The following is a 57,671-nucleotide window of genomic DNA, read 5'->3' as shown; positions in this document are numbered from 1 at the left end:
TTCGTCACCGGCACTGCGATCCCCGTCGACGGCGGATTCTCGGTGATGGCCTGAGGCCGCTCGCACGCAAAAAAGAAGCCCCGGCAAAGCCGGGGCTTTTGAATTTTGGCAGTGATCGTCTTTTGTCGCTGTTTGGTCGTCCGTTGACTCAGTAGCGCGCGATGACCGGCGCGTCGAACTTGTAGCTCGCACGCACGACGGCCCACTGGATGTCGCGCGGCTTGGCATCGAAGGTGTAGTTGCCGGAGGTGCCGCCGAGCTGATAGGTCTGGCTGCCGAAGGCTGCGTAATTGTATTCGAGGCCAACGATCCAGTTGCGGGTGATGCCGTACTCCCAGCCGGCGCCAACGGTCCAGCCGTTGGCCCAGTGGGTCTGACCGCCCGAGCCCGTAGACGGGTTCGGAACGGTGTCGCTGACGCTGAGACGGTTGTTCACGCCGGCATAGCCGCCCTTGATGTAGAACAGGTTGTTCTGCACCGCGAAGCCGGCGCGACCGACGACGGTCGCGAGCACATTGGCACGCCAGGAGAACACGTCGTCACCAGCGCCGAACGCGGTGTTCGTGAACGAGCCCTTGTTGTCGAGGCCGGAGATCGTGCCTTCCATGCCGAACACGTAGTTGTTGGCCTGCCAGTTGTAACCGATCTGGGCGCCGCCCATGATGCCCGCGCCGCGCTGGCGATAGCCCTGACCGGGGACGAGGTCGCCGAACGGCGCGCCGATCCCGTTGTTGATGAACTGCTCGTTGGTCCACGCGCCGCCGATGTGGCCGCCGACATAGAAACCGGTCCAGTTGAACAGGGGCTCGACGTAAGCGGGCGCCTTCGTGTAGCGCGCACCGAGATCGGCGGCGGAGGCAGCGCCGGTCGAAACCAGAGCGGTCGTGCAGGCGAAGGCGGCAATCAACTTGTTACGCATGGTACACCCCGTGTCCTTTGATGGGCGCACGGTCACACGCAACTCTTACTCAAATTTGAATCAAGAAAGTTAAGACGCCGGATTGGCAGGTTGCGACCCCTGAATCCGTCTGCGCTGTTGCAGGTCCGCAACGCGCGAAGCGCGATTTAACGTGACATTATCCCTACCGAATTGCCGCGCTACGATGCCGGAGCAGCCTTCGAATGCACGTGCTCGGGCCGCACGCCGAGCCCGATCATGCGCGCCGGAATGCCCTGGAGCCATGGCAGCGCGGTGATCAGGCGCACGATCAGCGGCACCTTCAGCGGCTGGCCGCCGCCCTGCAGCGCGCCGCTGATGATGTTGTTCTGCACGATCACCTGCATCGCTTGCGTCATCTTCACCGGGAACTGGCGGCGGCGCCGTACGGCGTCGAGCTCGTCCTCGGACGGGCAGCCGTGCGCGAGCTTGTCCGCGAGCAGATTGGCGGTCGCGACCGCGTCCTGCACGGCGAGATTGACGCCGACGCCGCCGACCGGCGACATCGCGTGCGCGGCGTCGCCGATGCAAAGCAGGCCGGGGCGCGTCCAGCGCGTCAGGCGGTTGATCGCGACGGTGAGCAGCTTGATGTCGTCGAAGCTCTTCACCTCGTTGATGCCACTCTTGAGGATCGGCGCCATGCGCACCACGTCGTCGAGCAGCGCCAGCAATCCCCTCGCCTTCACCGCATCATGCTGTCCCTTGGCGATGACATAGGCGCATTGCCAATAGTCCCCCCGGTCGAAGGTGATCATCATCTTGCCGGGCTCGACGCGCGCGAACACGTTCTCCGTCTCGTCAGGTTTGCGACCGGCGCGAAACCACAGCACGTCCATCGGCGCGCCGATCTCCTCGACGTCGAGGCCCGCGCGCTCGCGCACCGTCGAATGCCGGCCGTCGCAGGCAATGGTGAGATCGGCTTCGATGTCGATGATGCCGTCCGGCGTTCTCGCCCGCACGCCGGCGATCGTGTCGCCGCGGCGGATCAGATCGACCGCCTCCGTGCTCATCATCACCTTGAGCGAGGCAAAGCGCCGGCCGGCCTCGCGGAGGAAATTGAGGAAGTCCCATTGCGGCATGAAGGCGATGAAGGGGTACTTGGTGCGGAGCCGGCCGAGATCGGCGATACGCACCGGGGTACCGCCGAACAGTCCATCCATCGTCTGCAAGCGCTGATGCGGCAGCTTCAGGAAACCGTCGATCAGGCCGAGCTCGTCCATCACCTGGAGCGTCGAGGGATGCACGGTATCGCCGCGGAAGTCGCGGAAGAAATCCGCATGCTTCTCAAGCACCACGACGTCGATGCCGGCGCGTCCCAGGAGATAGCCGAGCATCATGCCGGCCGGCCCTCCGCCGACGATACAACACCGGACTTGTACGGAGGAACTCGGGTTCAAAGCCACCCTCATTTACGACTTAAGTTTTCTGTGCGGTGCAGCAAGCAGGTTTAATTTGCCGCAGCTGTGAATGCCCGTTAGCGTTGCAACAAATTTCGATTTCTTTCAGGAAATTGCAGTGCGGACGATCCTTATATTGCTGGGCATCTGGATCCTGATCAACGTGCTTTTCGTTGTGATCATGATCCCGCCGCGCAAGCCGCGGAAGTCGAATCCGCAGGGCGCTGGCGCGCTTGCCCCGGTGCGGATCGACCAGAATAGCTATCCGTTCGAGGAACAGGAGGAGAAGCTCCTGCTCCGTCACGTCATCATCTCGATCGCGATGGGCGCATTCTTTTCGCTGGCTCCGCCCCTGATCGAAGCCGTCGAATCCATCAAGCACTTCTTCAGGAAGCCCCGCCTTTAGCGGGGCTCGCGTCGCCCGACGATATCAACCGCTCAGTTGTTGCTGCGGTTCGCGCTGCGGAAACTCTTGATCTCGGACACGCTGCCGTCGCGATAGGTCAGCTCCACCGAGATGAACTGCGTGGCCGGATTGAGCTTCATGTAGAGCGGCATGCCGGCGCTGATCGCGCTGGGGTCGCGCATGTCGCACCCCGGCATCTTCAACACCTGGTTGGGAACGGCGGTATCGATGCCAATGCGGACTTCGCGGATCGCGCAGCGGTAGGACACCAGGTGCGTGTAGTAGACGAGCAGCCCGTTGAACTCGCGGAATGACAGCCAGCTCGTCGCGGTCATGTCGAGGATCTTGCGCTGGTCGCGGATCAACGCGGCCTCGGGATCGAACCTGATCGGAAACGGCCCCTGCAGGTCGCCGGATTGATCGACATAGCGGACCTCGATCGTGCCGGCCTGCGCATCCGGCGGCAGCTCGATCGACGGGTTCGGCATCCGCTTGCGGGTGCGCGGATCGAGCGTGTCGATGAAGCCGGTCTCGCGGAAATCGCCGTTGCCCGCCATGCGCCAGGAAATGCCGAGCGTCGGATCGGCGAAGGAGAACACCACGCTCCAGCCGCCATTGTGCCGCGAGAAGCTCGCGATCGGCGCGTTGGTGGTCTCTTCCTTCGGCAGGCGCGGCACTGACACCGGCGGCAGCGCCGCCAGCTGCTGCGGCGGATCGGCCGGACGCGCAACTGCGTCCTTGGCGTTGCCGCTCAGGAAGACGTCGTCGACCATCTGATCGAAATAGACCGGCACCTGCCTGTGCTTGACGGTGTCGGCCATCTCACTGACGAGACGGCGGGTGCGCTGCGCCACCTGCACGAGGTTCTCGCCGGGCTGGAGCAGCTCCCTGGCGAAGGTGCGCGTGAACACCGAATTGGGATTGGCGTCGTCGTTGGACAGACGATCGAGCGCGGTCTGGCGGGGGCCCGCCGAAAATACCGAGAACACCCCTTCCGGCAATTGCACCATCGGCGCAAGCCCGCCGCCGCCGGCGACCGCGCGGGTCCCTTTGCGCTCGAAGGGGTTGTTGCGGCAGGCGTCGAACACCAGGATCGAGGTCCGCGCCTTCTTGTTCTGAAGACGCTCGACGATGCGGTCGGCCAGGATGGAGGCGTCACGCACCAGCTCCTCCTGCCCTTCGGTCGCCGCCGGCACGTCGGTCGGCAGCAGGTAGTTCTGGCCTGCGATCTCGAAGCCGTGGCCGGCGTAGAAGAAGAAGGCGGTGTCACCGGGCTCGATCGCCCGGTCGAACGCGAGCAGCGTCTCGGAGAATTGCTGCCGGCTCTGGTTCTCGGCGACCATCACGGAGAAGCCGAGCTGCTTCAGCGTATCGCCCATGGTGCGGGCGTCGTTGACGGCCTTGAGCAGCTTCGGGACGTTCCTGTAGTCGTTGTTGCCGACGACGAGCGCGACGCGCTTCTCGGCATAGGCGGGAAGCGCGAAGCCGCCCAGGCTCACCGCGAGGCCAAGGGTTGCCAGAATTCTGAAAAGGCGACGCGTCATCGAAAAAATCCCGTTGCAGAGCGGCCCCGTGCCGGTTCCCTCGAACGCTCGTTCATTGGAGCCCCACCTGTTGATGTGATAGTCGGCCCAGACATATCGACGGTTCAACGGGCGCAGGCTTGGGTTCCATCATCTGCCTATGGCAGATTCCGCCGGAATCTGCTCTTTCTAGAGCAACTGCGCTGCAAGCGGGGGCTGCCGTGTTTCGCTGGTGTACCGACGAAGTCGAGCCGCATGATCGCTTCGATTATTGGCGCGAGGTGCGCGCCAAAGGCCTGTTCGGCGTCACGGCAGAACTCGAACGGGAGCGACGCGCGGACTTCTACGGTGAATTCTCGCTGCGCCAGCTCGGCGGCGGCGGCGGTCTCGTCGAGCTGAAGGCCTCGCAATATGCGGTCGAGCGCAGCACGTCCGATATCGCCTACGCGCCCGGTGACAGCATCTGCGTCTACCAGCAGCTCGGCAGCGGCGGCTGGTTCGGCGGCATGCGCGGAAGCGACTTTTCGATCGCCAATGGCCGTTTCGCCACCAGCCATACCGACCTGCCCTATCGCACACAGCCGCTGGGCGCGGGAGGCTTTCACCTGCGGATCCTGAAGATCCCTGTGAGCTGCATCCCGGCGCAGGACAAACGCGTGCGCGAGCTTGCGCCCCGGACATTCGACGATCCGACCCTGGCGCCCCTGCTCGACGCCTGCTTCGCCGATCTCGGCGAGGCCGCCGCGGGTGATGACGCCGACGCCGATGCAGCCGCGCTGGTCCAGGCCTCCCTCGTCCAGGCTTTGGCCCATCTGGCGCTGATCGAGCGCGGCATCGTGCGCCCCGGCGGCCGGCTCGGTCAGGCTGCGCTGCGGACCGCCCGCCTCTCGCAGGCGCGGCGCCTGATCGCTCGCCACCTGGAAAACCCCAGTCTCGCGCCAACGATGGTGGCCGACCAGCTCGGCGTGTCCGTGCGCCACCTCCACATGCTGTTCGAGACCGCGGCCAGGAGTTTCTCGCAGACGGTGACTGACGAGCGCCTGAAACAGAGCCGCCGCCTGATGCGCGAAGCACCGGAGCGGCTGATCGCTGACATCGCGAGCTCCTGCGGCTTCGAGAGCCTGGCGACCTACTACCGGGTCTTCAACGCCGCCTACGGCATGGCCCCCGGCGACTTCCGCGCCCAGAGCCCGGAAGGGTGCTAGCCGTCGTTTTGGCGGATCCGGCCAGGTCCTGGCTTGGTCGGAAAACCCAAGCCACGCCCGGTATTTGGGTAAAAACCTCAGGTTTTTTAGGGTCTTCCCGCGCCCGCTCCATTGACTTTGGCCGATTCCCGCCTATGTTCCGGGGCGACGCGGCTCAGATCGAAGACCGATTCCTGAGCCTGGCGCTTTGTTCGCGTGAGTCAGCACCCCCAGCTTCTTTGAGAGCGCGCCGTTTCGGGGTGGAACGCGACAGCCTTATTACCCTCGATTCCGAACGGCGGTTTCGACCAGAGGCTCAATGTCCTTTTCAGATCTCGGACTGTCCGAAAAAGTCCTCGCCGCAGTGGCGGCCACCGGTTACACCACCCCCACCCCCATTCAGGAACAGGCGATCCCCCACGTCCTCGCACGCAAGGACGTACTCGGCATCGCCCAGACCGGCACCGGCAAGACCGCGGCCTTCGTGCTGCCGATGCTCACCATCCTCGAAAAGGGTCGAGCCCGCGCGCGCATGCCGCGCACGCTGATCCTCGAGCCGACCCGCGAGCTCGCGGCCCAGGTGAAGGAAAACTTCGACCGCTACGGCGCAGGCCAGAAACTCAACGTCGCTCTCCTGATCGGCGGCGTGTCGTTCGGCGACCAGGATGCCAAGCTGACGCGCGGCGTCGACGTGCTGATCGCCACCCCGGGCCGCCTGCTCGACCATACCGAGCGCGGCGGTTTGCTCCTCACCGGCGTCGAGCTGCTCGTCATCGACGAAGCCGACCGCATGCTGGACATGGGCTTCATTCCCGACATCGAGCGCGTCTGCAAGCTCGTCCCGTTCACGCGGCAGACCCTGTTCTTCACCGCGACCATGCCGCCGGAAATCCGGCGCATCACCGAAGCCTTCCTGCACAATCCGCAGAAGGTCGAGGTCTCCAAGCCCGCCACCACCGCCGTGACCGTCACGCAGTCGCAGGTGCCCGCAGGCCGCGAGGCGCATGAGAAGCGCGAGCTGCTTCGCCGCCTGCTGCGCGAGGCCAAGGATCTCAAGAACGCGATCATCTTCTGCAACCGCAAGCGCGAGGTCGCGATCGTTCACAAATCGCTCCAGAAGCACGGCTTCAGCGTCGGTGCCCTGCACGGCGACATGGACCAGCCGGCCCGCATGGCGGCGCTCGAGCAGTTCCGCAAGGGCGAGCTGCCGCTCCTCGTCGCTTCCGACGTCGCCGCCCGCGGCCTCGACATTCCCGAGGTCAGCCACGTCTTCAATTTCGATGTCCCCCACCATCCCGACGACTACGTCCATCGCGTCGGCCGCACCGGTCGCGCGGGCCGCACCGGCACCGCGATCTCGATCGTGACGCCGCTCGACCAGAAGTCGATGGTGGCGATCGAGAAGCTGATCGGCCAGAGCATTCCCCGCGCCGAAGGCGACTACGAAGTCCACGCCGAATCCGGAGATGCGACCGAGCGTCCGCGCGAGCAGCGTGGCCGCGAGCGTTCGCGTGGCGGACGTGGCAAGCCGCAACGCGGCGGCCGCGACCGTGAGCGCAGCCACGAGCCGCGCGAGCCGCGTGGCGAGACAAGGCATGCTTCCGAAGCGAGGCATTCGGAGGCGAGACAGCCCTCGGAGGCGAGACAGCCCTCGGAGGCAAGACAGCCCTCGGAAGCCAGGCATCGTTCCGAGGAGAAGCACGCGCCCGAGCCGCGGCGCAGCTCGCGCCAGCAGGTCAATAATAATTCGCATGTGCCGTCGATCGGCCGTCCGGAGCCGCGCCGTCAACGCGAGGCCGACAGCGAGCCGGGCGATCACTCGCATCTGCCGGCATTCCTGCTGCGGCCGGTTCGCTCCCCCGCCGGGGCCTGAAGCGCGATGCGCTCCAGGTTGCGGTTGAGGAAATTCGCCGCACACGTTTTTAGACGCTTTTCGTGAACGTATATTTACGGGGCGTTCACGAACGTCCGTTAGCCTACGAACATAATTTAAGCATTGCTGCGGTCGATGGTGCGCCGACCGCTGTGGGGTATGTTCCGTGGTCAAGGTGCTTGACGAACACGAACGCACGATGGCGTTCGCCGAGGTAGCACTCGGTCAGATCCGATCGCTTCGGCAGACTGCAATTCCCCGCAATTACGAGATCTGGTACGTCTACGCGACCGGCTACAACGCGCCGCTCAACAAGATCATCAACGAGACGCTGGCACGAAGCGGCAAGCTGACCGAAGCCGATCTCGAGCAGATCTACGAGACCTATCTCTCCCACATCAAGACCACCGACCGCATCGACAAGGTCGGCGCGCGCGTCATCGGCGAGATCGACGACGTGATGAAGGTTCTCGGCGATGCGCTCGGCATGGCCGGCTCCTACGACGCCAGCCTGTCGGGCGCGACCGAGAAGCTGTCGTCGGCCAAGAGCCGCGAGCAGATCAAGTCGATCGTCGAGACCTTGCTGCGTTCGACCAGCGAGATGCGCGAGACCAACAAGGCGCTCGAAGACCGGCTGACGCTGTCGAAGAGCGAGATCAACAATCTCCAGCAGAGCCTGGAGGCGATCCGCGCCGAGAGCCTGACCGATCCGCTCACGGGCCTCGGCAACCGCAAATATTTCGACCGCATGATCGACATGGCCGTGCAGAGCGCGCTGGCGAGCGGCGAGCCGCTGTCGCTGCTCTTGTTCGACATCGATCACTTCAAGTCGTTCAACGATTCCTACGGCCATCTCACCGGCGACCAGGTGCTGCGGCTCGTCGGCCTCTCGCTGAAGCAGACCATCAAGGGCCAGGACATCACCGCGCGCTATGGCGGCGAGGAGTTCGCGGTCGTGCTGCCGAACACCGCGCTGCGCCAGGCCCTCACCGTGGCCGACCACATTCGCCGCGCGGTGATGGCGAAGGAATTGAAGAAGAAATCGACCGGCGAGATCCTCGGCCGCGTCACCATCTCCGTCGGCGTCTCCATGCTCAAGCAGGGTGACGACACCGACGCGCTGATCGAGCGTGCGGATGCCTGCCTCTACGCGGCCAAGCGCAACGGCCGCAACCGCGTGATCTGCGAAGCAGATCCGGAATTCGCAGTCGAATCGCACAGTCGGGTGGCGTAGGTTTTCACCAGATGCCGTAGGGTGGGCAAAGGCGCATAGCGCCGTGCCCACCATCTCGGCGTGACTATTTCGAACGGTGGGCACGCTCCGCTTTGCCCACCCTACGCACCGCCTTCTTGGCAACCTTCTTCGCCACACGCTTCTTCGGCACGGCCTTCTTCGCGACCTTCTTCCCCTTCGGCCGCTTCTTCACCTTGGCGCGCTGGGCGGCGGCGAGCGCGCCCCTCGCCCATTGCGCAAGTTCCGCGGAATCGTCGAACAGGCGCGCGGGCAGCTCCCAATAGGAGTTGACCAGCACGGTCTTGGCGCGGGTCGAATACTGGAACGGCTTCGAGCCTTCGGCTTCAAAGTCCGGAATCGTCACCTCGTCGGCGCGGAAGAACAGGCCGGCGCGCAGAGACAGCGCGAAGTTGATGCCGTCGGCGGAGATGCCGTAGCCGGAAAACATCTTTCGGATGGTGACGGGGCCGAAATCGGCGAACAGGTCGATCAGGAATTCGCGGTCCATGGGCACCCTCGTGCCCCGGACGCAGCGCAGCGTGCAACGATGCGCTGCTGAGCCGGGGCCCAGTCTTCTGTACCGATGACTATAGCGTGGGTCCCGGCTCTGCGCAGCAGCGCAAGGGCGCTGCGGCGCGTCCGGGACACGAGAGTGTTGGGAAGGCGCTACCCGTCGATCTTGGCCGGGCGCAGCTCGACCGACTCGCCGCAGCCGCAGGCGGAGATCTGGTTAGGATTGTTGAAGACGAACTGGGCCTGCATCTTGTCGGCCTTGTAGTCCATCTCGGTGCCGAGCAGGAACAGCACGGCCTTGGGATCGACCAGGATCTTGACGCCCTTGTCCTCGACGACCTCGTCGGTCGGGCGGATCTCGTGAGCGTATTCGACCGTGTAGGACTGGCCGGCGCAGCCGCCGTTCTTCACGCCGACGCGCAGGCCCACGATCTCGGAATCGGCGCGCTGGGTCAGCTCGGTGATGCGCTGGGCAGCAGCGTCCGTCAGCCGCATCACCTGCGGGCGCGGGCGCCGCGGCTTCGGAGTGGATGCTGGTGTTGCCTGTGTCATGTCAGTGATGTGGTCAGTTGCGGAGCGAATTCAATGCCAGAGTTACGCGTCACCACATGTTGAGGACGAGGCGAGCCTCGTCGCTCATGCGCTCGGGCGACCACGGCGGCTCCCAGACGACCTTGACGTCGACCACGCCGACGCCGGGCACGCTGGCGACCGCGTTCTCGACCATGGTCGGCAGCTCGCCGGCGGCCGGGCAGTTCGGCGTCGTCAGCGTCATCAGGACGTCGACCGAGCGGTCGTCCTTGATCTCGACCTTGTAGATCAGGCCGAGCTCGTAGATGTCGGCCGGGATTTCCGGATCGAACACAGTCTTGAGCCCGGCGATGATCTCGGTGGTCAGGCGCTCGGTCTCCTCAGGCGGCAGCGCCGACTGGGTCTCCATCGGATTGGCTTTGATTTCGGCCGTGTCACTCATGCGAACAAATCCCGCGCCTTCAAGAGCGCCTGTGCCAGATGATCGACTTCTTCCCGCGTATTATACATGCCGAACGAGGCCCGGCATGTCGCCGTCACGTTGAACCGCTCTAAAAGCGGCATCACGCAATGGGTGCCGGCGCGCACCGCGATGCCCTGGCGGTCGATCACGGTGGCGACGTCGTGGGCGTGTGCGCCCTTGAGCTCGAAGGAGATCACCGGGCCCTTGCCGCGCGCGGTTCCGATCAGCCGGAGCGAATTGATCTCGCGCAGCTTCTCCTGGGCATAGGTGACCAGATCGTGCTCGTGGGCGGCGATGCGCTCCTTGCCGATCGAATTGACGTAGTCGATGGCTGCGCCAAGCCCGACCGCCTCGACGATCGCGGGCGTGCCCGCCTCGAATTTGTGCGGGGGATCGCCATAGGTCACGACCTCGCGCGAAACCTCGCGGATCATCTCGCCGCCGCCGTTGAAGGGGCGCATCGCGACGAGGTGATCGTATTTGGCCCAGAGCACGCCGATGCCGGTCGGACCGTAGACCTTGTGGCCGGTGAAGACGTAGAAATCGCAACCGATGTCCTGGACGTCGACCGGAATGTGCACCGCACCCTGGCTGCCGTCGACCAAGACGGGAATGCCGCGCGCGTGGGCGATCTTCACGACGTCCTTGACCGGGACGATGGTGCCGAGCGCGTTCGACATCTGGGTGATCGCGACCAGCTTGGTCTTGGCCGTCAGCAGCTTCTCGAACTCGTCGATGAGGAAGTTGCCCTCGTCGTCGACCGGCGCCCACTTGATCACCGCGCCCTGGCGTTCCCTGAGGAAGTGCCATGGCACGATGTTGGAGTGGTGCTCCATGATCGAGATGACGATCTCGTCGCCTTCCCCGATGTTCGGCCCGCCCCAGGACGAGGCGACCAAATTGATCGCTTCCGTCGCGTTGCGGGTGAAGATCACTTCCTCAGGTCGCGGCGCGTTGATGAACTGCGCGACCTTGGTGCGGCCGCCCTCATAGGCTTCGGTCGCGGCGTTGGCGAGGTAATGCAGGCCGCGATGCACGTTGGCGTATTCGGACTGATAGGCCTGCGTCATGCGGTCGAGCACGGCGCTCGGCTTCTGCGCCGAGGCGGCGTTGTCGAGATAGACCAGCGGCTTGCCGTAGACCTGCATGGCGAGCGCCGGAAAGTCCTGGCGCACGCGCGCGACGTCGTAGGCGCCGTTCTTGACTGCGGGATTCGTGCTCATGACCGCCGCTCCAGCCAGCGCTCGGCAATGCCGATCACGTGCTCGCGCAGATTGTCATCGGCGATCTGCTCGATCGCCTCGCCAACGAAGGCCTGGATCAGCAGCGCCTGGGCCTGCTTCTCCGGCAGGCCGCGCGCCTTCAGATAGAACAACAGGCTGTCGTCCAGCGCGCCGGCAGTAGCGCCGTGGCCGCAGGAGACGTCGTCGGCGAAGATCTCGAGCTCGGGCTTGTTATCGGCCTCGGCTTCGTCCGAGAGCAGCAGCGCGCGGGTCATCATCTTGCCGTCGGTCTTCTGCGCATCGGGACGGACGATGATGCGGCCCTGGAACACCGAATGGGCGCGATCGTCGATCACCGCGCGGAAAACTTCGCGGCTGACGCAGTTCGGCACGGCGTGGTCGACGACCAGCGTGGTGTCGCCATGCTCGGTCTTCTGCAGCAAGTTGACGCCGTTGGCCGAGAGCTCGCTGCCCTCGCCCGCCAGCGTGATGAATCCCTGGAGGCGGCTGACGGCGGCGCCGGTCGTCATGTTGAAGAAGTTGAGCTTCACATTGGCGCCGACGGTGACGAATTGCGAGGTGACGTTCACGGCATCAGGCGCATCGTCCATCAGGCGGATATGCGCGATGTCGGAATCGTCGCCGACGGTCAGGAGCACGGCATCGTTGACCTGATAGGCCTTGCTGCCTGCCGCGACGAAGCTCTCGACGATCGTGGCGCGTGCGCCCTTCCCGATCGCGACCTGCGAACGGGTGAAGGCCGACGCAGAAGATGCGGTCGCGATGTGGATGATCTGGATCGGCGCAGACAGCTGTGCGCCGTCGGCGATCGACAGAACGACGCCGTCGGTCGCCATCGCAGCGTTGAGCGCGATCACGGCATCGGTGGCTGCGGTCTTCAGCAGACCGACATCCTTCTCCAGCGTCTCCCGCAGAGTCCTGAAGCCTGCCTCGGCGGCAAGCGCCTTCACGTCGGAAAGTTCGGCCGCGAATACGCCGTCGACCAGCACCAGCTTGCGGGCTCCAGCGATCGCATGTGCCTTCACCGCGTCCGCGGCGCGCTTCAGCGCGGCTGCATCGGGACTAGCTGCCAGCGGCAGCACCTCGCCGACCAGTGCGCGCAGGTCGGTGTATTTCCATTCCTCGATCCGGCGATGCGGCAGGCCGAGACGCTCATAGGTCTCGAACGCCTCGCGGCGCACTGCTGCCACTTCCGGCGAACCCGGCAAGCGGCCTTCGGCGCTGGCGAACAGATCGCTCACCGCGCGGCCACCTCCGGTCTTTGCCACAGCAACGTTCATCGCAAAAATCCTTACGCGTCCTCGAACTGGGCGTAGCCGGACGACTCCAGCTCCAGCGCCAGATCCTTGGCCCCGCTCTTAACGACCCGACCGCGCGACATCACGTGCACGAAATCGGGCACGATGTAGTTCAGCAGCCGCTGATAATGGGTGATGACGACCATCGCGCGCTTGGGTGAGCGCAGCGCGTTGACGCCGTCGGCCGCAATGCGCAGCGCGTCGATGTCGAGGCCGGAATCCATCTCGTCGAGGATGCACAGGCTCGGCTCGAACAGCGCCATCTGCAGCACCTCGTTGCGCTTCTTCTCACCGCCGGAGAAGCCGACATTGACGCCGCGCTTGAGCATGTCCTGCGGGATGTTCAGCGACTTCGAGACTTCGCGGACCTTCTTCAGGAAGTCCGGCGTCGAATATTCGCTCTCGCCGCGGGCCTTGCGCTGCGCGTTCAGCGCGGTGCGCAGGAAGGTCATGGTGGCGACGCCGGGGATCTCGACCGGATACTGGAACGCCAGGAACACGCCCTTGGCGGCGCGCTCGTCCGGCGACATCTCCAGGAGGTCCTCGCCCTTGAACAGGATCTGGCCGTCGGTGACCTCGTAGCCGGGCTTGCCGGCGATGACATGGGAGAGCGTCGATTTGCCGGAGCCGTTCGGCCCCATGATCGCGTGCACCTCGCCCTCGTTCACGGTCAGCGTCAGCCCGTGGAGGATCTCACGCTCCTCGACACGAACCTTCAGGTCTTTCACTTCAAGCAAAGCCATCTTGGTATCCAGTCTATTCAATTGATGTTGGAGCGCCGGAGCGCGCCGCGAGGGCCAGCGATCAGCCGACCGACCCTTCAAGCGAGATCGAGATCAGCTTCTGCGCTTCAACCGCGAATTCCATCGGCAGCTGCTGCAGCACGTCCTTGACGAAGCCGTTGACGACGAGGCCGACAGCCTCTTCCTGCGAAAGGCCGCGCTGGATGCAGTAGAACAGCACGTCCTCGGAGATCTTCGAGGTCGTTGCCTCGTGCTCGAACGTCGCCGAGGAGTTCTTGGCCTCGATGTACGGCACGGTGTGCGCGCCGCATTTGTCGCCGATCAGCAACGAGTCGCAGGCGGTGAAGTTGCGCGCGCCGGTCGCTTTCCGATGCGCGGTGACGAGACCGCGATAGGTGTTCTGCGACTTGCCGGCCGCGATGCCCTTGGAGATGATGCGGCTCGACGTGTTCTTGCCGAGATGGATCATCTTGGTGCCCGAGTCGACCTGCTGGAAGCCGTTCGAGATCGCGATCGAGTAGAACTCGCCGCTCGAATTGTCACCGCGCAGGATGCAGCTCGGATACTTCCAGGTGATCGCCGAACCCGTTTCGACCTGGGTCCAGGAGATCTTGGAATTGTTGCCGCGGCAGTCGCCACGCTTGGTGACGAAATTGTAGATGCCGCCCTTGCCTTCCGAATTGCCCGGGTACCAGTTCTGCACCGTCGAATATTTGATCTCGGCGTCGTCATGCGCGACGAGCTCGACCACGGCGGCATGCAGCTGATTCTCGTCGCGCTGCGGCGCGGTGCAGCCTTCGAGATAGGAGACGTAGGAGCCCTTGTCGGCGATGATCAGCGTGCGCTCGAACTGGCCGGTGTTGCGCTCGTTGATGCGGAAATAGGTCGACAGCTCCATCGGGCAGCGCACGCCCGGCGGCACGTAGACGAACGAGCCGTCGGAGAACACCGCCGAGTTCAGCGTCGCGTAGAAATTGTCCGAGGTCGGAACCACCGAGCCCAGATACTTCTGCACCAATTCAGGATGCTCGCGGATCGCCTCCGAGATCGGCATGAAGATCACGCCGGCCTTCTTCAACTCCGCCTTGAACGTGGTCGCAACCGAGACCGAATCGAAGACCGCGTCGACCGCGATCTTGCGGCGGGCCGGATCTTCCTCGCCGGGCTTGGGCTCGACGCCTTCGAGCATGGCGACTTCCCGCAAGGGGATGCCGAGCTTCTCGTAGGTCTTCAGGATCTCCGGATCGATCTCATCCAGTGACGAGACCGACTTCTTCGGCTTCGGCGCCGCGTAGTAATAGAGGTCCTGGAAGTCGATCTTGGGATAGTCGACGCGCGCCCAGGTCGGCTCGGTCATGGTCAGCCAGCGCCGATAGGCCTCGAGCCGCCACTGGAGCATCCAGTCGGGTTCGTTCTTCTTCTGCGAGATGAATTTTACGATCTCTTCGGAGAGCCCCTTGGGCGCCTTCTCGGAGTCGATCAGGGTCTCAAACCCATAACGATACTGGTCGACGTCGATGCGCTTCACGCGCTCGACCGTCTCTTGTACGGCTGGCATTCCATCCTCCGCTCGCGGTTTCAAGGACCGCGGTGGATCAAACTCGAACGACTATTACGATGTTTCTGTGCGGAAAGCACGCGCTTAGAACCGTTCAAGCCGTGTTTCATCGCTTAGACTCTAAGTAGGGTATTACCGAGCTTTCGCCAAGCCTCTAACGCCCTATTGATGTCATCCGGTTCCGTGGACCAGCCCAGACTGAGACGCACCGCTCCCTGAGCCACGGCGGCGTCGTACCCCATCGCCGAAAGCACGTGAGACGGCTGGACCTTGCCCGAGGAACAGGCCGAGCCGGAGGATACGGCAACGCCTTCGAGGTCAAAGCCGATCACGGCGGTCTCGGCCTTCAGGCCGGGAGCCGTGAAAAGAATGGTATTGGGCAACCGCTCGATACTGTCCGAGAAGATGGTTGCGCCGGCGATTGCGCGTAAGCCATTTTCCAAGCGATCTCTGAGGGTTGCCATGCGTTCCGCATCCTCCGGCAGAGCCTGAAGCGCGGCCTTCACGGCGGCGCCGAAGCCGGCAATGCCGGCAACATTCTCGGTTCCGGCCCGGCGGTTGAGTTCCTGCCCGCCGCCCCGCAGGACCGGTTCCAGTCCAGCGATCCCCTCCGCCACCACCAAGGCACCGACACCCTTGGGCCCACCGATCTTGTGTGCAGAAAAGGTCGCAAGGTCGGCGCCTACCGCGCTCATATTGAACGCAATTTTGCCGAGCGCCTGGATCGCATCGACATGCAGGAGGCCTCCGGCGTCATGAACGATCCGAGCGGCCTCGGCGACCGGTTGCAGCGCGCCCGTCTCATTGTTGGCGGCCATGATGGAGACCAGCGCTGGTGGGCCGTCGCCGAGCAGCGCCTTGAGATGGTCGAGGTCGATCACACCGGAGCGCGTGACCTTGATCTGGCCGATCCTGTCCGCCGGGAACCGGCCGCCTGCCAGCACCGAGGCATGCTCGACGGCCGAGACCAGGAGCCGCTCGACAGGGCCGCCAGAAGGGCCTCGCAGCCCGGGAGACAGCGCCAGCGCATTGGCCTCGGTTCCTGCGGACGTGAAGACCACGTTCCGCGGCAGCGCACCCACGGCCGCCGCCAGCGTGGCCCGGGCCTCCTCGACCAGTCGCCGCGCCTGCCGCCCCTCGGCATGGACCGAGGACGGGTTGCCGATCAGCTCCCAGGCAGCCAGCATCGCAGCCCGCGCTTCAGCGCGGAGCGGCGTGGTCGCATTCCAGTCGAGATAAACGCGGCTCGGCATCGAGTATTATATTACCTTACATTGACAGGGCCTGTTCGGCCCGCCTCACCGCCCGACATGCGCCGCAGCTGCGCGCTTGGCAACCATGATTCCAGATCCGAGCCTCGCGATGACGCCGCCATGACGCGCTAACATCTTGAGCCCATTGGCTGATGTTCAAGATGCTTGCTTTTTGACCCTCAGCCTATGTTAGAACCCCGCCGTCAAGTCACAGCGCGCCTTCAGCGCATCACCGCAAGGCGCGCCTTCTCACCCTTCATTCGTGCTTCCGTCGGCATCTGCCGACGAGGCCACAATCGGTTGATTGCCAAGGAACGTCTCCAAGGTTCGTCTCTCCAGCAAATCAATCAAGAGATCATCGATGCCTGAAGTTATTTTCACTGGCCCCGCCGGCCGCCTCGAAGGCCGCTATCACCCGGCCAAGCAGAAGAACGCGCCGATCGCGATGATCCTGCATCCGCATCCGCAGTTTCACGGCACGATGAACCATCAGATCGTGTACCAGTGCTACTACGCGTTCGCGCATCGCGGCTTCTCGGTGCTGCGCTTCAATTTCCGCGGCGTCGGCCGCAGCCAGGGCTCGTTCGACCACGGCACCGGCGAATTGTCGGACGCGGCGGCCGCGCTCGATTGGGCGCAGACCATCAATCCCGAAGCGCGCGCCTGCTGGGTCGCCGGCTTCTCCTTCGGCGCCTGGATCGGCATGCAACTGCTGATGCGCCGCCCCGAGGTGGAAGGCTTCATCTCGATCGCGCCGCCGGCCAATCTCTACGACTTCTCGTTCCTCGCGCCCTGCCCGTCGTCGGGCCTGATCGTGCACGGCGAAAAGGACGCGGTGGTGCCGCCCAAGGACGTCAACACGCTGGTCGAGAAGCTGAAGACCCAGAAGGGCATCGTGATCGACCAGCAGATCATCCCCGGCGCCAACCACTTCTTCGACGCCAAGCTCGAGCCGTTGATGGAGACCATCACGGCGTATCTGGACATGCGCCTGGCGAACGTGCGCTGAGGCGTTATGTTTTGAGCATGATCTTGTCGGAAAACCGCTTCGCACTTTTCCGGATCATGCTCTAAGCCAGCTTGAGCGCGGCGATCCCCATCAAGACGAGCGCGATGCCCGCAAGCTTCATCGCGCTCAAGCTCTCGCCGAACAGCACAACGCCCATGACGAAGGTGCCGGCCGCGCCGATGCCGGTCCACACCGAATAGGCGACGCCGACCTCCAGCACCTTCAGGGCGCGCCCGAGCAGGAAGACGAAGGCTGCAAGCAGCACGAGCGAAGCGATGCTCCAGCCAACCCGCGTGTAGCCTTCCGCATATTTCATCGAGATCGCCCAGCCGACATCAAGTGCGCCGGCGATCACCAGCATCGACCAGGCCAAGGATTGCGACATCGGCGTGCGCTCAGGCGGCAAGCTTGAGCAGATGTGCGTCGTGCCTGACGAGGAAGGCGCGCAGCAATTGCGCATAGTCGGCGCCGACCGCAGTGCGCACGCTCGGGCGTTTTGCAAGCTCGGTTCGCCAGGCGCGAACCTTCGGCACGTCGCGGAAGATGCCGTGCTCGGTCAGTTCGTCGAACAGGTCGAAATAGCGAAAGATCGGCGCGAACACGGCATCGACCAGGCTGAATGCATCGCCCGCAAAGAACGGACCTGCGCTTAGCGCCGCTTCCACACGCGCGAATTTCGCCGCAAGCGCCTCGCGCTTGCTCTCGAACGTCGCCGGATCAGTCGTCGTCTCCAGGCCCCAGAGATCGCCGAGGATCGCCGAGCCGAACTCCATCCACGCGCGGTGCTCGGCACGCTCAAGCGCATCGGCCGGATGCAGTTTCGCGCCGCCTTGAGTCTCCTCGATGTACTCGCAGATCACGTTGCTCTCGAACAGCGCGACCTCGCCCTTCTCCGTCGTCACCACCAGCACCGGCACCTTGCCGAGCGGCGACAATTTTAGAAACCAGTCGGGCTTGTTGGCGAGATCGATGTCGATCCGCTCGAACGGCAGGCCCTTCTCATTCAGCGCGATCACGGCACGCTGCACATAGGGGCAGAGCTTATGGCTGACGAGTTTCAGTGAAGCAGTCATGGCAATGATCCCGGCGGTTCGATGCAACTGCATCGACAATAAATGCAGTTGCATGTACCTGTCAAGAGCAATGCAATTGCATCGATCAGCCGTGACCTCAGGGCCGCGCGACCACCCCGCCGGTCATCGGCATCGGGACGCCCGTGGTGGCCGGATAGGACAGCGGCAGGCCTTTCAGCCCACGCGCCGCGAGGAAGCCGAAGGCCTGCGCCTCAATGGCGTCGGAGGCCCAGCCAAGCGTCTCGGCAGCCTCGACTGTGGCCGATCCCACCCGATCCCGCAGCATGCGCAGCATGGTGAGGTTGCGGGCGCCGCCGCCGCAGACGATCCAGCTGCGCGGCCGCCGCGGCAGCAGCGGAATGACACGGGCAATCGCCGCGGCCGTAAAGGAGGTCAGCGTAGCTGCACCGTCGACCGGCGGGACGTCGCCAAGCCTCAAGGCGGCAAAGTCGTTGCGGTCGAGCGATTTCGGCGGCGGGCTTGCGAAGAACGGCAACTCCAGCGCCCGCGCGATCCAGGCTTCATCGGCCTTGCCGAGCGCCGCGAATTTGCCCTCCACATCGAACGCCTGGTTCATGGTGCGATACATGAAATCGTCGAGCAGCGCGTTGCCGGGGCCGGTATCGCAGGCGATCAGCGTATCGTTGCCGTCGATATAGGTGATGTTGGAGACGCCGCCGATATTGACCACGACGATCGGCCCCTCGCGCGCCAGCGACTGGGCGAGCGCCCGGTGGTAGACCGGCACGAAGGGCGCGCCCTGCCCGCCGGCCTCGACGTCGGCGGCGCGGAAATCATACATCACGGGGATATGGATGGCCCTGGCCAGCGCCGGCGCATCGCCGATCTGCACCGTCAGCCGCTTCTCGGGGCGGTGCAGCACGGTCTGGCCATGGAAGCCGACGATGTCGATATCCTCCGGCTTCATCCGGTTCTGGGCGATGAAGGCAGCCACCGCCTCGGCGTGGGCCAGCGTCACCGCGCGCTCGGCCTCGGCGAGACTTCCCGGCCGGGCGTCGCGCTGCGACAGGTGCACGGCCTCGCTCAGCGCCTGGCGCAGCAGATTGCGCTCGGCCGGGCTGTAGGGCCGGTAACCGGATGGCCCGAATGCCTTCACCTGCTTTCCGTCGGTTTCGATCAGCGCGACATCCACCCCGTCCAGCGAGGTGCCGCTCATCAAACCGAGTGCCGTCAACATCATGGATCAGCGTCCTCAAGAAACCCGCTCCGGCATGCCGATCTTGTGCCAGAGGGACACATCTTATAATGCCACAGCGCCAAGTGGCGGGCAGCAACCGAGTTCCCACGGAAGACCGTTAAATTGCTCCCAAAACAGTAAACCAAGAATTGTCAGGCACGCCGACAGATGACTGCATTTAAATCGGATTTCCTCAACACCCTGCAGGAACGTGGATTCATCCACCAATGCTCCGATTTCGAGGGGCTGGACGCCCTCGCCGCCAAGGGCGAGGCGACCGCCTATGTCGGCTACGATTGCACCGCCCGCTCGCTGCATATCGGCAACTACCTCACCATGATGATGCTGCACTGGCTCCAGCAGTCCGGCAACAAGCCGATCACGCTGATGGGCGGCGGCACCACCATGGTCGGCGATCCCTCCGGCAAGGACGAGACGCGCGCGATGCGCACCGTCGCCGAGATCGAGGCCAACAAGGAATCGATCCGCGGCGTGTTCGCGAAGGTGCTGCGCTACGGCAGTGGCGCGAGCGATGCCGTGATGCTCGACAATGCGGAGTGGCTGACCAGGCTGAACTGGATCGAGATGCTGCGCGACGTCGGCCGGCATTTCTCGGTCAATCGCATGCTGACCATGGACTCCGTACGCCTGCGCCTCGAGCGAGAGCAGGAGATGAGCTTCATCGAGTTCAACTACATGGTCTGCCAGGCCTACGATTTCGTCGAGCTCGCCAAGCGCACCGGCTGCAAATTGCAGATGGGCGGCTCGGACCAGTGGGGCAACATCATCATGGGCGTCGATCTCGGCCGCCGCATGGGCACGCACCAGTTGTTCGCGCTGACGACGCCCCTGCTGACCACGGCCTCCGGCGCCAAGATGGGCAAGACCGCGCAAGGCGCGGTGTGGCTCAACGCCGACCAGTTCTCGCCGTATGATTTCTGGCAGTACTGGCGCAACACCGAGGATGCCGACGTCGGCAAATTCCTCAAGCTGTTCACGACGCTGCCGATCGCCGAGATCAAGAAGCTCGAAGCGCTCGGCGGCTCGGAGATCAACGAGGCCAAGAAGGTGCTCGCCACCGAAGCGACCGCGCTGCTGCACGGCCGCGACGCCGCGAACGAGGCCGCCGAAACCGCGCGCCGCACCTTCGAGGAAGGCGCGCTGGCCGAAAGCCTGCCGACGGTGGAAATTCCGCGTGGCGAACTCGATGCCGGCCTCGGTGTGCTCAACGCTTTCGTCAAGGCGGGCCTCGTCGGCTCCAATGGCGAGGCGCGGCGCCAGATCAAGGGCGGCGGCCTGCGCGTCAACGACGAGCCCGTCACCGACGAGAAGATGGCGCTCTCCGCGGGCAATCTGACACCGGAGGGCGTGATCAAGCTGTCCTTCGGCAAGAAGAAGCACGTCCTCATCAGGCCTGCATAGGCGTATGAGCTTTTCGCTGCTTGTCAGGGCGCGCCGAAGCGCGCTCCCTGACCGGCAATGGACCAGAACACGCCCAGGGAAACCAACAAGGAAACGAGCAAGGACAGCGCCGCAGTAACGCCGCAAGGCGCCGTGCGCATCGCGCTCACCGTGCTCGCGCTCTGCTTCACGCTGGCCGTGCTCGGCCGCGGGCTCGGCGACAGCTTTACGGTGTTCCTGAAGCCGATCTCCGAGAGCTTCGGCTGGGACCGCGCGCAGATCGTCTCGGTCTATTCCCTGACCTGGCTCGCGAGCGGTTTGACCGCCCCCTTCGTCGGACGTCTGTTCGATCATTCCGGACCGCGCATCGTCTATGCGCTCGGCCTGCTGCTGCTCGGCGCTGCGTTCCTGATTGCGGCCCACGCGCAACATCTCTGGCAGTTCCAGCTCTCGATCGGCCTCTGCGTCGGCATCGGCGTCGCCTTCATCGGCATCGTGCCGAACTCGATCCTGCTCGGTCGCTGGTTCGGCCCGCGTCTGCCGACCGCGATGTCGGTGGTGTATTCGGCGATGGGCGGCGGCGTGCTGGCGCTGCTGCCGGCCTCGCAGCTCCTGATCGACCACATCGGCTGGCGCGGCACCTATCAGCTGTTCGGCTTTACGGCGCTAGGCCTGCTGCTCCCGCTCATGCTGCTGCCGTGGCGACTGTTCGCTGCAGGCTCGCCCCATGTCGTGAAGAAGACCGATCCGGATTTCGTCGACAATGGCTGGACGCTGCTCGGCGCCATGCGCCATCACGCCTTCTGGGCGCTGTTCTCGACCTTCTTCTTCACCGCCGTCGGCATGTATTCGATCGCAGCGCAGATCGTGGCCTATCTGATCGATGCCGGATTCCCGCCGCTGCAGGCCGCGACCGCCTGGGGCTTTTCGGGCGTGGTGCTGGTGTTCGGCATGCTGGGCGTGTCCGCGCTCGACGGTCTGATCGGGCGCCGGCCGTCCGTGCTGCTCAGCTACGCGATCTCGATCCTCGGCATCGTGCTGCTTTGGCTGTTGCAGTATTCTCCCAACATCCTTCTGCTCACCGGCTTCGTCGTCTGCTTCGGCAGCATGATGGGCTCGCGCGGCCCGCTGATCAGCGCCACGGCGATGCGGATCTTTCAGGGCAAGCGGATGGGCACGATCTACGGCACCATCTCGATCGGCAGCGGCCTCGGCTCCGCGTTCGGCTCCTGGAGCGGCGGCCTGATCCATGACGCCACCCATGGCTATAACGCGCTGCTCGCCTTCGCACTTGCGAGCGTGGTGCTCGGGATGATCCCGTTCCTGATCGTGCCCGCTTTGCGACGGTAGGTATCGCCGAGGTAACTTGCGACCACCGGTCTCACCGGAATAGTACGGACCGAAGTGGCACCGGATGCACGTAAAAAAAGCGCTTCCGCAAGGCCACAATCGGGACCTTGCGGTGTTTTATCCGATATGACGAAAATGTCAGGGCGAACCGACTTGAACCGCTTGCGGGACGGAACCGAATGCGATTCAAGTCCCAACATTGGATGGAGGGCGCAAACCAATGAACTTTCCCTATCTCTCTCGCTATCAACCGGTTCTCTTGAGCCTGTTTCGTTTCATCACCGGCCTCTTGCTGCTCCAGTACGGCATCGCCAAGCTGTTCAAGTTTCCGGTGGTGCCCTACTTCGCGAACATCCCGCCGATCATCTACGCGGCCGGCACGCTTGAGCTCGTGCTTGGCGCGCTGCTGATGCTCGGCCTGTTCACCCGCCTCACCGCTTTCATCCTCTCGGGTGAAATGGCCTTCGCCTACTTCATGGGCCACATGCTCAAGGGCGAAACGCCGGTGTTCCTGCCCCTGCTCAATGGCGGCACCGCGGCGATCCTGTTCTGCTTCTCCTGCCTCTATCTCTCGGCAGCTGGCGGCGGCTCGGTCAGCGTCGATGCGCTGATCGGCAAGGAAAGCGATGCGTCGGGCGACGCCTATGCGCGTCGCTGACGCGCGCGCAAGTTCAACCTGAAAGCAAGACGGCACCGGCGGATTTGCCGGTGCCGGTTCAGCGCGCCCCGAGCACGTTCCACATGAGAACGAGGGCCGCCACGAGCAGCACGGACATGACGACGCGGTGAACGAATCGGTTCATCGCCGCTCCGGCCAGGCTCGATGACCACCAAAGTCCGACATCATTTGTTTCCGCGACCTCTCGCGCCACGCGCGGGTGAGGCGCCTTGCGGCCTGCATGCTTGCGCACGCGGCTGCAGACGCTGCGCGCGCGGCGGCTCGTCGCATGCGTTCATTCATGATTGGTAAGAACTTCATGCTACCGACGCGTGCAATAATAACCATTCCATCGAGGCCGTGATGCAGCTGCTGAGCCATCTGAAGATTCGCACCAAGCTCGCCAGCATGGTCTGTCTTTCGGCACTCACGGTCACGGCCATCATCGGCGTGTCGTCCGTCCTCAGCAAGAGCCGCATGATGGAGGACCGCGTCCAGCAGATGCGGACCGCGGTGGAACTCCTCTACAACTACGCGCAATCGCTTCAGGAGGAGGTCACAGCCGGCAAGCTGACGCTGGCCGAGGCCAAAGCCCAGTTCCACCAGCGCGGCCGCCGCATGAACTTCAATGGCGGTCAGGGCTATCCGGTAGTCTACAATTCCGACACGTCCCTGCTCCTGAACGGCGCCAACCAGCAGCTCGAAGGCAAGATCACCGGCGCGAAAGACGCCAACGGCGTCCTGATCGCCGACGCCATTCTCAAGGCCGCCAACGAAGCCGCGCAAGGCGGCGTGGCGTCCTACCTCTATCCTCGCCCCGGCCAGACCGAGCCCGTCCGCAAGACCATGTTCGCGCGCAAATTCGCGCCCTGGGATGCGACCATCAGCTACGGCCTCTATGTCGACGACATCGATGCCGACGTACGCGCGCTGACGCTGGAGCTCGGCGCCATCGGCGTCGGCCTGATGCTGCTGATGGCAACGCTGTCCTGGCTGATTGCCCGCGACGTGCTCGGCTCGCTCGATCGCCAGAAGAATCGCATGCAGGAGATTTCGGAAGGCGCCATCGACATGCCGGTCGAGGAAACCGGCCGCGGCGACGAGATCGGTCGCATGGCCGAGACGCTCGAGGTGCTGAGGCAAACGGCGCTCACGGCGCGCAACCTCGAGGCCGAACAGGCCGCCACCAAGACCCGCAGCGAACAGGAGAAGCGCGATGCGCTGATCTCGCTCGCCGATCGCTTCGATGCTTCCGTCGGCCAGCTCGTCGGCCTGATGGCCTCCGGCTCGGGCGAGCTCGAGACCACCGCGAAGTCGATGTCGTCGACGGCCGAGGGCACCAACCGCCGCGCTGCCGTGGTCGGCTCGGCCGCCAACGAAGCCAGCCAGCGTGTCCAGACCGTGGCCTCCGCCGCGGAAGAGCTCTCCTCCTCCATCACCGAGATCAGCCGTCAGGTCGCGCAATCCGCCGAAGTCACGGGACGCGCCGTGGACAGCGCGCGCCGCACCGACACGATCGTGCGCGCGCTCTCCGACGGCGCCCAGCAGATCGAGCATGTCGCCGAGCTGATCTCCAGCATCGCCGCGCAGACCAATCTGCTCGCGCTCAACGCCACCATCGAAGCCGCGCGCGCCGGCGAAGCCGGCCGCGGCTTTGCCGTCGTCGCCTCCGAAGTGAAGTCGCTGGCGAGCCAGACCGCCGAAGCGACGCGCGAGATCGGCGACAAGATTGCGCAGATCCAGGGCGCGACGAAGGAAGCCGTGGACGCCATCGGCGGCATCACCGCCACCATCGAGGAGGTCAGCCGCATCGCCACCTCGATCGGCGCGGCCATCGAGGAGCAAGGCGCCGCCACCGCCGAGATCGCGCGCAGCGTCTCGCAGACCGCGGAGGCGACCCGCGAAGTCACCACCAATATCGGCGGCGTCTCCACTGCGGCCAACGAGACCGGCAACGCGGCCGGCATGGTGCTTGCCGCCGCCTCAAACCTCTCCAAGCAGGCCGAGCAGCTCTCCGGCGAAGTCGGGACGTTCCTCGCAGGCGTGCGCGCGGCGTAAGCCGAGCGGCATGCGCGCTCGCGCCGACTCACCAGCGCATCAGAGAATCAATCCGCCCGAACTGGACCGGTTCGGGTGATCAACCGAGACCACAGACCGATTTTCCCGGACACGTCGCCGCACGCGCCTGCGCTGCGTCTGCATCTGCGCGTACGCGGCTGCGCCAATTGCGCCATGCCTGAGCGAGCACAACTCTGCATTCAGGATTGGTAAGGACTTCCTGATACGGCTGCGCGAGGACAAGCATTCTACAACCGTCCGCAGAGGCCGTCATGACGCTGCTCAGTCACCTGAAGATCCGCACCAAACTCACCAGCATGGTTGCCCTTGCGGCGCTCACCGTCACGGCTCTCATCGTCGCGTCGTCCTATCTCAGCAAGACCCGCATGCTCGAAGATCGTGCGCGCCAGATGCAGACGGCGGTCGATCTGCTGCACGGCTTTGCGCAATCGCTTCAGGACGAGGTTGCCGCCGGCAAGATGACGCTCGCCGATGCGCAAGCCCAGTTCAAGCTGCGCGGCCGGCAGATGAAGTTTGGCGGCGGCCAAGGCTATCCCGTGGTCTACACCGCCGATTCAACGGTCATGATGAACGGCGGCGCCCCTCAGCTCGAGGGCAAGAATAACGGGATCAAGGATGCCAATGGCATCGTGATCGGTGATGCCACGGTGAGCACGGCCAAGCAGGCCCCTGAAGGCGCCATCCTGTCCTATCTCTTCCCGCGTCCGGGCGAGACCGTCCCGGTTCGCAAGCTGGTGTTTGCTCGCCACTTTGCGCCCTGGAACGTCGCGATTGCCTACGGCCTCTATGTCGACGACATCGACGCCGACGTACGCGCGCTGACGCTGGAGCTCGGCGCTATCGGCGTCGGCCTGATGCTCCTGATGGCAACGCTGTCCTGGCTGATTGCCCGCGACGTGCTCGGCGCGCTCGACCGCCAGAAGAACCGCATGCAGGAGATTTCGGAAGGCGCCATCGACAAGGCCGTCGAGGAGACCGGCCGCGGCGACGAGATCGGCCGCATGGCCGAGACGCTCGAGGTGCTGAGGCAGACCGCGCTCACCGCGCGTAACCTCGAAGCCGAACAGGCCGCCACCAAGACCCGCAGCGAGCAGGAGAAGCGCGACGCGCTGATTTCACTCGCCGACCGCTTCGATGCCTCGGTCGGCCAGCTCGTCGGCCTGATGGCCTCGGGCTCGGGCGAGCTCGAGACCACCGCGAAGTCGATGTCCTCCACGGCCGAGGGCACCAACCGCCGCGCCGCCGTGGTCGGCTCGGCCGCCAACGAAGCCAGCCAGCGCGTCCAGACCGTGGCCTCCGCGGCCGAAGAACTCTCCTCCTCCATCACCGAGATCAGCCGTCAGGTCGCGCAATCCGCCGAAGTCACGGGACGCGCCGTGGACAGCGCGCGCCGCACCGACACGATCGTGCGCGCGCTCTCCGACGGCGCCCAGCAGATCGAGCATGTCGCCGAGCTGATCTCCAGCATCGCCGCGCAGACCAATCTGCTCGCGCTCAACGCCACCATCGAAGCCGCGCGCGCCGGCGAAGCCGGCCGCGGCTTTGCCGTCGTCGCCTCCGAAGTGAAGTCGCTGGCGAGCCAGACCGCCGAAGCGACGCGCGAGATCGGCGACAAGATTGCGCAGATCCAGGGCGCGACGAAGGAAGCCGTGGACGCCATCGGCGGCATCACCGCCACCATCGAGGAGGTCAGCCGCATCGCCACCTCGATCGGCGCGGCCATCGAAGAGCAAGGCGCCGCCACCGCCGAGATCGCGCGCAGCGTCTCGCAGACCGCGGAGGCGACCCGCGAAGTCACCACCAATATCGGCGGCGTCTCCACCGCGGCGAACGAGACCGGCAACGCGGCCGGCATGGTGCTTGCCGCCGCCTCAAACCTCTCCAAGCAGGCCGAGCAGCTCTCCGGCGAAGTCGGGACGTTCCTCGCAGGCGTGCGCGCGGCGTAGGCTTCCGGGTACCAGAGCTTCTACAGGCGTCATGGCCGGGCCTTGTCCCGGCCATCCACGTTCTTGGTACCGGACGCGTGGCTCACGTGGATGCCCGGGACAAGCCCGGGCATGACGACCTTTTGTGAATGCCTATATTGCTGCTACCGCCGCGGCAGGCTGCAACCGCTCGAGAGCTGGCGCGTCGATCCGGTCGAGCCGTCGTTGGACTGCGAGGGGAATTCCTCGAACGGCGTGTTCTGCTTGCCGGTGTTGAACTCGAAGATCTTGCGGAACACACCCGGCACCATGGCCGAGACCGGATTGACGCGCATCACGGGCGCGGCCGGCGTGCCCACGACCTCGTAGGTCACGCCGATCAGTCCCTCTTTATCGCCGCCACCCAGGAACAGCCCGAGCACCGGAATCTGTCCGAACATGTTGTTCAACCCATACATCGGCACGAAGGTGCCGCTCATGCAGACCTGGTTGCCGGGATAGTCGATCGAGCCCTCGATGGTGGCTCCGATCATCGGCCCCTTCACGACGCCGTCGCGGATCGTCAGCGCGCCGTTCTGGCGCGTGAACTCGGCGCGCAGCGCGCTGAAGGAGACGCCATTCCCGGTGCCGTTGGGCGCGCCGGCGGCGACGCGTTCGAGCTGCGCCTCGCCCTTCACCGTGAAGTCGCGGACGTTGATGAGGCCCTCGCGCGAGGTGTTCGGCTCCGATGTCGGCGGCTCCATCGCCACCACCATTTGGCCGCCGACCGCCTTGGTGTAGGTGTCGGTGAAACGCAGCAGCGCGCCGGCATCGTTGGTCTGGAGGTAGATCACCTCGCGGTTGCCCTGGGCGCGACCGCCGCGCAAATCGGCGGCTACCGGCGTATCGCGGCCGATCTTGCCGCTGAGCGTGAAAGCCTTGATGGCGCCGTTGCGTTTCGACATCTTGGCGTCGACGCTGCGCATCGCCTCGCCGTTGAAGCCCGCGACGGCACCAAGCTTCACGTCGATGTCGAAATCGACGCTCTTCATCTTGTTCTTGGCGTCGTCCTTGGAATTGCCCGAGATCGCCGACTTCAGGAAGCCGCGGCCGTCGAACACGTCGCCGCGCATGGTGCCCCTGACCACGCCGTCCTGGCCGCGCTCGGCCTTCAATGAGGTCTTGTCGCCGTCAGAGGGCGAATAGGTCGGGAAGTTCACGTTCACGAGGTCGCCGTTCGCGTCGACCTCGAGCGAGCCCTTGATCGAGGCGCCGCCGCCTTCGATGACGATGTCCTCCAGACGCGTCGATTGCGCCGTCGGCACGACCTTGAAGCTGGCCTTGCCCGACTTGCCCGGCAGCTTGACCCAGCCGGGCAGGATGTTGTCGAGCTTGACCGAGGTCAGATCGGCTTCGACGCCGAGCTTCGTCGTCTGGTCGGGCCCGCCGGCGATCTTGCCCGACAGCTTGATCGGCAGTGACCCGCTGACGGCGGGGCTGAGATCGAAGCCCAGGCGCGCGCGGCTCGCATCGTCCAGCGTCGCCTGCAGCCTGACATCCGCATCGCCCTCGGCCGGCTTGCGATAGTCGAGCGAGGCCGCCTGCCCGTTGATCTTGACGTCGCCCTTGACCTGATAGCCCTGGTTGCTCGCGACGATCTTGAGGTTGTTGGCCTCCAGCTTCTGGTTCATCACCAGCTTGTCGGCGGCAAAGCCGTTGAGATCGGCGGTCACGGCGTAGGTGGTGTCGGCCTTGGTCAGTTCGCCCTTGACCGGCAGGCCAAGCTGGATGTTCGCCGTGAACGTTCCCTTGCTGGTGTTGGGATCGACGACGGTCGACGACAGATCGCTCAGGCGATCATTGGAGAGCATTTCGGCCGCCGCGGGCACCGGACCGTCGACGCGAAACTTCGTTCGCGACGGCGACGGCTTGGGCGCCATGTCAGGCACCTCGAAGGTGAAATCGGAGATCGTGACCTTGCGGCCGGCGGGCGTGTCGGCGATGCCCTGCCCGATGTTCACCGTTGCGGTGCGGCCGGTCACGCGCGCCTTCAGATCGGCATCGTGCACGACAGGCATGCCATCCACGGGACGCACCGCGACGCCGCTCGCGACAATGTTGACCGACAGGCCGTCGTCGGGAATCGGCGGCCCCTTGCGCGGGAGATTCCTCGTCGGCGAATTGACGCCGATCTCGATGCGCTGGAGCGTTCCGCGCTCGATCCGCTCGATCACCCATTCGCGCAACTCGGGAACGACCAGCGTCGGCCACATCCGCTTCATCGCGGAGGCCGACATCGGCGTACCCGCAAAGCCCAGCGTCAGCCGCGGCTCGCCGGAATAGTCGATGGCGCCGGTGCCGGCGACGCCGATCTCGCCATTGCTGATATCGGCCTGGGTCAGCAAGAGGCGCTTGTGGTCGGTGTCGAAGCGGAAGCCGATCGCAATGCGGTTGAAGACGAGCGGTGGCTCGTTGTCGATGCCACCCAGCAGGATCGAACCGCCGCTGAAGCCGAGCTGCCAGTCGTTGATGGTGCCGTTGGGCGGCTCGACATGGGCCAGAAGCGTCAGGCGGTTCGCGCCCGACAGGATCTTGAACGGTGCGACCAGCACCCGCCGATTGGCGTCCCACTCGACGTTGATCTCGGCCTGGTCGATCGCCATCGGATAGTCGGGCGTGTCGGTGTCGATGATATTGCCCGCGCCGATCGCGATCTTGCCGCGGAAGAAGGTCGGCACGCCGTCGCGACCAAGCTCGCCCTTGAGCTCACCGGTCAGCGGCAGGTCGGCGGTATAGGTGAGATCCTTGACCCGCAGCGCCAGCAGGATGTTGGAGGTCGAGACCTTGTCGGCCTTGATGTCGACCGAGCGCACGCCGTTCTCGGCGGGGCCGATCGTTGCGCGCAGCGACCAGGGACGCGCGCCCTCTTCGCCGAGGCTGAGCGCAACGCCCCCGCGCGTCGGCCGGCGCAGGCTGAGACTGATGTTCTCAAACGTCCATTTGCTGCCGCGCTGCTGATCGTCGACGATCAGGTTGCCGTTCTTCAGGCCGATCTCGTTGAGGTTCTGGCCATCGAGGCCGGTCATGCTCAGACTGTCGAGCCAGTCGAGGCCCTGGAGGATTCCGCTCTGCGCGGTCGCCTGAGGCGCGCCTTGGGATGCGTCCGGGCTCGCAGGCACCGTGGCGAATGGCGGCGGGGACGCACCATTGCGCGGAAATGTCGGCGGCAGGCCCGCGTCCTTCTTGGAGGCCACGCCGGTGGCCAGCGGCTTTGCGGTGTCGCCGGCCGAGACCGTGACGGTCCCGTCCGGCGCGATACGGATCGCAAGCTCGGCATCGACGAGATTGAGGCTTTCCGCACGCAGGTGCCCCATCAGCAGACCCGCGCCCGACAGTTTCACCTCGGCCTTCGGCGCGCTGGCGACGATGGCATGATCGCGGTCGCGGACGATGATGTCACGGATGCGCACGGCGATCCGGATACGCCCGGCGCGCTCGATCTGGGTACCGCCGACCTCAACCGTATTGCCGTGACCGATATTGTCCTCGATCGCTGCCGCGAGCCACGGCGTTGCGATGTCGAGATTGATGGGACCGGCGCCGAGCCGCCACCACAGCGCACCGAAACAGCCGACGAAGATGACGACGATGGCACTGACGACGATGGCCAGGCGCTTCAGCCAGCGACCGCCGCCCAGCCAGCGGCGCAACAACCCAAACCCGTCTCCGAAGCGATGAAAGCCCGAATTGGAACGCGACAACAGCCGGCGCGCGCGATGGCCCGCGGCCGCCTCCTGATCCGGATCCCAATCGGCGTCGTCCCATTCTTGCGGCTGTTGCTGAACGCCGCGCCGATCGAAGTCCCGATTGTAATCCTGGGGCGACTTATTCCTTGCCATTGCCTCTCGATACAGGCGCCCATCGCTGGATTGAGCACCGCCGGGACCGCAGCCGTCAGCGGGGAGCGAACGCCCCTGTGCCGGCACTGCCGCCATACCTCGAATATTCCTGCTGTTCGTCATTTCGCCCCGGGAGCGCGTTCAACGAGCAGTGGGGGTGGTGCGTGGAATTCCTTGTAACCATACTCCGGCGTCGTCAGACTTGCCCAGCCGAGGGCGCGATTCCAAAACACCGGACGAGAGCTGCAATACCGCTTTGGTTGACCCGCCGAAAGCGACGAAAGGAAGGCGTATGTCCAAGAAATCCCAAAAGAAATCGCCCAAAACGCCCTCCGGCAGTCCGACGGCTAAAAAGAAGCCCCTGAAAACGCGGGCATCGACTCAAACAAAGTCCGCCAAAACACAGCGGACGCCGGCGAGCAAATCAACCGGGACCATAGCAAAGACAGCATCGCATAAGGCCCCATCGAAACGGTTAAATTCTTCCAAATCGGCCTCCGCCCCCGCGGCGGCGAAGGCCGCCTTGGCGGAAGGCCAGAAGGCCCCCGCCTTCCGCCTGCCCCGTGACGGCGGCGATGTGGTCACCCTGTCCGACTATGCCGGCCAGAAACTCGTCCTGTTTTTCTATCCCCGTGCCGACACGCCCGGCTGCACCAGGGAGGCGATCGACTTCACCCGGTTGGCCGATGCCTTCATGGCCGCCGGCACGGCCGTGCTCGGCATCTCCGCCGATCCGTTAAAGGCCCAGGAGAAATTCCGCGACAAGCACAAGCTCGGCGTCCCACTGATCTCGGATGAGAAGCACGAGATGCTGGAGGCCTATGGCGCCTGGGGCGAAAAATCCATGTACGGCAAGAGCTTCCTCGGAATTCTTCGCACCACGATACTGGTTGGGACCGACGGCAAGGTGAGCAGGATCTGGCGCAATGTCCGGGTCGATGGCCATGCCGACGCCGTGCTGGAAGCGGCAAGAAGCCTTTAACCAATTCTTTAAATTCGAACGGTTCCGTTTCCGGAAAATTAACCATGACCGGCCCAGATTGCTGCGGCAATTAGGCCGTACGGACTCATCCGACCGGCGCGGGAGTGCCGATGTCGCAAAGTTCTGCCCAATATTCGCAGTACCCCCAACATCATCCTCACGACCATGGTCGGTCCTTCCACCACCGTCCCGCCGCAGCAGCAGCGGCGGCAGTCGCTGCGATTCCCCTCCCCACCACCGACGACGCCTACACCATCGTCCATGCCGGCAAGCAGGTCCGCTTCGGGCCCGTGGTGTTCTGGATCGTGGTCGGCACGGTGGTGCTGCTCGGGCTGTGGTCGGCCGCGACCGCCACCTATTTTGCTTTCCGCGACGACGTCCTGACCCGGCTGATCGCGCGCCAGGCCGAGATGCAATACGCCTATGAGGATCGCATCGCCGAGCTGCGCGCCAAGGTCGACCGCACCACCAGCCGGCAGCTGCTCGACCAGGAGCAGTTCGATCAGAAGCTCGACCAGATCATGAAGCGCCAGACGGCGCTGGAGTCCCGGGCCACGGCGCTCGGGGCCATGCCCGACGTGACGGGCTCGATTCCCCGCTCGGTCCCGCAGCGTGGTGATGCGAACCAGACGACGACGCAGGGCACGCCAAAGCCCTCCCCGATCAGCGACACCGTGATCTTCGTGGCGCCGCCGGACCGCGAAGCGCGGCTTGAATCGCGCGCGCCGACCGTCGTGGCGCCACAGGCCAATCAATTCGCCAAGAACCAGGGCTTTGACAATGTCCTGGTCCGGCTCACGACCTCGCTCGACCAGGTCGAGCGTCGCCAGATCGCCGCGCTCAGCGCCGTCGAGGAAGGCATGGACTCGCGGATGCGCCGGATGCGCGGCGTGGTCAGCGATCTCGGCCTGAACCTCGCCAGCCTCGAAGCAGCCGTGCCGCGCACCGCGATGGGCGGGCCGTTCGTCCCGGTCAAGCTGACGGCCAATGCCGGGCCGTTCGAGAAGCAGCTCTATCGCATCAACACGACGCGCGCCGAGATGGACCGTCTCAATCGCACGCTGGCGCTGGTGCCCTATCGCAAGCCCGTCATCGGCGAGGTCGAGTTCACCTCCGGCTTCGGCGTGCGCAGCGATCCCTTCCTCGGCCGGCCCGCGATGCATACCGGCCTCGACTTCCGCGCCGCGACCGGCGATCCCGCACGCGTCACCGCCAACGGCAAGGTGGTCTCGGCCGGCTGGTCCGGTGGTTACGGCCGCATGGTCGAAGTCGATCACGGCAACGGGCTTTCGACCCGCTACGGCCATCTCTCGGAGATCAACGTCAAGGTCGGCGAGATCGTAAAACTCGGCCAGGTCATCGGCCTCGTCGGATCGACCGGCCGTTCCACCGGTCCGCATCTGCATTACGAAACCCGCATCGACGGCGAAGCGGTCGACCCGCAGAAGTTCTTGCGCGCCGGCGTGCGGCTCAGCGCCGGCTAGGCTTGCACTGCTCGCGTTCGGCGCACGCAGCGCTCAGCGCCGGCCGCCTCCGGGACCACCAAAACCGCCGCCACCCATTCCACCGCCGGGCCCCATCGGGCCACCGCCAGGCGGGCCAAAGCCGCCGGGACCAGACGGACCGCCCGGTCCTGATGGCGCCGAGCCCGGTGCCGAACCAGGACTCGATCCCGGCGCTGGCGCACCCGGCGCGCCCGGTTGGCCGCCGCCAGGGGTGGCGGTGCCGCGATTTGGATGCAGGATCGAGCCGCCCGGGGAGCGCCCGGGATTGCCCGCGCCGCCGGGCGCCTGGCCCGGCGATCCCGGGAATTGACCGACCGCCTGCGCCGAATCCACCTGGAGACCGCGCGCGCGATCGAACACGCCGTTGACCACCATGCGTGCTTCGCCGGCCGCGGGGCCGAAGCGCGAGCTGTCATGGGCGACGAGCCCGGAGCCGAGCTGGAGGTTCGATCCCATCCGCTGCACATAGGCCTCGATCGAGAGCCGGCTTGCACCGACGAGATCCGAGAAATCGTCGATCCGGGAGCGCGCGACCTGCATCGCTCCCTGACTGACGCTGCCCTCGATCTGGACGCGCTGGCCTACGAGCAGGGAATCGACGCCGTTCAGCCGCAGCCCGCCGACGCGCAGGCCGTCGGGCCCGCGCTCGACCAGACCCGTGACCCGCGCGGCCGCATCGCGTCGCGGCTCGACCAGGCTTGCGACGATGACACCGTCGGTCCGGCGCAGGCCGTAGACGGTCACTTGCGCCCCTGTCCGGAGCTTGCTCTCGTTGCCGCTCACGACGACCTTCTGGCCGAGCACCGTCAGCTCGTTGCCCTTCACCTGCTCGACCGGACCGGCCACCTCGCTCGCGATCGCGATATTGCGCGTAACGAGCGTGCCGTCGGCCTGACGGGTCGCAACCACGCGCGCGAGCTGGCCGATGCGCAACGCCTTGGGGCTCGCCGCTTCGCCGTCGATCCGGACCGGCACGTCGCTCGCATAGGTGACGCGCTCGCCGTTGACATAGATGCTGCCGAAACGCTGGATCACGCCGACGATGCCGGTGCCGCCGATGCCGTGATCATCACCGCGCGTGATTCCGGTGCCGCCGATGCCCTGGTCGGTGCCGCGCTTGACCTGCGCGCGGGCCATCGCCGTGCCGGCGAGCCAGAACCCCATCAACAGCAGACGGCGTGAAATCAGCGGCGGCCGGCTCATGAACCGCCCTCTTTGCCGGTTTCCTTGCCGCCTTCCTTGGTCTCGCTCTCCGCGTCGGCGTCCTCGCTGTAGATGTAGATGCCGAAATTCCAGCGGGCGTCGCCGCCCTTGTCCTTGGCGAGCGCGCGGTTGGCCTCGCGGTTGGCGGTCTTCAGCGCATCCATCGCGAGCTCCCGCGAGCGCGCCTCGAGGCGCTTCGCCAGCTTCGGCGAGATGTTGTTGTAGTGCACGGCGCGTTCGAGGAAGCGCGGCCCATCCGAGACGTTCTGCGCGGCAGCCGCGATGTGGTCGTGCAGATTACGGCCGAGATAATGCCATTTGCTGTCGTCCTCGCCTGATGGGACGAAGGCGGCCTCGACCAGCTCGATCTCGTCGGCCTCGTTGATGGTGACGAGCTTGCGGTCGATCCATTCGTCGAGCACCGCGCGCGGGCGCACGTCCTTGGTGACGGAGGCGACCAGCTGCTCGAACGAGGGCGCATCGCCCTCGGCGGTGCGCGGGAGCGGCAGCGGCTCGCCCTTCGCGTCGGTGAACTCAGGCGCGGCAAGCCAGCGCGCGATCACCGCGCTGGTCAGCGACACCGCCGCCGGGGCTTCGTGCACCGGCGCGCCCGCGCCACGCAGCCGCGCCACCTCCTTGCGATGAATGCCGGTGAGCAGGCTGACCCGGCTGTCGGTCTGCTCCTTTCCCTCCAGCGCGAAATCATGCTCGGCGACGTTGACGAAAAGCTCGCGAAGCAATTGCGCCAGCGCCGGAAAGGTCATGCCGCTGCGGATGCATAGCCGCACGAGCGGGCGCAGCAGCCGCGCCAGCGGCGCGTGCAGCTTCGCGGCGGCATTCGGCTGCGGAGCCGCTGCTTTGGACCCGGGCTTGGCATTCATGTCTGAATTGTAGCGATCAGCGGCGTGGGACACAATCCCACTTTTTTCCACTCGTCGATTGACGTGGTAAATTTTCCCACTTATACGAGACGCCACTGAGGGGCGCGACGTAAAGGGACACATCACCCATGGCTGACCGCTTGGTCCGCATTTCCAGCTCACCGCGTGCTGTGCCGGCTCCCGACTGGGGGCACGGCACGGTCGAACCGATGCTGCCGGCGCTGCTGCGCGGCGTGATCTTCATCTCGGTGCTGGCCGCACCGTTCGTCGCAGCGCTTCTCGCAGGCTGAGCGCCATCATGCATCACACCCAAGAAACTTCGCACGAAACCCCGCGCCGTCCGTCGGTGCTGCACATCTTCAAGATCTACTATCCCGACCTGTTCGGCGGCACGCTCACGGTGATCCGCGACATCTGCGCCAGCCTGAAGGACACCTTCATCCCCGCCGTGCTGGTCTGCTCGCAATCGGCCGAGCGGCGCGAGATCGTCGTCAACGACGTGCCGGTCGAGCGCGTCCGCTCGTTCGGCAATGTGCTGTCGCTGCCCGCCGCCCCCACCTACCCCTGGCGTCTGTGGCGCAAGATCGCCGAGCACGATCTGCTCGCGCTCCATGCCCCCTTCCCGCTTGCCGACCTCGTCTTCGCCTTCGGATTCGGCGCCAAGCGGCCGCTGGTGGTGCACTGGCATGCCGACATCGTCAGCCATGCCGGCCTGCGCTGGTTCATCGAACCCCTGATGCGGCGGACCTTGCAGCGCGCCAAGGCGATCATCGTCTCGGACCACGTGCTGGTCGAGAACACCCCGTTGCTGCGAGAGTTCGAGGACAAGTGCCACGTCGTGCCGTTCGGCATCGACACCTCGGGCTACGACTGGCCGAAGATCGAGCCGCACCACGTCAACGACCGCGGCCGGCTGGTGCTCGCCTGCGGCCGGCTCGTGCCCTACAAGGGTTTCGACGTACTGATCCGCGCCGCTGCCGCACACAATTTCGAGGTCTGGATCATCGGCGAGGGCGTCGAGCGACCGCGGCTCGAGCAGCTGATCCAGGAGCTCGGCCTCGGTGAGCGCGTCCGCCTGCTCGGCTCGGTCAACGATTGCGAACGCATCAAGCTGATGTGCCTGGCCGACGTCTTCGCGATGCCGTCGGTGACCAATGCCGAGACGTTCGGCCTCGTCCAGCTGGAGGCCATGGCCGCCGGCCGTCCGGTCGTCAACACCGCGCTCGACACCGCTGTGCCGCGCGTCGCCCGCCACGGCATTGAAGCGATTACCGTGCCGCCCGGCGACGCCGAAAAGCTCGGTGAGGCCATCGACACCCTGATCCGCGATCCCGAGCGCCGCCGCCGCATGGGACTTTCGGCCCGGACGCGCGCCCTCACCCGTTACGCGGCCACGGCCTTCAAGCAAGGCATGGAGACCGTCTATCGCGACGCCGTCACCGCGCCATGCGAGGAGCGCCCTGCGCGCGCCGAGCCCCCGCAGGCGACCAGCTGGCTGGACAGCGTCCGGATCGCGGCGGCGCTGGCCTGGTCAGACATGCGGCACCGCTACGTGCGCTCGCTGCTCGGCCCGTTCTGGATGTCGCTGCAGATGGCGATCGTGGTCGTCGTGCTGGGGTCGGTGATCGGCCAGATGTCCAACACCAACATGCTGGCGCGCCTGCCGATGCTGGCGCTGTCGATGACGGCCTGGACCTTCCTCAACGGTGTGGTGCTGGATGCGACCACGGCGCTCCAGAACTCCGCGAGCCTGATCCGCGACCGGGCGTTGCCGCCCGTCATTTTCCTCCTGCAATGCACGTTCCGTCAGGCACTGTTCGCACTTCACAACGCCTGTGTTCCGCTGGTGCTGTGGCTCGCCTTCTCACCGCACGACCTCTCTCACGCGTTGGCGGCGCTGCCCGGCCTGCTGCTGTTCGTGGCCTGCACCTTCGCCCTGAGCCTCGTTCTGGGCGCCATGGCGACGCGCTATCGCGACCTCAAGCCGATCATCGAATCCACGCTGATGCTCGCCTTTCTCGCCTCGCCCGTGATCTGGTCGTCGGAGATGATCAACCACCGCTCGACCGTGATGCGGCTCAATCCGCTGACGCATCTGTTCGCGGTGTGGCGCGAGCCGCTCGCGGGCGTCCATGTCGATCCCGTCAGCATCATCTACGTCCTCGTCGCGCTGGCGCTGCTGATCTTTGCGAGCGTGCTGACGCTGGTCCACCTGCGCAAAGCCGCATTCTGGATCTGACCCATGGTCTCCATCAGGCTGCACAACGTCTGTCTCGACTATCCGCTCTACGGCGCCTACGATTATTCGCTGAAGCGGCGGCTGCTCGGCCATCTCATTCGCGAGCCCGGCGAGACGCGGATCATCCGCGCCGTCGACAACGTCACGATCGAGGCCGAAGCCGGTGCCCGCATCGGGCTTGCCGGCCCCAATGGCTCCGGCAAGTCGACGCTGTTGCGGCTGATCGCCGGCGTCTATCCTCCGAGCAGCGGCGGCGTCGCCATCCAAGGCAACGTCGTGCCCCTGCTCGGCCTCAACGCCGGGGTCAACCTGGATTTCGTGGCGGAGGACAATATCGCGCTGCTGCTGCGGATCAGCGGCCGCAAGCCGACTCCCGCGGTGATCGACGAGATCTGGGCCTTCACCGAGCTCGAGCGGCGCATGCAGCGTCTGCCGCTCCGGATGTTTTCCTCGGGCATGCTGATGCGGGTGCTGTTTGCAACCGCCACCGCCTTTCCGGCCGACATCCTCCTGCTCGACGAATGGCTCAGCGTGGTCGACGAGCACTTCGCGGAGAAGGCCCAGGAACGGCTGCTGAACCTGGTGTCGCAGGCGGCGATCGTGATCATCGCCTCGCATGATCAGCCGCTGCTCCGCCGTACCTGCACCAGCATCATCAACCTCGATCACGGCCGCATCGCATCGACCGTCGCGGTCGAGCCGCCGGTCACACATTCTTTCGAGTTCCGCGAGAAACGCGCATGAAACAGAACATCCTCGTCGTCTCCGAGTCGCTCGGACAACCCAATCACAAGCGCGGCATCTTCCACTTCACCCGGGAATTGGTCCGTTCGCTCGCCTCGGAGGGCCACGAACTCACGCTGTTGGTGGAGACCTCGAAGCGCTATCGCAAGCTGTGCCGGCGCGAGCGACGCACAAAGCTGTTCGCGGCGCAATCGCGCAACATCGAGCTGCTTGCTCTTTATCGCTTCCTTGACGAAGTCAACGTGAGCGGGCCGGTGACGCTCAGCGGCGCGCCTCGCAAATTCAACTGGCTCCGTCACAGGGTCGGCATGTTGCTGTCGCGGGACAACGTCCTCTGCCTCCTGCGCGCGATCGGCGTGCGGGGCCTGAACGCGCGACTGATCGAGAATCGGCCCGCCGCGCTCGAATACATTCCGCCGGATCTGAGCCACCTCGAACTGTTCGGTGAGTTTCAGCTCGAGCCCGGATTCTTCAACTATCAGGACTCCTCGGCCTTCTTCCTGCTGCCGCCGCCGCGGATCGACGCGCGCGAGTACGACGTCATCGTCGTGGACACTCCGACGCGGGTGGCGATCACGCGCAAGCCTGGCGCCAAGGTGATCTGCGTCGTCCACGATTTGTTGCCGCTCACCGACCTCAAGCTCAGCGACATCGCCACGCGGCAGTTCCTGGCGCGAATCCGCACCAGCCTGCGTCAGGCCGACGAGCTCGCCTTCGTTTCAAACTATAGCATGATGCGGTTCAGGGAGCTGTTGCCGCAATTTGCGCACCTGCCGGCGCGGGTCGTGTATCCCCGCACCCGGTTCGACGCCCCGGATGTCCTGCACCTCCCAGCCCCGTCGGGGCGTCCGGGGCGGCCGAGCTTTGTCGTCATTGTCTCGAACGAACCGCGTAAGAACGTCGCCACCGTCATTCGCGCCTTCCGTAACGTTCCCCAGGCCGATCTCGTCGTGATCGGCTATGCCGGCGAGATCAGCCGCATGCGCAATCTTCCGCAAAACGTCCGTTTCGCCGGCTATGTCGACGAACACGAGAAGGCGACCCTGATCGCGGAAGCGCACGGCCTGATCATGCCTAGCCTTGCGGAAGGCTTCGGCGTGCCGATCATCGAGGCGCTGGCCGCGAACACGCCGGTGCTGTGCTCCGACATCGCCGTATTCCGCGAGGTCGCGGGCGAGCTGGCCGACTATTTCGACCCGTACTCGACCGATTCGATCGCGGCCTCCGTCACCCGCGTCCTGACACGGCAGGAAGAAGCCCGGGGCAGAATCCGCGCGCGGCGCCATGAACTCGTCGAACGTTTCGGCTATGAGACTCAGGCCCGCGATTTCCTCGGGTATCATATGCCCGCGGAAAGCCTCGTCGCCGCACAACTCGCATCGTACGGATGACCACCGAATCCACGACATGGTCAGATCCTGCCGGTCCCCAGGTCCGACGCAGCCGATGGCAGGCGTTGGGTCGTTCGGCCGCACTGGTCCGGGCGGCAGATGTGCTCGTTATCCTGATCGCGGCGTCGCTGCCCTGGTCGACCTCGGCGCCTTCGATCCTCGTCGGGCTCTGGCTGCTCGCGGTGACGCCGACCATCGACTGGCGCGATTATGCGCGCCAGCTTGCGCGGCCCGCCTTTGCGCTCCCCTTCGCAGTCCTGCTGCTCGCGCTTCTCGGCACGCTATGGTCGGACGGTGCCTGGCCGGACCGCCTGCACGCGATCAAGCCGGTCGCAAAGCTCGTGCTGATTCCGCCGCTGCTCTACCATTTCAGCCGATCGGAGCGCGGCCTCCAGGTCTGTCTCGCCTTTCTGGCCTCCTGCGCGCTTCTTGCAGTCTTCTCCTGGATCGTGCTGCTCGATCCCGCCTGGAAGATCGCCAACACGGCGTCGGCGGGCGTGCCCGTCAAGAACTACATCGACCAGAGCCAGGAATTCACCCTCTGCGCATTTGCGCTGGCCCTGCCCGCGCTGACCTTCTGGCGCAGCGGACGCATCGTCGCGACAGCCGCTTGCCTCGCATTGATCGGGCTGTTCGTGACCAACATGGTGTTCGTCGCCTCGGCCCGCACCGCGCTGCTGTGCATCGCGGTGCTGCTGGGCCTGTTTGCCTGGAAACATTTGAGCGGACGGGCAGCGCTCGTCCTGCTCGCCGGCGCGGTTGCAGCGAGCGCGCTGGCCTGGAGCACCTCGCCCTATCTGCGCCACCGCATCACCGACATCGCCGCCGAATACCACCATGGCCACGAGAACATCAACTTCGCCTCGACCGCGCAGCGGCTGACCTATTGGCGCAAGTCGCTTCACGCCTTTGCCGAGGCCCCCCTGATCGGCCACGGCACCGGATCGATCAAGCGCCAGTTCGAGCGCGCCGCCACCGGTGAGAGCGACCTCGATGCGGAGGTCGTCAGCAATCCGCACAACCAGACCCTCTACGTCGCGGTGCAGTGGGGCCTCCTGGGCGTCGTCCTGCTCTACGCTTTATGGATCGCCCATCTCCGCCTGTTCACCGGCGAAGGCCTTGCGGCCTGGATCGGGCTCGCGGCCGTCGTCCAGAACATGACGAGCTCGCTGTTGAACTCGCACTTGTTCGATTTCCACGCTGGCTGGATATATGTGCTCGGCGTCGGCGTCGCCGGCGGCATGGCGCTGAAGGCGAAAGCTGGCCAGTCCTGACTACTGGCTGCGCTCGTGGCCGACCTCTCCGGTGATGACCTCGCCAAACAGCTCCCAGGCCTGGCCGTTGAAGCGCATCAGTTGCATCTGCTCGATCGGGAAATAGTCGTCCGGCGAGGTGTTGACCATGATGCCGGGCAGCAACAGGTCGGTGTGAAAATCCTTCAGATTCGCGGCCTGCTTCATGACGTTGTCGCGGGTGAGATTGTCACCGCACTGCTTCAACACTTGCGCCATCGCTTCGGCCTGCACATAGCCATAGATGTTGTTGGAATTGGCCTTGTCGCCGTCGGGGTAATATTTATCCATGAACTCGCGCCATTTGATCACCGCAGGATCCTTGTCCCAGGTCGGATCGGTCGGGTCTTTCAAATAGACGGTCGAGATGATGTCCCTGGAATAGTCGAGCCCGGCGGGCTTGAGGACCGAGGCGACCGAGGTCGCGGTGTTGGCCAGGAAGAATTTTGGCTTCCAGCCGAGCTCGCCGACCTTCCGGATCGCCTGCGCCGAGCCTTTCGGCGCGGCCCATGAGAAGAAGATGTCCGCGCCGGAATCATGCAGGGCGACGATCTGCGAGTCGATCGAGGGATCGCTGACCTCGTAGGATTTGTCGGCGATGATCATGCCGGCCTTGTCGCCGAGCCCGTCCTTCAGGCCCTTGAACTGGTCCTTGCCGGCGTCGTCGTTCTGCCAGAACACCGCGATCTTGCCGTTCGGAAAGTTGTCGCGGATGTACTTTGCGTAGATCCTCCCCTCGCTCTGGTAGTTGGGCTGGAAGCCCATGGTCCACGGGAAATTCTTGGGGTCGCCGAACTTGGTGCCGCCGGAGGCGACGAAGAGCTGCGGCACCTTCTTGGCGTTCATGTATTTCATGATCGCGGAGTTCGAGGGCGTGCCGAGCGACTGGAAGATCAAGAGGACCTCGTCGCTCTCGACCAGCTTGCGCGCCTGCTCGATCGCCTTCGGCGGCGAATAGGCATCGTCATAGCTGATGAAATTGATCTTGCGCCCGTTGATCCCACCCTGATCGTTGATCATCTTGAAGAAGGCGCCCTCGGTCTTGCCGATCACACCGTAAGACGAAGCAGGCCCGCTATAGGGCATGATGTTGCCGATCTTGATGTCGGTGTCGCTGGCACCGGGATCGTATTTCTTCTGCGCCGGGGCCGGTGTCGTGACGAGCACTCCGGCAACAAGCATGGCGAGGGCAGCAAGGTTTTCGCGGCGACCCGGCATCGTTCTCTCCCCTGTTTGTAGTCTTGTTTTGCGGGGAGTGTCGCAAGGCGGGGTGTGGCTGGCAAGCACCTGGATTTTCCGTGCGGTGGCAGATGCGGAACTTACGCGCCGCGCCGCAGCAGATTCAAAACGCGCCCGTCGATCACGAGCAGCGCGCTGCCAATGACGGTCGCGCCTGCGATCTCGCGCAGGGAGATCGGCTCGCCCAGCACCAGCCATCCCAGCAGGATGGCCGTGACGGGAATGAGCAACGTCACCAGCATCACATTGGTCGCGCCCGAGCGCCGCAAGATCTGAAAAAAGACGATATAGGCAAGCGCCGTCGACAGCGCGGCAAGGCCAAACACCGCGAGCCAGGTCGTAAGGCCAGGCATCGGCAGGCGCCACGGCTGCTCCACCGCACCGGCGACGATCGCCATCATCAGCGACGACGCCATCAGTTGAAACGTCGCGGTGCCGAGCGGGGCGGCATCCTTCAACAGCCGCCGCGCCGCCAGCGCCGCAAGACCGTAGCTGAAGGCGCCGCCGAGGCAGAGCAGGATGCCGAGCCCCTGCCCCGGCTTCGTCTCGAGGCCCCACCCGCGCAGGACGATCACGCCGAGAAGCCCTAGCGCGACGCCGGCCACGCGCCGCATCTGCAATGCCTCTTCGCCCGCCGCCGCCATCACGATCACCGCGAACAGCGGCGTGGTGGCATTCAGGATCGACGCCAGCCCGCTCGGAATGAAAGTCTGGCCGATCACTATGAGCGAGAACGGAATCACATTGTTGAGCAGTCCGATCGCGACGAAGGGCTTCCAGCCCGTCATGCCCTTGGGCAGGCCAATTCCCTGTGCGCGCAGCAACGGCAGCAGAATGGCCGCGCCAAGCACCACGCGCAAAAACACCAGCGTCAGCGGCGGCAATTCCCGCAACGCCGCGCCATTGAAGAAGAACGAGCCACCCCAGAGGACCGAGAGCACAGCCAGCAGCGACCAATCTCGCGCGTCGATCCGGTTGTCGGTTGGAGGCATGCGGTTCACTTCGGCAGGTGAGACAGCCGCCTACAATGAAGGCGCGAAGACCGCCACCCGATTTCCGATCAGGCGATCGTCTATCTCGCGCGCGAGAAGCCTACCCCCAATTAAAGCCTCTGCTCAAAGGCTCGAATATCTCGTCGGGACCAATGTCGGCGCCCCAGTGCCTTATCAGACGGCGAAGAGCTCCCTCTCCCTCGACCCGGAACACGGTACGTCCATCCCGGATGATTTGGCCCCAGTTTGTGCAGATGCCGCCGGAACACTCTGTTCGGAGGAGCATGAAACGCGCAGTTGTCGCTAGACGGGACAGTCGCTCCGTCGCCAACAAGACGTCTTCCGGAATGTCCTCCTGAGATGGTTCGTAGCAATCGTCGCCAAAGCGCCCAGCAATCGCCGAGATCGGACTCTGCAGCCGGATCAATTTGAGCTCAGGCCAAACCTCGGAGATCTGGGGCGACAGCTCGCTTATCGGATCTACGAATAAGCCAAAGAACGTGAACATCGTGCATCAGGCCCCTTCGCGTTTTCGCGTTGCGCAGGCGATATCGGCAACAACCGCCCCAATCACCAAGGCACCGCCAATCAGCGCATGGACCGACGGGGGCAATGCCGAGACCGCGTTCCGAACGAGGCTGCCCCATGTGAATGCGACCGCTAGGAAGGCTTCTTCGGCCGCGACACCAGCTCGATCATCTTGCCTTCGTCGTCATCAGGCATCGCAGCCTTCGCTTGCGCGTAGGACTCGACCGCGGCACGCGAGACCAGCGGCTTGTCCGCCAGCAGGCTCTCCGCCAGCTTGACCGCGTAGGCGGCATCCTTGTGCCGCAACGCTGCCGTGAAAGTCGCGCCGCTGAAATCGCGGGCGACCATGCGCTTGGAGTGACGCTGCACCTGCGGGCTTGCGGCGACGCCCGCCTGGATCGAGTCCAGCACGAGGTTCATGTCGAGGCCGGCCTGCTCGGCGATCGCGAGGCCCTCGGCTAGGCCGGCGATCTGGATCGCGCCCATGAGATTGTTGATGAGCTTGTAGACCGTGCCGGAGCCGACCGCGCCGAAATGGCGGATGGTCGAGCCGATCGGTTCGAGGAACGGGCGGGCGCGTTCGAGATCGGCCGCGTCGGCACCAACCAGCAGCGTCAGCTTTCCGCTCGCGGCCGCATCCGGCAATCCCGTCACGGGGCAGTCGATGTAGATGAGCCCGCGCGCGTTGAGCTCGCGGCCCATCTCGCGGGCGTGGTCATAGGAGACGGTCGAGCATTCGATCGCGATGGTGCCGGCTTTCGCCGTCTTGGCTGCGCCCTTCGGCCCGAGCCAGACCGCACGCGAGGCCTCGTCGTCGGCGACCATGGTCACGACCGCGTCGGCGTCGATCGCGGCATCCTCGGGCGAGGTTGCCCAAAGCGCGCCGCGCGCGATCAGGTCTTCCGCCTTGGCCTTGCTGCGATTCCACAGCGTCACCGTGAAGCCGGCATCGAGATAGCGGCCGGCCATGCCATGGCCCATCCGTCCAAGCCCGATGAAGGCGACGCGGGGCATGGCTAGTCGACGTCCTCGATGTCGGCACCGGTGGTGCCGAAGGCGCGCTGCGCCAGGGTTGCGGCCATGAAGTCGTCGAGCTCACCGTCGAGCACGCCCGACGTATCGGAGGTCTGCACGCCCGTGCGCAGATCCTTCACCATCTGGTAGGGCTGCAGCACGTAGGAGCGGATCTGGTGGCCCCAGCCGATATCGGTCTTGGCGGCCTGGTCGGCGGCGGCCTTTTCCTCGCGCTTCTTCAACTCGATCTCGTAGAGACGCGCGCGCAGCATGTCCCAGGCCTGAGCCCGGTTCTTGTGCTGGGAGCGGCCGGCCTGGCAGACCACGGCGACACCAGTCGGAATGTGCGTCAGCCGCACCGCGGATTCGGTCTTGTTGACGTGCTGGCCGCCGGCACCGCCCGAACGCATGGTGTCGGTGCGGACGTCGGATTCCTTGATGTCGATCTTGATGCTGTCGTCGATGACCGGAAACACCTGCACGCTCGAGAACGAGGTGTGGCGACGCGCGTTCGAATCGAACGGCGAGATGCGCACCAGCCGGTGCACGCCGGCTTCCGTCTTCAGCCAGCCATAGGCGTTGTGCCCGGAGACCTGGATGGTCGCGGACTTGATGCCGGCCTCTTCGCCCTCGGACTCTTCGAGGAATTCGACCTTGAAGCCGTGAGTGTCGGCCCAGCGCGTGTACATGCGCAGGAGCATCTGCGCCCAGTCCTGGCTCTCGGTGCCGCCGGCGCCAGCATGGACTTCGAGATAGGAATCGAAGCGATCAGCCTCGCCCGACAGCAGCGCCTCGAGCTCGCGCCGCGCCACTTCCTTCTTCAGGTTCTTCAGCGCGGTTTCGGCTTCAGCCACGACGCCGGCATCGCCCTCGGCCTCGCCGAGCTCGATCATGCCGATATCGTCTTCGAGCTGCTGCTCGACCTTGCCGATGCCCGACAGCGAATCCTCCAGCGAGGTTCGCTCCTGCATCAGCTTCTGGGCTTTCTGGGGATCGTTCCAGAGGTTGGGATCTTCTGCGAGCTTGTTCAGCTCAGCGAGGCGTGCCGTCGATTTCTCGACGTCAAAGATGCCTCCTCAGCAGCCCGACTGACTGCTTGATCTCTTCTACCAACCGTTCGATTTCGGCGCGCATGTCGTTCTCTGATGTCGCGGAATTGGTCCGCGTTCGATTGCCAGCGCATGATCCGGGAAAGTGTGCAGCGGTTTCCCGACCAGATCATGCGCAAACGAAAAACCTGCAACGCGATGACTCATCGCGTTGCAGGGGATGTAACGGCGGCAGCGCCAAAGCGCAACCGCCGGAACCGGGATCGTCTGTCTTGTCCTAAGCCTTAGTACAGCCCGCCGGTGCCCGGCCGCATGAAGAAGCCGGAATCCGGCTGCTGCTGCTGCGAGGCCGGCATGCCGCCGCCGCGCCCGTCGGCATCGGCAACGCCGATCACCGAGTAATTGTCCGGCGGCGCCGTGCCCGGCTTGAAGGCTTCCAAAATGGTTCCGCCGGTCTCGCCGGGGCCGGCGCGCATGCCGGTCTTGGCGACGACGCGGACCAGTTTGATGCCGGCCGGCACCTTGAACGGAACGGCGGGCTTGTCGGCGAGCGCGAGCTTGAGGAAATCGCGCGCAATGGGAGCAGCCAGATGGCCGCCGGTCGCGGCGTTACCTTTGCCGAGCGCGCGCGGTTTGTCGTAGCCCATGTAGATGGCGACCGCGACGTCCGGCGAGAAGCCGACGAACCAGGCGTCCTTGGCCTCGTTGGTGGTGCCGGTCTTGCCGGCGATCGGCTTGCCGACCTCCTTGACCACGGTCGCGGTACCGGCCTGGACCACGCCTTCCATCAGCTCGGTGATCTGATAGGCGGTCATGGAATCCAGCACCTGCTCGCGGCGGTCGATCAGCTGCGGCTCGTTCTGGTTCTTCCAGCCGCTAGGGGCGTCGCAGCCGCGGCATTCGCGCTGGTCGTGCTTGAAGATGGTGTGGCCGTAGCGGTCCTGGATACGATCGATCAGGGTCGGCTTCACGCGGCGACCGCCATTGGCGAGCATCGAATAGGCCGTGACCATGCGCATCGCCGTCGTCTCGCCGGCGCCGAGCGCGTAGGAGAGATAGTTCGGCAGTTCGTCATAGACGCCGAAGCGGCGCGCATATTCGCCGATCAGGGGCATGCCGATGTCCTGCGCGAGGCGCACCGTCACGGTGTTGAGCGACTGCCGCAGCGCGTTGCGCAGCGTCACCGGTCCCTGGAACTTGCCCGACGAGAAGTTTTCCGGCCGCCACACGCCGGCGCCCTGGCCCTGGTCGATTTCGATGGGCGCGTCGAGCACGACGGTCGACGGCGTATAGCCATTGTCCAGCGCGGCCGAATAGACGATCGGCTTGAACGACGAACCCGGCTGCCGGTAGGCCTGCGTGGCGCGGTTGAACTGGCTCTGGTCGAACGAGAAGCCGCCGACCATCGCGAGCACGCGGCCGGTCCAGGGATCCATCGCCACCATCGCGCCGGACACTTCGGGGATCTGGCGCAATCGGTACTGCCCTTCGACAGGCTGGCCGTCCTTGTAGAGCGGATCGGCATAGATCACGTCGCCCGGCTGAAGCACCTGCGACACCGCGGTCGGCGACCTACCTTTTGCGGCACCTTGCGCAGCGCGCGCCCAGCGCACGCCATCGGAGGTGATGAGACCGGTCTCACGCTGCTTGCTGACGGCGCCGCCGAGCTCGCGGCTCGGCTGGAAGCCGATGCGTGCGGACTGGTCGCTGGTCTCCAGCACCACCGCCATGCGCCAGGGCGAGATGTCGGACAGCGACTTGATCTCGGCGAGCTTCACGCCCCAATCGCCCGAAATATCGAGCTTGCTCATCGCGCCACGATAGCCCTGCTGCTCGTCATAGTTCACGAGGCCGGAGACCATGGCCTTGCGCGCCATGACCTGGATCTTCGGATCGAGCGTGGTGCGCACCGACAGGCCGCCTTCGTACAGCTTCTTCTCGCCGTAGCGCTCGAAGATGTCGCGGCGGACTTCCTCGGCGAAATACTCGCCGGCGAAGGTGTGGGCGCCGTTGGAGCGGTTGGTGACGGCCAGCGGCTCCTTGCGCGCCTTGTCGGCGTCGGCCTGCTTGATCCAGCCGTTCTCCAGCAGACGGTCGATGACGTAGTTGCGGCGCTCGATGGCGCGGTCGCGGTTGCGGACCGGATGCAGCGTCGCCGGCATCTTCGGCAGCGCGGCGAGATAGGACGCTTCCGCGACGGTGAGCTCGTTCACCGACTTGTCGAAATAGACCAGCGAGGCGGCCGCGATGCCGTAAGCGCCGAGGCCCAGATAGATTTCGTTCAGATACAGTTCGAGGATCTTGTCCTTCGAGTAGGTCTTCTCGATGCGCATCGCCAGCAAGGCTTCCTTGATCTTGCGGGCGAACGAGACCTCGTTGGTCAGCAGGAAGTTCTTGGCGACCTGCTGGGTGATCGTGGAGGCGCCCTGCGGACGCCGGTTCGATCCGTAATTCTGGATATAGACCACGCCGGCGCGCGCCATGCCGGTGTAGTCGATGCCGCCATGCTCGTAGAAATTCTTGTCCTCGGCCGCGAGGAAAGCATTGATCACGAGCTTCGGCACCGCCTGGATCGGCAGGTACAGCCGCCGCTCCTTGGCATATTCGCCGAGCAGCGAACCGTCGACCGCGTGCACGCGGGTCATCACCGGCGGCTCGTAATCCTGAAGCTGAGAGTAGTCCGGCAAGTCCTTGGAGAAATGCCAGATCAGGCCTGCCACGGCACCGACACCGACAAGGAACAACACCGTTCCCGCGGCGAACAGGAAGCCCATGAACCGCACCAGCAAGCGCATTATCTGTTTATCCGTTCAAACTCTGGATCAGCCCAGTATCGGCCCCATGGGACTTAAAAACTGGGACCTAAAAACTGGCACCCCAAACTGGCGCCAACCTCACGTCGCGAATTCACCGGCCTACGCAATCACATCAAGGCCGGGCCTAAAGACGCTTGCCGAGCGGGATTCTCTCCGATTCCGGAACCCCCTGCGGCATTTTTATAAAGCGCCCGCTGTGGCCAAACTAGGGCTTTTGCGGCGGGACGGAAAAACCCTTTCAATTCGAAGACCCCAGGGTCGTCAATTTGACGATCCCGCCGTGGCCAGCCGCTTGGCCAGGAACCCGTCGATGGCCTGGGCCATCGAGCCCACGGCCTTGGACCGCCAGCCCTCGGAGACCAGGTGCTCGAGGTCGCCCTTATTGGAGACGTAACCGATCTCGACCAGCACCGAGGGCACGTCGGGTGCCTTCAGGACCCGGAAGCCTGCCGACTTCAGGGGATGCTTGTGCATCCGCACCGTCGACTTCATCTCGCCCATCAGGAGGCGGGCGAAACGGTTTGAAAAGGTACGGGTTTCCCGCTGGGTGAGGTCGATCAATATGTCGGCGACGTCGGTCGGCTCCTCCGCGAGGTTGAAGCCGGCGATCGCATCCGCCCGGTTTTCGGCATCCGCCAGCCGCTGGGCCTCGGCGTCGGACGCCTTGTCGGACAGCGTATAAATGGTCGCGCCCTGCGCATCTCCCTCGGCACGCGGCAGCGCATCGGCATGGATCGAGACGAACAAGGCGGCCTTGAGGTTGCGCGCGATCTTGGTCCGGTCGTTGAGGGGAATAAAGGTGTCGTCGTCCCGCGTCATGACCACACGGTACTTGCCGGCCTTCTCGAGCTTCTCGCGCAGCGCCAGCCCGAAGGCCAGCACCAGGTTCTTCTCGCTCTCGCCGCTCGACTGCGTGCCGTTGTCGATGCCGCCATGGCCGGGATCGATCACGACCACCGGCCTGCCATCGGCCTTCTGCTGTGCGGTTTCCGGGGCAGCGGCAGGAGCGGTTACGGGCGGCGCATCGGCGATCGCGGGCCGGAGCTCGGGACGGTTTTCCGGGGCCTGCGACGGCGCGAAGGCGGCGCGGTCCACCTCTTCCAGCTCGAGCACGAGCCGGGCCGGCTGGCCGTTGGCCGCCTCCAGCACGTAGGAATTGGCGATCTTGGCCGGGCCCGTCAGGTCGAACACGATTCGCGAGCCGCCGGGCATGACGAGCCCGTAGCGGAACGCCTTGACCAGCCCCCGCCCCCCGGCCCCGGTGCCTGCCGGCAGCTGAAAATTGACTTGCGGCACGTCGACCACCACCCGGTAAGGGTCGGCGAGCGTGACGGCGCGAAAGCTGACGGTCTGATCGAGGTCGAGGATGAAGCGTGTCTGCTTGCCGTCGCCGGCCAGCCGGGCACCTGAGGCGATCGGGAAATTCGCCGCTGCAACAGCGGGTTGCGGCTGGCTTTCCGCGGCGCTCAGGCGGGAGGAATCAGCACACGGCAACGCTGCGGCGCACAAAAGCGCACATGCCAGGAAAACCGTTTGATTTGCGCGGCTCGCCACCGATTCCGTGCCTCCGAGCAGCCTTTTTAAGGCAATAGAACCACAGGGTTAAACGATCCTTAATGACAGATGCGCGAAACTTTCTGACTGTGACCGCCGTGCGACGCTCCCTTGCACCGATGGCTCATTCCTCGTATGTACGGAATGCTGACGGCCGATATTTCCGGTTGTGTCGCATTCAGCCTCCCGGTGCAGCGCCGGAACTCTCAAGGTTTGGGAATTCCAGCGTTTTCCGTTCTCCTCAAAGACCAGCGCGGTGCGCGGCAGCGAGGTGGAGCGGGTCAAGCCCTGGTGGTGGACGGTCCCCGGTTACCCCTCACGTTTCCGGGACGGTTCTGACAGCGACGTAACCCATTAACCCGGTCCCTTGATCCCAAGGGAGCGGTTCGTGACCCCCAAGGCGAGCGCGCTCGCGCCATGCCTGGCCAGCAGCAACTGATTGAGGGGCGGCCTCGCCGCCCAATGTTTCATACGGGCCGACGCTTGATGCGCCAGACTGTGCCGACGAATTCTGAAGGACCATTCGCGACGCTGCGGAGTGAAAATCCCGCGCGCCGCTGTGGTCCTGAAGCTTTCGGTCCGGCAAGGCGCGAGAGAGGGTGTTTCGGCCTTCCCCTCACCCCCGAATCAGGTGGACCGTCGCGTCACCCGGCAGCGCTGCTCGCGCCCACGGTGAATCGCGCCCGCCGCCGCCAAGAGTTAAGACATGCCCAACAAGATGTTGATCGATGCCACCCACCCGGAAGAGACCCGGGTCGTCGTGGTCCGCGGCAATCGCGTCGAAGAGTTTGATTTCGAGACCGCGCAACGCAAGCAACTGCGCGGGAACATCTATCTCGCCAAGGTCACAAGGGTCGAACCCTCGCTCCAGGCTGCTTTCGTCGAATATGGCGGCAACCGCCACGGCTTCCTTGCCTTCAGCGAAATCCATCCCGACTACTACCAGATCCCGGTTGCCGACCGGCAGGCGCTGATCGAGGCCGAGGAACAGGCCCATCGCGAGGCCGAGGAAGAGAGCGAGAACCGCTCCCACGGCCGCCGCCGCTCGCGCCACCGCAACGCCCGCCGCCGCGGTCATGGCGAGCGCGTGCGCAGCGACATCGTTGAAGGCGCGGATGCCGCGGCTCAGCCGACCGAAGGCGCGGCGCTGCCGGAGCATACCGAGGGCGCCCTGCTCGAAGGTGAGCATCTGCACGCCGATGCGGAGCATCACGGCGAGCACGAAGCTCACGATCATGATCATCATGACGATCATGGGCACGACGATCATCATCATGCCCACGACGACGATCACCACCACGATCATGACCACGGTCACGATGCCGAGCATGATCATCACGACCACGATCATGCCGACGAAACGCCAGCGCCTGTCGCAGCGGTCGGCGCCGAGCCCGTGATCGCGACCGAGACCGTCGGCGAGCCGCAGGAGACCCACTCCTTCGAAGCTCACACCTCCGAAACGCACGCAGAGGCCCTGGCCGAAGCCGTGACATCAGCCGCGGAGCCGGCCGATGCCGTTTACGCCGCCGGTGAGAGCGCCGATGCGCCGCATGCCGAGGCTGCGGAGTTAGTCGACGAAGACGACGAGGACGAAGACGAGGACGGCGAGGAAGCCGAAGAGGAAGTCGTCGAATCCGTCGGCGGCGACGACGTTCTGGAGGAAGTGCCGGAGCGCACCTTCCGCCCGCGCCGCCAGTACAAGATCCAGGAAGTCATCAAGCGCCGCCAGGTGATGCTGGTCCAGGTCGTCAAGGAAGAGCGCGGCAACAAGGGCGCGGCGCTGACGACCTACCTCTCGCTCGCCGGCCGCTACGCCGTCCTGATGCCCAACACCGCGCGCGGCGGCGGCATCAGCCGCAAGATCACCAGCGCCCAGGACCGCTCCCGCCTGAAGGAAGTGGTGCAGGACCTCGACGTGCCCGAGGGCATGGGCATCATCCTGCGCACGGCAGGCGCTGCCCGTACCAAGCCCGAGATCAAGCGCGACTTCGAATATCTGATCCGGATGTGGGAGACGGTGCGCGACCTGACGCTGAAGTCGCAGGCCCCGACCCTCGTCTACGAGGAAGGCTCGCTGATCAAGCGCTCGCTGCGCGACCTCTACAACAAGGAGATCGACGAGATCTCGGTCGCCGGCGAATCCGGCTACCGCGAAGCGCGCGACTTCATGAAGATGCTGATGCCCGCCAATGTCAGTGCGGTGAAGCAGTATCGCGACGGCCAGCCGCTGTTCTCGCGCATGGGCGTCGAAAGCCAGCTCGACGCGATGTTCTCGCCGACCGTGCAGTTGCGCTCCGGCGGCTACATCGTGATCAACCAGACCGAAGCGCTGGTCTCGATCGACGTTAACTCGGGACGATCGACCCGCGAGCACCACATCGAGGACACCGCGCTCAAGACCAATCTGGAAGCGGCCGAAGAGGTTGCCCGCCAGCTCCGTCTGCGTGACCTCGCCGGCCTGATCGTCATCGACTTCATCGACATGGACGAGAAGCGCAACAACCGTGCGGTCGAGCGCAAGCTGTCGGATTGCCTGCGGCAGGATCGCGCGCGCATCCAGGTCGGCCGCATCTCGCATTTCGGCCTGCTCGAGATGTCGCGCCAGCGCATCCGCGCCAGCGTGCTGGAGAGCTCGACCGATCCCTGCCCGCATTGCGGCGGCACCGGCCACGTCCGCTCGGTGTCCTCGGTGGCGCTGCAGCTGCTGCGCGGCCTCGAAGAGATCCTGATGAAGGGCGCGACCCACAACCTCGTGGTCCGCACCCGCACCGACGTCGCGCTCTATGTGCTGAACCACAAGCGCGGTCATCTGCGTGACCTCGAGAACGGCTTCAAGGTCACGCTGTCGGTCATCGCCGATCCCAGCGTCAGCGGCCCGCAGGCCTATCTCATCGATCGCGGCGAACAGGTGCATACGCTCGAAGCCGCCAAGGCGCTGCTCGTGGCGCAGGCTGCTGCGAGCCCGCCGCCTCTGGCTGAAGAGGCTTACGACGACGAGGAGTTCGATCCGGAACTGGAATCCGAGGTCGAGACCGAGGAGACCGAAGGTCTCTCCGAGGAGCCGGCTTCCGGTGAAGCCGCCGCCGAACAGGACGGCCAGCGCCGCAAGCGCCGCCGCCGCCGGCGCGGCCGCGGTAGCCCGCGCGAGGGTGAGTTGCGCGAGGATAGCGCGCCCACGCTTCCGGAGATGATCGTGGCTGCCGGCGAAGGCGAAGAGGATGCCGAGTCCGAGCAGGACGGCGAGGAAGGCGAGGAACAGGCAGCCCGCGGTGAGCAGCAGGGCTCCAGCGACCGCCGCCGCCGGCGTGGTCGTCGTGGCGGACGCCGTCGGCGCGGCGGCAGCGAGGACGGTCTTGCAGGCTCGATCGGCGATGAACTCGGTGCCAACCAGCCGTCGGAAGCTACCGACGCGGTTGCCGATTTCGACGGCTTTGGCGGCGAGGCTGCGCCTTCGATCGCGCAGGCCGAACACGCCGCCGAGCCGCAGGTCACCCAGCCCGAGCCGCGCGCCGAAGTCCAAATCGAGGCGCCGGCCCTGCCCGAGCCCGTTGCCGCGGAAGAAGAGCCCGCCGACGACAAGACCGCGCGGCGCCGCTCCACGGTCCGCGAAAAGGTGAGCTTCCTGTCGAGCAGCCCGAGCGAGCCGGCAACGCCTATTGCCCAGGCGACCGAGGCGGTCGCTCCGCCGGCTCCTGAGCCTGCGCCGGAAGCGGCAAGTGAGTCGCCGGCCGCACCGCGCCGCGCCGGCTGGTGGTCCCGCCGCTTCGGCGGCGGCGAGTAAGCCAGACACCCAACAAAAAACGCCCGGCCAAGCCGGGCGTTTTCGTTTCAAGGCTTGCCTTCAGGATTTGCGTTCAGGACTTTGCCTTCGAGATTTGCCGAAGCGCTACGACGGCAGCTCGTCATCACCCACCGGCGCCACGTCGCGCGCGGCGATCTGGCGGAGCTGGTCGTAGAGATCGGGCGCATCGCTGGTGCAGAGACAGACACCTGTTGCGGAAGGTGCTTCGCCAGCGTTGAGATAGGCGTGGCCCATGGTGCTGTCGAGATAGATGCCGTCGCCCTCGCCCAGGATCTCCGGCGCATAGAACTCGGTGTGGACGGCGACGCGTCCACTCGTCACCAGAAAATACTCCTCGCCACCATGGCGCAGCAATGGCCCGAACTCCTCCAGCGATCGCGCGCGGACCTCGGCCACGATCGGCACCATGCCTTTGCCGATCAGGTCGGTGCATTGATAGGTGTAGGTGTAGAATTTGGTGGTGATGACCTGTCCCTGGCCGGCTCGGCTGATGCTCCGCCGCGCGGTCACCGGCCGGCCCTGCCTAGGCGTTGCGATCGCCGGATTGAACAGCTCGGCGATCTCCATCTTCAGGCCTGAAGTGAGCTGGAGCAGCTTGTCGTAGGTCAGCGACATCAGGCCGTTCTCGACCTTCGACAGGGTCGAGAGCGCCATGCCGGTCCGCTCCGCCACCTGCTTGAGCGTCAGCCCCCGCGACTGGCGGGCAGCCTTGAGACATTGGCCCAGCTGGGAATTGGCCACTTCGGGCGTCGTGATCTCGCTCATTTGGCAATGCTAGCACGACCGAGGAAAAATAGTTGGTCGATCGGCCTAATCTTTTCGACCGATACAGCTCCGATCGGTCCTATTTGACGGCCGGTTGGGCAGCCTGGACTACCATTTGCGTATGAAATGACTCGGTTTGACGATTATTGGTGCGCCAGCCCCGCTTTCCGATATGCTAAATCGTTTTCATAATTTGAAAGGGAGCGTCCGTGTCCGGACTTTGCGATTCCAGCGCCGTTGAGCTGCGCCGCCTGCTGGCCGCGCGGACGATCTCGCCTGTCGAGTTGCTCGACGCCTGTCTGTCGCGCGTCGCCGCCGTCAATGGCGCGGTCAACGCCGTCGTGACGCTGGACGAGCCTGCCGCACGCGCCGCCGCGAAGGCGGCCGAGGCGGAAATCCTGCGCGGCGAGGATCGCGGCGCGCTGCACGGCCTGCCGGTCCTGATCAAGGACACCCAGGATACCGCCGGGATGCGCTCCACCTATGGCAGCCCGCTGCTGCGCGACAACGTGCCAGCCGCCGACCAGGGCTCGGTCGCTCGCTTGCGCGCGGCCGGCGCCGTCATCTTCGGCAAGACCAACACGCCGGAATGGGCGGCCGGCGGCAACACCCGCAATCCCGTGTTCGGCGCGACCGGCAATCCGTTCGATCCGATGCGGTCGGCGGCCGGCTCGTCCGGTGGCTCGGCAGTAGCGCTCGCCTGCGGCATGGCCCCGCTCGCCTCGGGCTCCGACACCGGCGGAAGCTTGCGCAATCCGGCCGGCTTCTCCGGCATCGTCGGCATGCGTCCGTCCTACGGTCTGGTACCAAGTGAAAAGCGCGTGTTCGGCTGGTCCAGCCTGTCGACCGACGGGCCAATGGCGCGCAATGTCGCCGACACCGCGCTGATGCTGTCGGTGATGGCGAGCGACGATGCGCGCGATCCGCTCGCCTACACCCTGCCCGGCGAACCCTTGCGCGGTCGCGCCGAACGCTGGGCCGCCCCGCGCCCCGCCGACCTCGGCAAGCTGCGTCTCGCCTTCACCGAAGATTTCGGCTTCGCACCGACCGAGCAGGCGATCCGCCGCGTATTCCGCAATCGCGTGAACAAGCTCGCGCCGCTGTTCGCCGAAAGCCGCGAGGCGACGCCCGATTGCTCCGGCGCGGACGACGCCTTCGCCGTGCTGCGCGCGGGCATGTTCCTGGCGACGCATGGCAAGAACTACAAAGAACGCCCCGAAATGCTCGGCCCCAATGTCCGCGCCAATGTCGAGGAAGGCCTCGGCTATACGCTCGAAGACCACGCCCGCGCCGCCACGACGCAGACGCGGATCTACCGCGCCTACCAGAGCTTCTTCGCAAATTGCGATGTGCTGATCAGCCCGACCATCACGCTCAGCCCGCGTCCGTGGTCGGAGCTCTATCCCGCCGAGATCGACGGCGTGCCAACCAAGTCCTATTTCCACTGGCTCGCACTCGCCTACGCAGTGACGCTTGCGGGGCATCCGGCGATCAGCATCCCGCTCGGTCTCGATGAAGCCGGCCTGCCGTTCGGCCTGCAAATCGTCGGCCCGCGCGGCGGCGATGCCATCGTGCTCGCGGTCGCCGCGAGCATCGAGGCAGCGTTCGCGAACGATGCGCAATTGTGCCGGCCCGTGCCCGACCTCGCGCGGCTCGCCGCAGCGCCGCCGCTGTCGGCTGCGCCCGATTTTCTCACCTGGGAATGACCCGGGCCTGACAGGAGACTTCTTCCGATGCAAAGCGCGATCGTTCTCGGAGGCGGCATGATCGGCGTCAGCGCGGCGCTGCACCTGAAGCAGCGCGGCTGGTCGGTCACGCTCGTCGACCGCAGGGAGCCGGGCCGCGAGACCAGCTACGGCAATGCCGGGATGATCCAGGCGGAGGCAGTGCGGCCCTATCCGATGCCGCGCGACCTCGCCACGCTGCTCAAGATTGCGACCGGCCGCACCAACGACGTGCGCTACAGCCTGTCGTCGCTTCATCTCCACATCGAGCCCCTGCTCCGCTACTGGTGGCATTCGGCGCCGAAGCGGCATCGCGAGGCGATCGAGGCCTGGGCGCGGCTGATCTCGTACGCGACGTCGGAACACGACATCCTCATTCGCGAAGCCCATGCCGACAATCTCATCCGCCGCGCGGGCTACCGGCATCTGCATCGCGACGCAGCCTCCTTCGATCTCGCCGTCAAGGCGGCGGAAGAAGACCAGCGCGAGTTCGGCGTCAGGTTTCGCGCGCTCTCCGGGGCCGAGCTCGCCAAGGCCGAGCCGATCCTGCGCGACGACCTCCCCGGCGCGATCCATTGGCTCGACACCTGGACCGTGTCCGATCCCGGCGCGTTGGTGACAGCCTATGCGGAGCTTTTCGAGCGCTCGGGCGGTGCGATTGTGCTCGGCGATGCGCAAAGCTTGCAGCAGACCGCGACCGGTTGGTCCGTCGATACGGACATTGGACGTATCGATGCCGCCAACGCCGTCGTGACGCTCGGGCCGTGGTCGCCCGATCTCCTGAACAAATTCGGCTATCGCATTCCGCTGGTGCGCAAGCGCGGCTACCACATGCATTACAGCGGTGGCGCATCGCTCGATCTGCCGCTGGTCGACAAGGCCGGCGGTTACGCGATGGGCCCGATGGCCAAGGGCATCCGCATCACCACCGGCGCCGAGCTGACCGGCATGGATGCGCTCGCAACGCCCGTGCAGCTCGCCAGCGCCGAAGCCTCCGCGCGCGAGCTGATCGATCTCGGCAAGCGCGTCGAGCCCGATCCGTGGTTCGGCACCCGCCCCTGCACGCCCGACATGCTGCCGGTGCTCGGGCCGGCTCCGCGTCACCCCGGCCTCTGGATGAATTTCGGCCACGGCCATCAGGGCTTCACGCTGGGGCCTGCGACCGGACGCCTGCTCGCCGAGATCATGAGCGGCGAGACGCCGGCGATCGATCCGTCGCC

45 protein-coding genes (2 of these 45 only partly in view) are annotated in these 57,671 nt (G+C 65.2%); 21 read left to right on the top strand and 24 right to left on the bottom strand.

Features of this window, described 5'->3' with window-relative positions; genetic code table 11:
• Nucleotides 1–54 carry the 3' end of an SDR family NAD(P)-dependent oxidoreductase gene (locus RAD15_RS04225; protein WP_458174638.1) on the top strand. It extends 717 nt beyond the left edge of the window, so only the last 54 of its 771 coding nucleotides appear in the window; the start codon falls outside the window, past its left edge; it ends in the stop codon at nucleotides 52–54.
• A gap of 94 nt (nucleotides 55–148) precedes the next feature.
• Here RAD15_RS04225 and RAD15_RS04220 read toward each other — a convergent pair whose 3' ends face one another.
• Both RAD15_RS04220 and RAD15_RS04215 read right to left on the bottom strand, forming a co-directional pair.
• Nucleotides 149–919, bottom strand: coding sequence for an outer membrane protein (locus RAD15_RS04220; protein WP_458174636.1), 771 nt, complete (start codon nucleotides 917–919; stop codon nucleotides 149–151).
• A gap of 179 nt (nucleotides 920–1,098) precedes the next feature.
• The gene (locus tag RAD15_RS04215; protein ID WP_458174634.1) at nucleotides 1,099–2,346 is read right to left on the bottom strand and encodes an FAD-dependent oxidoreductase; all 1,248 of its coding nucleotides are present in this window, start codon (nucleotides 2,344–2,346) and stop codon (nucleotides 1,099–1,101) included.
• Nucleotides 2,347–2,452: 106 nt separating this feature from the next.
• Between RAD15_RS04215 and RAD15_RS04210 the strand changes: the two genes are divergently transcribed.
• The gene (locus tag RAD15_RS04210; RefSeq protein WP_458174632.1) at nucleotides 2,453–2,740 is read left to right on the top strand and encodes a hypothetical protein; all 288 of its coding nucleotides are present in this window, start codon (nucleotides 2,453–2,455) and stop codon (nucleotides 2,738–2,740) included.
• Between the two features lie 32 nt (nucleotides 2,741–2,772).
• Here the strand turns inward: RAD15_RS04210 and RAD15_RS04205 are convergent, their stop codons facing one another.
• Nucleotides 2,773–4,284 (bottom strand): caspase family protein, encoded by a 1,512-nt coding sequence (locus RAD15_RS04205; RefSeq protein ID WP_458174630.1) that lies wholly within the window; start codon nucleotides 4,282–4,284, stop codon nucleotides 2,773–2,775.
• 200 nt (nucleotides 4,285–4,484) lie between these two features.
• Here RAD15_RS04205 and RAD15_RS04200 point away from each other — a divergent pair, with 200 nt between their 5' ends.
• The 3 genes from RAD15_RS04200 to RAD15_RS04190 all read left to right on the top strand — a co-directional run bounded on the left by RAD15_RS04200 (nucleotide 4,485) and on the right by RAD15_RS04190 (nucleotide 8,554).
• The gene (locus RAD15_RS04200) at nucleotides 4,485–5,468 is read left to right on the top strand and encodes a helix-turn-helix transcriptional regulator (protein ID WP_458175037.1); all 984 of its coding nucleotides are present in this window, start codon (nucleotides 4,485–4,487) and stop codon (nucleotides 5,466–5,468) included.
• Between the two features lie 298 nt (nucleotides 5,469–5,766).
• The gene (locus tag RAD15_RS04195; protein WP_458174628.1) at nucleotides 5,767–7,320 is read left to right on the top strand and encodes a DEAD/DEAH box helicase; all 1,554 of its coding nucleotides are present in this window, start codon (nucleotides 5,767–5,769) and stop codon (nucleotides 7,318–7,320) included.
• 166 nt (nucleotides 7,321–7,486) lie between these two features.
• Nucleotides 7,487–8,554, top strand: coding sequence for a diguanylate cyclase (locus RAD15_RS04190; protein ID WP_458174626.1), 1,068 nt, complete (start codon nucleotides 7,487–7,489; stop codon nucleotides 8,552–8,554).
• Nucleotides 8,555–8,618: 64 nt separating this feature from the next.
• Here the strand turns inward: RAD15_RS04190 and RAD15_RS04185 are convergent, their stop codons facing one another.
• The 8 genes from RAD15_RS04185 to RAD15_RS04150 all read right to left on the bottom strand — a co-directional run bounded on the left by RAD15_RS04185 (nucleotide 8,619) and on the right by RAD15_RS04150 (nucleotide 16,157).
• Entirely contained in the window at nucleotides 8,619–9,062 is a 444-nt protein-coding gene (locus tag RAD15_RS04185) for a TfoX/Sxy family protein (RefSeq protein ID WP_458174624.1), read from the bottom strand.
• A 158-nt stretch (nucleotides 9,063–9,220) separates the two neighbouring features.
• A complete protein-coding gene (locus RAD15_RS04180; protein ID WP_074123211.1) occupies nucleotides 9,221–9,619 on the bottom strand; it encodes a HesB/IscA family protein in 399 nt (132 codons plus the stop codon).
• Nucleotides 9,620–9,668: 49 nt separating this feature from the next.
• On the bottom strand, nucleotides 9,669–10,040 hold the full coding sequence (locus RAD15_RS04175; protein ID WP_458174622.1) for an SUF system Fe-S cluster assembly protein: 372 nt from the start codon (nucleotides 10,038–10,040) through the stop codon (nucleotides 9,669–9,671).
• On the bottom strand, nucleotides 10,037–11,284 hold the full coding sequence (locus RAD15_RS04170) for a cysteine desulfurase (protein WP_458174620.1): 1,248 nt from the start codon (nucleotides 11,282–11,284) through the stop codon (nucleotides 10,037–10,039). The genes RAD15_RS04175 and RAD15_RS04170 overlap by 4 nt, the downstream gene beginning before the upstream one ends.
• Entirely contained in the window at nucleotides 11,281–12,585 is a 1,305-nt protein-coding gene (gene sufD / locus RAD15_RS04165) for a Fe-S cluster assembly protein SufD (protein WP_458174618.1), read from the bottom strand. Before sufD ends, RAD15_RS04170 begins: the two co-directional genes overlap by 4 nt.
• 11 nt (nucleotides 12,586–12,596) lie before the next feature.
• Nucleotides 12,597–13,346, bottom strand: a complete 750-nt coding sequence (gene sufC, locus RAD15_RS04160) for a Fe-S cluster assembly ATPase SufC (RefSeq protein WP_458174616.1) — start codon at nucleotides 13,344–13,346, stop codon at nucleotides 12,597–12,599.
• 61 nt (nucleotides 13,347–13,407) lie between these two features.
• The gene (gene sufB / locus RAD15_RS04155) at nucleotides 13,408–14,904 is read right to left on the bottom strand and encodes a Fe-S cluster assembly protein SufB (protein ID WP_458174613.1); all 1,497 of its coding nucleotides are present in this window, start codon (nucleotides 14,902–14,904) and stop codon (nucleotides 13,408–13,410) included.
• 113 nt (nucleotides 14,905–15,017) lie between these two features.
• The gene (locus RAD15_RS04150; RefSeq protein ID WP_458174611.1) at nucleotides 15,018–16,157 is read right to left on the bottom strand and encodes a cysteine desulfurase family protein; all 1,140 of its coding nucleotides are present in this window, start codon (nucleotides 16,155–16,157) and stop codon (nucleotides 15,018–15,020) included.
• A 361-nt stretch (nucleotides 16,158–16,518) separates the two neighbouring features.
• On the opposite strand from RAD15_RS04150, the gene RAD15_RS04145 reads away from it, so the two are divergent.
• Nucleotides 16,519–17,166: an alpha/beta hydrolase gene (locus RAD15_RS04145; RefSeq protein WP_024337874.1), complete on the top strand. Its 648-nt coding sequence runs from the start codon at nucleotides 16,519–16,521 to the stop codon at nucleotides 17,164–17,166.
• Between the two features lie 61 nt (nucleotides 17,167–17,227).
• On the opposite strand, the gene RAD15_RS04140 is transcribed toward RAD15_RS04145, so the two are convergent.
• The 3 genes from RAD15_RS04140 to RAD15_RS04130 all read right to left on the bottom strand — a co-directional run bounded on the left by RAD15_RS04140 (nucleotide 17,228) and on the right by RAD15_RS04130 (nucleotide 19,440).
• Nucleotides 17,228–17,551: a DMT family transporter gene (locus RAD15_RS04140; protein ID WP_458174608.1), complete on the bottom strand. Its 324-nt coding sequence runs from the start codon at nucleotides 17,549–17,551 to the stop codon at nucleotides 17,228–17,230.
• A 10-nt stretch (nucleotides 17,552–17,561) separates the two neighbouring features.
• The gene (locus tag RAD15_RS04135) at nucleotides 17,562–18,239 is read right to left on the bottom strand and encodes a glutathione S-transferase family protein (RefSeq protein ID WP_458174606.1); all 678 of its coding nucleotides are present in this window, start codon (nucleotides 18,237–18,239) and stop codon (nucleotides 17,562–17,564) included.
• Between the two features lie 97 nt (nucleotides 18,240–18,336).
• Nucleotides 18,337–19,440: an anhydro-N-acetylmuramic acid kinase gene (locus tag RAD15_RS04130; protein ID WP_458174604.1), complete on the bottom strand. Its 1,104-nt coding sequence runs from the start codon at nucleotides 19,438–19,440 to the stop codon at nucleotides 18,337–18,339.
• Nucleotides 19,441–19,605: 165 nt separating this feature from the next.
• Between RAD15_RS04130 and tyrS the strand changes: the two genes are divergently transcribed.
• The 5 genes from tyrS (at nucleotide 19,606) to RAD15_RS04105 (ending at nucleotide 26,871) form a co-directional block, all read left to right on the top strand.
• Nucleotides 19,606–20,859: a tyrosine--tRNA ligase gene (gene tyrS, locus RAD15_RS04125; protein WP_458174602.1), complete on the top strand. Its 1,254-nt coding sequence runs from the start codon at nucleotides 19,606–19,608 to the stop codon at nucleotides 20,857–20,859.
• Between the two features lie 57 nt (nucleotides 20,860–20,916).
• Complete coding sequence (locus RAD15_RS04120) at nucleotides 20,917–22,188, top strand: MFS transporter (protein ID WP_458174600.1); 1,272 nt, start codon at nucleotides 20,917–20,919, stop codon at nucleotides 22,186–22,188.
• Between the two features lie 220 nt (nucleotides 22,189–22,408).
• Nucleotides 22,409–22,846, top strand: coding sequence for a DoxX family protein (locus RAD15_RS04115; protein ID WP_458174598.1), 438 nt, complete (start codon nucleotides 22,409–22,411; stop codon nucleotides 22,844–22,846).
• A gap of 363 nt (nucleotides 22,847–23,209) precedes the next feature.
• Entirely contained in the window at nucleotides 23,210–24,904 is a 1,695-nt protein-coding gene (locus RAD15_RS04110; RefSeq protein WP_458174596.1) for a methyl-accepting chemotaxis protein, read from the top strand.
• Nucleotides 24,905–25,176: 272 nt separating this feature from the next.
• Nucleotides 25,177–26,871: a methyl-accepting chemotaxis protein gene (locus tag RAD15_RS04105; protein ID WP_458174594.1), complete on the top strand. Its 1,695-nt coding sequence runs from the start codon at nucleotides 25,177–25,179 to the stop codon at nucleotides 26,869–26,871.
• Nucleotides 26,872–27,014: 143 nt separating this feature from the next.
• Here the strand turns inward: RAD15_RS04105 and RAD15_RS04100 are convergent, their stop codons facing one another.
• Entirely contained in the window at nucleotides 27,015–30,824 is a 3,810-nt protein-coding gene (locus tag RAD15_RS04100) for a YhdP family protein (protein WP_458174592.1), read from the bottom strand.
• A gap of 196 nt (nucleotides 30,825–31,020) precedes the next feature.
• On the opposite strand from RAD15_RS04100, the gene RAD15_RS04095 reads away from it, so the two are divergent.
• Together RAD15_RS04095 and RAD15_RS04090 are read left to right on the top strand one after the other, a co-directional pair.
• Nucleotides 31,021–31,710, top strand: a complete 690-nt coding sequence (locus tag RAD15_RS04095) for a peroxiredoxin (protein WP_458174590.1) — start codon at nucleotides 31,021–31,023, stop codon at nucleotides 31,708–31,710.
• A 110-nt stretch (nucleotides 31,711–31,820) separates the two neighbouring features.
• A complete protein-coding gene (locus tag RAD15_RS04090) occupies nucleotides 31,821–33,194 on the top strand; it encodes a peptidoglycan DD-metalloendopeptidase family protein (RefSeq protein ID WP_458174588.1) in 1,374 nt (457 codons plus the stop codon).
• Between the two features lie 33 nt (nucleotides 33,195–33,227).
• On the opposite strand, the gene RAD15_RS04085 is transcribed toward RAD15_RS04090, so the two are convergent.
• Together RAD15_RS04085 and RAD15_RS04080 are read right to left on the bottom strand one after the other, a co-directional pair.
• Nucleotides 33,228–34,418 carry a DUF5666 domain-containing protein gene (locus RAD15_RS04085; RefSeq protein WP_458174586.1) on the bottom strand — a complete coding sequence of 397 codons (1,191 nt, stop codon included), beginning with the start codon at nucleotides 34,416–34,418 and terminating at the stop codon, nucleotides 33,228–33,230.
• The gene (locus RAD15_RS04080; RefSeq protein WP_458174585.1) at nucleotides 34,415–35,299 is read right to left on the bottom strand and encodes a DUF6502 family protein; all 885 of its coding nucleotides are present in this window, start codon (nucleotides 35,297–35,299) and stop codon (nucleotides 34,415–34,417) included. The genes RAD15_RS04085 and RAD15_RS04080 overlap by 4 nt, the downstream gene beginning before the upstream one ends.
• A 128-nt stretch (nucleotides 35,300–35,427) precedes the next feature.
• Between RAD15_RS04080 and RAD15_RS04075 the strand changes: the two genes are divergently transcribed.
• From RAD15_RS04075 to RAD15_RS04055, 5 genes are read left to right on the top strand one after another with little or no spacing between them, the layout of a single operon-like run.
• Nucleotides 35,428–35,589 carry a hypothetical protein gene (locus RAD15_RS04075; protein ID WP_458174584.1) on the top strand — a complete coding sequence of 54 codons (162 nt, stop codon included), beginning with the start codon at nucleotides 35,428–35,430 and terminating at the stop codon, nucleotides 35,587–35,589.
• An 8-nt stretch (nucleotides 35,590–35,597) separates the two neighbouring features.
• Nucleotides 35,598–37,538 carry a glycosyltransferase gene (locus tag RAD15_RS04070; RefSeq protein ID WP_458174582.1) on the top strand — a complete coding sequence of 647 codons (1,941 nt, stop codon included), beginning with the start codon at nucleotides 35,598–35,600 and terminating at the stop codon, nucleotides 37,536–37,538.
• A 3-nt stretch (nucleotides 37,539–37,541) separates the two neighbouring features.
• A complete protein-coding gene (locus tag RAD15_RS04065) occupies nucleotides 37,542–38,282 on the top strand; it encodes an ABC transporter ATP-binding protein (RefSeq protein ID WP_458174580.1) in 741 nt (246 codons plus the stop codon).
• Nucleotides 38,279–39,673, top strand: a complete 1,395-nt coding sequence (locus tag RAD15_RS04060; RefSeq protein ID WP_458174578.1) for a glycosyltransferase family 4 protein — start codon at nucleotides 38,279–38,281, stop codon at nucleotides 39,671–39,673. Before RAD15_RS04065 ends, RAD15_RS04060 begins: the two co-directional genes overlap by 4 nt.
• Complete coding sequence (locus tag RAD15_RS04055; protein ID WP_458174576.1) at nucleotides 39,670–40,947, top strand: O-antigen ligase family protein; 1,278 nt, start codon at nucleotides 39,670–39,672, stop codon at nucleotides 40,945–40,947. The genes RAD15_RS04060 and RAD15_RS04055 overlap by 4 nt, the downstream gene beginning before the upstream one ends.
• Here RAD15_RS04055 and RAD15_RS04050 read toward each other — a convergent pair whose 3' ends face one another.
• The 6 genes from RAD15_RS04050 to RAD15_RS04025 form a co-directional block, all read right to left on the bottom strand.
• A complete protein-coding gene (locus RAD15_RS04050; RefSeq protein WP_458174574.1) occupies nucleotides 40,948–42,183 on the bottom strand; it encodes an ABC transporter substrate-binding protein in 1,236 nt (411 codons plus the stop codon).
• Nucleotides 42,184–42,284: 101 nt separating this feature from the next.
• Nucleotides 42,285–43,196 (bottom strand): DMT family transporter, encoded by a 912-nt coding sequence (locus tag RAD15_RS04045; RefSeq protein ID WP_458174572.1) that lies wholly within the window; start codon nucleotides 43,194–43,196, stop codon nucleotides 42,285–42,287.
• Between the two features lie 660 nt (nucleotides 43,197–43,856).
• Nucleotides 43,857–44,738: an NAD(P)-dependent oxidoreductase gene (locus RAD15_RS04040; protein WP_458174570.1), complete on the bottom strand. Its 882-nt coding sequence runs from the start codon at nucleotides 44,736–44,738 to the stop codon at nucleotides 43,857–43,859.
• Between the two features lie 2 nt (nucleotides 44,739–44,740).
• Nucleotides 44,741–45,872, bottom strand: a protein-coding gene (gene prfB, locus RAD15_RS04035; RefSeq protein WP_458174568.1) for a peptide chain release factor 2 whose coding sequence is annotated in 2 segments (ribosomal slippage) — nucleotides 44,741–45,802 and nucleotides 45,804–45,872 — 1,131 coding nt in all. Because the reading frame shifts where the segments join, the coding sequence is not laid out codon by codon here.
• A 199-nt stretch (nucleotides 45,873–46,071) separates the two neighbouring features.
• Entirely contained in the window at nucleotides 46,072–48,582 is a 2,511-nt protein-coding gene (locus RAD15_RS04030; RefSeq protein ID WP_458174566.1) for a penicillin-binding protein 1A, read from the bottom strand.
• Between the two features lie 282 nt (nucleotides 48,583–48,864).
• Nucleotides 48,865–50,157 (bottom strand): N-acetylmuramoyl-L-alanine amidase, encoded by a 1,293-nt coding sequence (locus RAD15_RS04025; RefSeq protein ID WP_458174564.1) that lies wholly within the window; start codon nucleotides 50,155–50,157, stop codon nucleotides 48,865–48,867.
• Nucleotides 50,158–50,863: 706 nt separating this feature from the next.
• Between RAD15_RS04025 and RAD15_RS04020 the strand changes: the two genes are divergently transcribed.
• The gene (locus RAD15_RS04020) at nucleotides 50,864–53,941 is read left to right on the top strand and encodes an Rne/Rng family ribonuclease (protein ID WP_458174562.1); all 3,078 of its coding nucleotides are present in this window, start codon (nucleotides 50,864–50,866) and stop codon (nucleotides 53,939–53,941) included.
• Between the two features lie 105 nt (nucleotides 53,942–54,046).
• Here the strand turns inward: RAD15_RS04020 and RAD15_RS04015 are convergent, their stop codons facing one another.
• Nucleotides 54,047–54,727, bottom strand: a complete 681-nt coding sequence (locus RAD15_RS04015; protein WP_458174560.1) for a helix-turn-helix domain-containing protein — start codon at nucleotides 54,725–54,727, stop codon at nucleotides 54,047–54,049.
• Nucleotides 54,728–54,936: 209 nt separating this feature from the next.
• Between RAD15_RS04015 and RAD15_RS04010 the strand changes: the two genes are divergently transcribed.
• Entirely contained in the window at nucleotides 54,937–56,433 is a 1,497-nt protein-coding gene (locus RAD15_RS04010; RefSeq protein WP_458174558.1) for an amidase, read from the top strand.
• A 27-nt stretch (nucleotides 56,434–56,460) separates the two neighbouring features.
• Nucleotides 56,461–57,671, top strand: partial view of an NAD(P)/FAD-dependent oxidoreductase gene (locus RAD15_RS04005; RefSeq protein ID WP_458174556.1) — the 5' portion only. Its footprint extends 22 nt past the window's final position; only the first 1,211 of its 1,233 coding nucleotides appear in the window; its start codon is at nucleotides 56,461–56,463; the stop codon falls past the right edge of the window.

The sequence above is a fragment of the Bradyrhizobium sp. 14AA genome, assembly GCF_054185205.1.
The sequence above is the reverse complement of the archived record's forward strand: the minus strand, read 5'-3'. Positions and strand labels throughout refer to the sequence as shown.

Bases quoted from the DNA above. Each gene is read 5' to 3' on its own strand.
- RAD15_RS04085 (WP_458174586.1), bottom strand. From the start codon at position 34,418: ATGAGCCGGCCGCCGCTGATTTCACGCCGTCTGCTGTTGATGGGGTTC.
- RAD15_RS04195 (WP_458174628.1), top strand. From the start codon at position 5,767: ATGTCCTTTTCAGATCTCGGACTGTCCGAAAAAGTCCTCGCCGCAGTG.
- sufD (WP_458174618.1), bottom strand. From the start codon at position 12,585: ATGAACGTTGCTGTGGCAAAGACCGGAGGTGGCCGCGCGGTGAGCGAT.
- RAD15_RS04105 (WP_458174594.1), top strand. From the start codon at position 25,177: ATGACGCTGCTCAGTCACCTGAAGATCCGCACCAAACTCACCAGCATG.
- RAD15_RS04145 (WP_024337874.1), top strand. From the start codon at position 16,519: ATGCCTGAAGTTATTTTCACTGGCCCCGCCGGCCGCCTCGAAGGCCGC.
- RAD15_RS04220 (WP_458174636.1), bottom strand. From the start codon at position 919: ATGCGTAACAAGTTGATTGCCGCCTTCGCCTGCACGACCGCTCTGGTT.
- RAD15_RS04170 (WP_458174620.1), bottom strand. From the start codon at position 11,284: ATGAGCACGAATCCCGCAGTCAAGAACGGCGCCTACGACGTCGCGCGC.
- RAD15_RS04045 (WP_458174572.1), bottom strand. From the start codon at position 43,196: ATGCCTCCAACCGACAACCGGATCGACGCGCGAGATTGGTCGCTGCTG.
- RAD15_RS04100 (WP_458174592.1), bottom strand. From the start codon at position 30,824: ATGGCGGCAGTGCCGGCACAGGGGCGTTCGCTCCCCGCTGACGGCTGC.
- RAD15_RS04065 (WP_458174580.1), top strand. From the start codon at position 37,542: ATGGTCTCCATCAGGCTGCACAACGTCTGTCTCGACTATCCGCTCTAC.
- sufB (WP_458174613.1), bottom strand. From the start codon at position 14,904: ATGCCAGCCGTACAAGAGACGGTCGAGCGCGTGAAGCGCATCGACGTC.
- RAD15_RS04030 (WP_458174566.1), bottom strand. From the start codon at position 48,582: ATGCGCTTGCTGGTGCGGTTCATGGGCTTCCTGTTCGCCGCGGGAACG.
- RAD15_RS04080 (WP_458174585.1), bottom strand. From the start codon at position 35,299: ATGAATGCCAAGCCCGGGTCCAAAGCAGCGGCTCCGCAGCCGAATGCC.
- RAD15_RS04050 (WP_458174574.1), bottom strand. From the start codon at position 42,183: ATGCCGGGTCGCCGCGAAAACCTTGCTGCCCTCGCCATGCTTGTTGCC.
- RAD15_RS04175 (WP_458174622.1), bottom strand. From the start codon at position 10,040: ATGAGTGACACGGCCGAAATCAAAGCCAATCCGATGGAGACCCAGTCG.
- RAD15_RS04040 (WP_458174570.1), bottom strand. From the start codon at position 44,738: ATGCCCCGCGTCGCCTTCATCGGGCTTGGACGGATGGGCCATGGCATG.
- RAD15_RS04015 (WP_458174560.1), bottom strand. From the start codon at position 54,727: ATGAGCGAGATCACGACGCCCGAAGTGGCCAATTCCCAGCTGGGCCAA.
- RAD15_RS04055 (WP_458174576.1), top strand. From the start codon at position 39,670: ATGACCACCGAATCCACGACATGGTCAGATCCTGCCGGTCCCCAGGTC.
- RAD15_RS04115 (WP_458174598.1), top strand. From the start codon at position 22,409: ATGAACTTTCCCTATCTCTCTCGCTATCAACCGGTTCTCTTGAGCCTG.
- RAD15_RS04120 (WP_458174600.1), top strand. From the start codon at position 20,917: ATGGACCAGAACACGCCCAGGGAAACCAACAAGGAAACGAGCAAGGAC.
- RAD15_RS04070 (WP_458174582.1), top strand. From the start codon at position 35,598: ATGCATCACACCCAAGAAACTTCGCACGAAACCCCGCGCCGTCCGTCG.
- RAD15_RS04140 (WP_458174608.1), bottom strand. From the start codon at position 17,551: ATGTCGCAATCCTTGGCCTGGTCGATGCTGGTGATCGCCGGCGCACTT.
- RAD15_RS04095 (WP_458174590.1), top strand. From the start codon at position 31,021: ATGTCCAAGAAATCCCAAAAGAAATCGCCCAAAACGCCCTCCGGCAGT.
- RAD15_RS04090 (WP_458174588.1), top strand. From the start codon at position 31,821: ATGTCGCAAAGTTCTGCCCAATATTCGCAGTACCCCCAACATCATCCT.
- tyrS (WP_458174602.1), top strand. From the start codon at position 19,606: ATGACTGCATTTAAATCGGATTTCCTCAACACCCTGCAGGAACGTGGA.
- RAD15_RS04150 (WP_458174611.1), bottom strand. From the start codon at position 16,157: ATGCCGAGCCGCGTTTATCTCGACTGGAATGCGACCACGCCGCTCCGC.
- RAD15_RS04180 (WP_074123211.1), bottom strand. From the start codon at position 9,619: ATGACACAGGCAACACCAGCATCCACTCCGAAGCCGCGGCGCCCGCGC.
- RAD15_RS04075 (WP_458174584.1), top strand. From the start codon at position 35,428: ATGGCTGACCGCTTGGTCCGCATTTCCAGCTCACCGCGTGCTGTGCCG.
- RAD15_RS04130 (WP_458174604.1), bottom strand. From the start codon at position 19,440: ATGATGTTGACGGCACTCGGTTTGATGAGCGGCACCTCGCTGGACGGG.
- RAD15_RS04060 (WP_458174578.1), top strand. From the start codon at position 38,279: ATGAAACAGAACATCCTCGTCGTCTCCGAGTCGCTCGGACAACCCAAT.
- RAD15_RS04215 (WP_458174634.1), bottom strand. From the start codon at position 2,346: ATGAGGGTGGCTTTGAACCCGAGTTCCTCCGTACAAGTCCGGTGTTGT.
- sufC (WP_458174616.1), bottom strand. From the start codon at position 13,346: ATGGCTTTGCTTGAAGTGAAAGACCTGAAGGTTCGTGTCGAGGAGCGT.
- RAD15_RS04135 (WP_458174606.1), bottom strand. From the start codon at position 18,239: ATGACTGCTTCACTGAAACTCGTCAGCCATAAGCTCTGCCCCTATGTG.
- RAD15_RS04020 (WP_458174562.1), top strand. From the start codon at position 50,864: ATGCCCAACAAGATGTTGATCGATGCCACCCACCCGGAAGAGACCCGG.
- RAD15_RS04110 (WP_458174596.1), top strand. From the start codon at position 23,210: ATGCAGCTGCTGAGCCATCTGAAGATTCGCACCAAGCTCGCCAGCATG.
- RAD15_RS04185 (WP_458174624.1), bottom strand. From the start codon at position 9,062: ATGGACCGCGAATTCCTGATCGACCTGTTCGCCGATTTCGGCCCCGTC.
- RAD15_RS04205 (WP_458174630.1), bottom strand. From the start codon at position 4,284: ATGACGCGTCGCCTTTTCAGAATTCTGGCAACCCTTGGCCTCGCGGTG.